Source organism: Sphingopyxis sp. Root154, assembly GCF_001427105.1.
Classification (GTDB): domain Bacteria; phylum Pseudomonadota; class Alphaproteobacteria; order Sphingomonadales; family Sphingomonadaceae; genus Sphingopyxis.
The window spans coordinates 1,323,411-1,381,081 of the sequence record NZ_LMGI01000002.1 but is presented as its reverse complement, the minus strand read 5'-3'; the positions used below and the strand labels follow the sequence as shown (position 1 = coordinate 1,381,081).

At 66.3% G+C, this 57,671-nt stretch carries 47 protein-coding genes and 1 tRNA gene (2 of these 48 cut by a window edge); 28 read left to right on the top strand and 20 right to left on the bottom strand.

The features are described 5' to 3' along the window. A protein-coding gene (locus tag ASD73_RS12315; RefSeq protein ID WP_056372702.1) for a TolC family outer membrane protein crosses the window boundary here: on the bottom strand, window positions 1-1,291 show its 5' portion. The gene continues 203 nt to the left of window position 1, outside the view; the window shows 1,291 of its 1,494 coding nt (coding positions 1-1,291); the start codon lies at window positions 1,289-1,291; the stop codon falls past the left edge of the window. A gap of 36 nt (window positions 1,292-1,327) precedes the next feature. After that, on the bottom strand, window positions 1,328-1,990 hold the full coding sequence (locus tag ASD73_RS12310; protein ID WP_056372700.1) for a protein-L-isoaspartate O-methyltransferase family protein: 663 nt from the start codon (window positions 1,988-1,990) through the stop codon (window positions 1,328-1,330). 266 nt (window positions 1,991-2,256) lie between these two features. On the opposite strand from ASD73_RS12310, the gene ASD73_RS12305 reads away from it, so the two are divergent. From ASD73_RS12305 to ASD73_RS12280, 6 genes are all read left to right on the top strand, one after another. After that, window positions 2,257-2,330 (top strand) — tRNA-Cys (locus tag ASD73_RS12305). Between the two features lie 464 nt (window positions 2,331-2,794). Then, window positions 2,795-3,175: an OsmC family protein gene (locus tag ASD73_RS12300; RefSeq protein WP_056372698.1), complete on the top strand. Its 381-nt coding sequence runs from the start codon at window positions 2,795-2,797 to the stop codon at window positions 3,173-3,175. Window positions 3,176-3,225: 50 nt separating this feature from the next. Continuing rightward, entirely contained in the window at window positions 3,226-3,846 is a 621-nt protein-coding gene (locus ASD73_RS12295) for a TetR/AcrR family transcriptional regulator (protein ID WP_082521505.1), read from the top strand. Between the two features lie 393 nt (window positions 3,847-4,239). Beyond that, window positions 4,240-5,511, top strand: a complete 1,272-nt coding sequence (locus ASD73_RS12290) for an efflux RND transporter periplasmic adaptor subunit (protein WP_056376061.1) — start codon at window positions 4,240-4,242, stop codon at window positions 5,509-5,511. A 154-nt stretch (window positions 5,512-5,665) separates the two neighbouring features. Then, window positions 5,666-8,857: an efflux RND transporter permease subunit gene (locus tag ASD73_RS12285; RefSeq protein WP_056372694.1), complete on the top strand. Its 3,192-nt coding sequence runs from the start codon at window positions 5,666-5,668 to the stop codon at window positions 8,855-8,857. 11 nt (window positions 8,858-8,868) lie between these two features. Further along, window positions 8,869-10,278, top strand: coding sequence for an efflux transporter outer membrane subunit (locus ASD73_RS12280; protein ID WP_056372691.1), 1,410 nt, complete (start codon window positions 8,869-8,871; stop codon window positions 10,276-10,278). Window positions 10,279-10,285: 7 nt separating this feature from the next. On the opposite strand, the gene ASD73_RS12275 is transcribed toward ASD73_RS12280, so the two are convergent. Next, window positions 10,286-11,686 (bottom strand): aminotransferase-like domain-containing protein, encoded by a 1,401-nt coding sequence (locus ASD73_RS12275; protein ID WP_056372689.1) that lies wholly within the window; start codon window positions 11,684-11,686, stop codon window positions 10,286-10,288. Beyond that, a complete protein-coding gene (locus tag ASD73_RS12270; protein ID WP_056372687.1) occupies window positions 11,643-12,083 on the bottom strand; it encodes a DUF983 domain-containing protein in 441 nt (146 codons plus the stop codon). The genes ASD73_RS12275 and ASD73_RS12270 overlap by 44 nt, the downstream gene beginning before the upstream one ends. 382 nt (window positions 12,084-12,465) lie before the next feature. Here ASD73_RS12270 and ASD73_RS12265 point away from each other — a divergent pair, with 382 nt between their 5' ends. From ASD73_RS12265 to ASD73_RS12255, 3 genes are all read left to right on the top strand, one after another. After that, complete coding sequence (locus ASD73_RS12265) at window positions 12,466-13,800, top strand: hypothetical protein (RefSeq protein WP_235534352.1); 1,335 nt, start codon at window positions 12,466-12,468, stop codon at window positions 13,798-13,800. A gap of 177 nt (window positions 13,801-13,977) precedes the next feature. Next, window positions 13,978-18,678, top strand: a complete 4,701-nt coding sequence (locus ASD73_RS12260) for an NAD-glutamate dehydrogenase (RefSeq protein WP_056373577.1) — start codon at window positions 13,978-13,980, stop codon at window positions 18,676-18,678. Beyond that, window positions 18,679-19,536, top strand: coding sequence for an ATP-grasp domain-containing protein (locus ASD73_RS12255; protein ID WP_056372683.1), 858 nt, complete (start codon window positions 18,679-18,681; stop codon window positions 19,534-19,536). Here ASD73_RS12255 and ASD73_RS12250 read toward each other — a convergent pair. Both ASD73_RS12250 and ASD73_RS12245 read right to left on the bottom strand, forming a co-directional pair. Next, a complete protein-coding gene (locus ASD73_RS12250; protein ID WP_200934937.1) occupies window positions 19,521-19,766 on the bottom strand; it encodes a ribbon-helix-helix domain-containing protein in 246 nt (81 codons plus the stop codon). The genes ASD73_RS12255 and ASD73_RS12250 overlap by 16 nt on opposite strands. After that, window positions 19,763-20,305, bottom strand: a complete 543-nt coding sequence (locus tag ASD73_RS12245) for a DUF7010 family protein (protein WP_056372679.1) — start codon at window positions 20,303-20,305, stop codon at window positions 19,763-19,765. The genes ASD73_RS12250 and ASD73_RS12245 overlap by 4 nt, the downstream gene beginning before the upstream one ends. Window positions 20,306-20,455: 150 nt before the next feature. Here ASD73_RS12245 and ASD73_RS12240 point away from each other — a divergent pair, with 150 nt between their 5' ends. Continuing rightward, window positions 20,456-21,223, top strand: a complete 768-nt coding sequence (locus tag ASD73_RS12240) for a helix-turn-helix domain-containing protein (protein WP_056372677.1) — start codon at window positions 20,456-20,458, stop codon at window positions 21,221-21,223. A gap of 170 nt (window positions 21,224-21,393) precedes the next feature. On the opposite strand, the gene phbB is transcribed toward ASD73_RS12240, so the two are convergent. The 8 genes from phbB to ASD73_RS12200 all read right to left on the bottom strand — a co-directional run bounded on the left by phbB (window position 21,394) and on the right by ASD73_RS12200 (window position 29,988). After that, entirely contained in the window at window positions 21,394-22,116 is a 723-nt protein-coding gene (gene phbB, locus ASD73_RS12235) for an acetoacetyl-CoA reductase (RefSeq protein WP_056372676.1), read from the bottom strand. A gap of 105 nt (window positions 22,117-22,221) precedes the next feature. Next, window positions 22,222-23,772: a DUF1963 domain-containing protein gene (locus tag ASD73_RS12230; RefSeq protein WP_056372674.1), complete on the bottom strand. Its 1,551-nt coding sequence runs from the start codon at window positions 23,770-23,772 to the stop codon at window positions 22,222-22,224. A 95-nt stretch (window positions 23,773-23,867) separates the two neighbouring features. Then, complete coding sequence (gene hemH / locus ASD73_RS12225) at window positions 23,868-24,863, bottom strand: ferrochelatase (RefSeq protein ID WP_056372672.1); 996 nt, start codon at window positions 24,861-24,863, stop codon at window positions 23,868-23,870. Then, the gene (locus tag ASD73_RS12220; RefSeq protein ID WP_056372670.1) at window positions 24,860-27,148 is read right to left on the bottom strand and encodes a xanthine dehydrogenase family protein molybdopterin-binding subunit; all 2,289 of its coding nucleotides are present in this window, start codon (window positions 27,146-27,148) and stop codon (window positions 24,860-24,862) included. Before ASD73_RS12220 ends, hemH begins: the two co-directional genes overlap by 4 nt. A 73-nt stretch (window positions 27,149-27,221) precedes the next feature. Then, on the bottom strand, window positions 27,222-27,932 hold the full coding sequence (locus ASD73_RS12215) for an SIMPL domain-containing protein (protein ID WP_056372668.1): 711 nt from the start codon (window positions 27,930-27,932) through the stop codon (window positions 27,222-27,224). Between the two features lie 51 nt (window positions 27,933-27,983). Then, on the bottom strand, window positions 27,984-28,556 hold the full coding sequence (locus ASD73_RS12210; protein WP_056373575.1) for a hypothetical protein: 573 nt from the start codon (window positions 28,554-28,556) through the stop codon (window positions 27,984-27,986). A 20-nt stretch (window positions 28,557-28,576) separates the two neighbouring features. Continuing rightward, window positions 28,577-28,999 (bottom strand): CoA-binding protein, encoded by a 423-nt coding sequence (locus ASD73_RS12205; RefSeq protein ID WP_056372666.1) that lies wholly within the window; start codon window positions 28,997-28,999, stop codon window positions 28,577-28,579. Beyond that, a complete protein-coding gene (locus tag ASD73_RS12200) occupies window positions 28,999-29,988 on the bottom strand; it encodes an Mrp/NBP35 family ATP-binding protein (protein ID WP_056372664.1) in 990 nt (329 codons plus the stop codon). The genes ASD73_RS12205 and ASD73_RS12200 overlap by 1 nt, the downstream gene beginning before the upstream one ends. Window positions 29,989-30,079: 91 nt before the next feature. Between ASD73_RS12200 and hflK the strand changes: the two genes are divergently transcribed. The 4 genes from hflK (at window position 30,080) to ASD73_RS12180 (ending at window position 34,211) form a co-directional block, all read left to right on the top strand. After that, entirely contained in the window at window positions 30,080-31,249 is a 1,170-nt protein-coding gene (gene hflK / locus ASD73_RS12195) for a protease modulator HflK (protein ID WP_082521504.1), read from the top strand. Further along, window positions 31,249-32,100, top strand: coding sequence for a protease modulator HflC (hflC, locus tag ASD73_RS12190; RefSeq protein ID WP_056373571.1), 852 nt, complete (start codon window positions 31,249-31,251; stop codon window positions 32,098-32,100). The genes hflK and hflC overlap by 1 nt, the downstream gene beginning before the upstream one ends. 128 nt (window positions 32,101-32,228) lie before the next feature. Beyond that, window positions 32,229-33,722, top strand: a complete 1,494-nt coding sequence (locus ASD73_RS12185; protein WP_056376060.1) for a trypsin-like peptidase domain-containing protein — start codon at window positions 32,229-32,231, stop codon at window positions 33,720-33,722. A gap of 120 nt (window positions 33,723-33,842) precedes the next feature. Further along, window positions 33,843-34,211 (top strand): VOC family protein, encoded by a 369-nt coding sequence (locus ASD73_RS12180; RefSeq protein WP_056373569.1) that lies wholly within the window; start codon window positions 33,843-33,845, stop codon window positions 34,209-34,211. A gap of 132 nt (window positions 34,212-34,343) precedes the next feature. Here the strand turns inward: ASD73_RS12180 and ASD73_RS12175 are convergent, their stop codons facing one another. Then, complete coding sequence (locus tag ASD73_RS12175) at window positions 34,344-35,198, bottom strand: DMT family transporter (protein WP_056372660.1); 855 nt, start codon at window positions 35,196-35,198, stop codon at window positions 34,344-34,346. Window positions 35,199-35,596: 398 nt separating this feature from the next. Between ASD73_RS12175 and ASD73_RS12170 the strand changes: the two genes are divergently transcribed. Further along, window positions 35,597-37,192: a helicase HerA-like domain-containing protein gene (locus ASD73_RS12170; RefSeq protein ID WP_056372659.1), complete on the top strand. Its 1,596-nt coding sequence runs from the start codon at window positions 35,597-35,599 to the stop codon at window positions 37,190-37,192. Then, window positions 37,189-37,632, top strand: coding sequence for a hypothetical protein (locus ASD73_RS12165; protein ID WP_056372656.1), 444 nt, complete (start codon window positions 37,189-37,191; stop codon window positions 37,630-37,632). Before ASD73_RS12170 ends, ASD73_RS12165 begins: the two co-directional genes overlap by 4 nt. A 21-nt stretch (window positions 37,633-37,653) precedes the next feature. Here ASD73_RS12165 and ASD73_RS12160 read toward each other — a convergent pair whose 3' ends face one another. Continuing rightward, on the bottom strand, window positions 37,654-40,353 hold the full coding sequence (locus ASD73_RS12160; protein ID WP_056372654.1) for a M1 family metallopeptidase: 2,700 nt from the start codon (window positions 40,351-40,353) through the stop codon (window positions 37,654-37,656). 127 nt (window positions 40,354-40,480) lie between these two features. Here ASD73_RS12160 and ASD73_RS12155 point away from each other — a divergent pair, with 127 nt between their 5' ends. Together ASD73_RS12155 and ASD73_RS12150 are read left to right on the top strand one after the other, a co-directional pair. Beyond that, complete coding sequence (locus tag ASD73_RS12155) at window positions 40,481-41,767, top strand: cytochrome P450 (RefSeq protein ID WP_056372652.1); 1,287 nt, start codon at window positions 40,481-40,483, stop codon at window positions 41,765-41,767. 77 nt (window positions 41,768-41,844) lie between these two features. Then, on the top strand, window positions 41,845-42,081 hold the full coding sequence (locus ASD73_RS12150; protein WP_056372650.1) for a hypothetical protein: 237 nt from the start codon (window positions 41,845-41,847) through the stop codon (window positions 42,079-42,081). A gap of 58 nt (window positions 42,082-42,139) precedes the next feature. On the opposite strand, the gene ASD73_RS12145 is transcribed toward ASD73_RS12150, so the two are convergent. Beyond that, on the bottom strand, window positions 42,140-42,550 hold the full coding sequence (locus ASD73_RS12145; protein ID WP_056372648.1) for an acyl-CoA thioesterase: 411 nt from the start codon (window positions 42,548-42,550) through the stop codon (window positions 42,140-42,142). A 45-nt stretch (window positions 42,551-42,595) separates the two neighbouring features. Next, window positions 42,596-43,066 (bottom strand): preQ(1) synthase, encoded by a 471-nt coding sequence (gene queF / locus ASD73_RS12140; RefSeq protein WP_056372646.1) that lies wholly within the window; start codon window positions 43,064-43,066, stop codon window positions 42,596-42,598. A gap of 122 nt (window positions 43,067-43,188) precedes the next feature. Here queF and ASD73_RS12135 point away from each other — a divergent pair, with 122 nt between their 5' ends. The 4 genes from ASD73_RS12135 to ASD73_RS12120 all read left to right on the top strand — a co-directional run bounded on the left by ASD73_RS12135 (window position 43,189) and on the right by ASD73_RS12120 (window position 47,764). Continuing rightward, window positions 43,189-44,523: a hypothetical protein gene (locus tag ASD73_RS12135; protein WP_056372643.1), complete on the top strand. Its 1,335-nt coding sequence runs from the start codon at window positions 43,189-43,191 to the stop codon at window positions 44,521-44,523. Between the two features lie 184 nt (window positions 44,524-44,707). After that, complete coding sequence (gene sseA, locus ASD73_RS12130) at window positions 44,708-45,550, top strand: 3-mercaptopyruvate sulfurtransferase (RefSeq protein ID WP_056372641.1); 843 nt, start codon at window positions 44,708-44,710, stop codon at window positions 45,548-45,550. A 70-nt stretch (window positions 45,551-45,620) separates the two neighbouring features. After that, entirely contained in the window at window positions 45,621-46,826 is a 1,206-nt protein-coding gene (metC, locus tag ASD73_RS12125; protein WP_056376058.1) for a cystathionine beta-lyase, read from the top strand. 5 nt (window positions 46,827-46,831) lie between these two features. Continuing rightward, a complete protein-coding gene (locus ASD73_RS12120; RefSeq protein WP_056372640.1) occupies window positions 46,832-47,764 on the top strand; it encodes a mechanosensitive ion channel family protein in 933 nt (310 codons plus the stop codon). Here ASD73_RS12120 and ppa read toward each other — a convergent pair. Both ppa and ASD73_RS12110 read right to left on the bottom strand, forming a co-directional pair. Then, window positions 47,761-48,297 (bottom strand): inorganic diphosphatase, encoded by a 537-nt coding sequence (ppa, locus tag ASD73_RS12115; protein WP_056372638.1) that lies wholly within the window; start codon window positions 48,295-48,297, stop codon window positions 47,761-47,763. The two genes, ASD73_RS12120 and ppa, sit on opposite strands and share 4 nt — an antisense overlap. A 39-nt stretch (window positions 48,298-48,336) precedes the next feature. Beyond that, window positions 48,337-50,271, bottom strand: coding sequence for a M61 family metallopeptidase (locus tag ASD73_RS12110; RefSeq protein ID WP_056372636.1), 1,935 nt, complete (start codon window positions 50,269-50,271; stop codon window positions 48,337-48,339). 93 nt (window positions 50,272-50,364) lie between these two features. Here ASD73_RS12110 and hisS point away from each other — a divergent pair, with 93 nt between their 5' ends. The 6 genes from hisS to ASD73_RS12080 all read left to right on the top strand — a co-directional run. Next, entirely contained in the window at window positions 50,365-51,612 is a 1,248-nt protein-coding gene (gene hisS / locus ASD73_RS12105) for a histidine--tRNA ligase (RefSeq protein ID WP_056372634.1), read from the top strand. Next, complete coding sequence (prfA, locus tag ASD73_RS12100; RefSeq protein ID WP_056372632.1) at window positions 51,612-52,679, top strand: peptide chain release factor 1; 1,068 nt, start codon at window positions 51,612-51,614, stop codon at window positions 52,677-52,679. The genes hisS and prfA overlap by 1 nt, the downstream gene beginning before the upstream one ends. After that, the gene (gene prmC, locus ASD73_RS12095) at window positions 52,672-53,496 is read left to right on the top strand and encodes a peptide chain release factor N(5)-glutamine methyltransferase (protein WP_056372630.1); all 825 of its coding nucleotides are present in this window, start codon (window positions 52,672-52,674) and stop codon (window positions 53,494-53,496) included. The genes prfA and prmC overlap by 8 nt, the downstream gene beginning before the upstream one ends. A 274-nt stretch (window positions 53,497-53,770) precedes the next feature. Further along, on the top strand, window positions 53,771-54,664 hold the full coding sequence (locus tag ASD73_RS12090; RefSeq protein WP_235534351.1) for a DUF4167 domain-containing protein: 894 nt from the start codon (window positions 53,771-53,773) through the stop codon (window positions 54,662-54,664). A 79-nt stretch (window positions 54,665-54,743) separates the two neighbouring features. Then, complete coding sequence (locus tag ASD73_RS12085; protein WP_056372626.1) at window positions 54,744-56,129, top strand: DUF4139 domain-containing protein; 1,386 nt, start codon at window positions 54,744-54,746, stop codon at window positions 56,127-56,129. Between the two features lie 10 nt (window positions 56,130-56,139). Beyond that, a protein-coding gene (locus tag ASD73_RS12080) for a DUF4139 domain-containing protein (protein ID WP_156377368.1) crosses the window boundary here: on the top strand, window positions 56,140-57,671 show its 5' portion. The gene runs 46 nt beyond the window's last position; only the first 1,532 of its 1,578 coding nucleotides appear in the window; its start codon is at window positions 56,140-56,142; its stop codon lies off the right edge, out of view.

Here is a 57,671-nt window from a genome sequence, read left to right as displayed (position 1 = left end):
CGGCGAGGACCGAGAAGGCGGCGACATAGCTGTTGCGCTGCGCCGACACGAGCTGGACCTGCGTGTTCAGATATTCCTGTTCGGCGTTCAAAATGTCGAGGATCGACCGTGTGCCGACGCTGTTTTCAGCGCGTACACCCTCGAGCGAGAGCGCGTTGGCGCTCACCGCTTGCTGCGTCGCGGCGATGATCCGTTCGTTCGCCTGCCACGCGGCATAGGCGCCGCGCGTTTGCGCGATCACGCCGCGTTCGGTTTCAACATATTGTTCGATAGCCTGGCTGCCGCGCGACTGCGCCTGTCGCACCTGCGCCGAGCGGCGGCCGCCGGTGAAGATCGGCAGCGTCACCGACACGCCCGCCGCCGCGGCGGAGGTTTCCTGTGTCACGCCAACACCGATGACGCCGCTGTTCAGCGAGCCGAGGTAATTATTGTAGTTGCCGCTGAGCGTCGCGGACAGTTTCGGCGCGCGCGAGGCCTTGGCGGCGCCGATATCGGCTTTCGAGGCGTTGACCAGCTGATTCGCCGATTCGATGTCGGGATTGCTGTTCAGCGCGATCGCCACCGCTTCCTCGGCGCTCGCGGGCAGGTTCGGCAGCGTCGGGGGCGCCTGAAGGTCGGTCGGGGCGTCGCCGACAAGGCGGATATAGGATTCGCGGCTGCCAATCAGATTGGCTTCGGCGTTGCGCAAATCGCCTTCGGCGAGCGCAAGCCGCGCCTCCGACTGGGCGACGTCGGTGCGCGTCAGGTCCCCGATCTCGAAGCGGTCGCTCGTCGCCTGCAGGTTGGTGCGCAGAACTGAGACGTTCTTCTGGTTTAGCTGGACGATCGCCTGGTCGCGGATGACGTCCATATAGGCGCCGACCGTTTGCGAGAAAATGCTCGCTTCGGTCGCGCGAAGGTCGGCCTGCCCGGCTTCGACGCGAAATTTGGCGGCGCGCACGGCGTTGCGGACTGCGCCGCCCTGATAGATCGGCACCGACAATTGGCCCGACCCCGTGACCGACCGCATCGGCGAGTTGAAGCTGTTGCCCGGGACGATGATATTTTCTTCGTAATCGGCGCGGGTGTTGACCTCAGGAAGACCGAAGCTCTTCTGGATCGGGACATTCTCGTCATTCGCGCGCTGCCCCGCGCGCGCGCCGGTCAGTGTCGGGTTGTTTTCATAGGCCTTGGCCAGCGCACCCTGCAGCGTTTCGGCCTGCGCCGCCGCGGGCAGCATCAGCGCGCCGATCGCGAGGCCGGTGAGCCAGCTGGACCGGCGAAGGGGCTGTTTCTTATTATTATCGTTCATAAAGATGTCAGCCCCGAAACAAGGAAGGAAGTGGCCTTAAAACTGAAAAGCGACCGGCGCCGCAAAGCCTGGCAGCGGCGCGACGTCCATGTCGGCGAAGCTGCGCAGCGCAACCGCGCCGCCGGCCTTCACGCCCTCGACCAGCCGCGTCACCGCGCCTTCGCGGCGCGCCGCGATCAACCGGCCGCCGTCGGCGAGCTGCGCGACCAGCGTGTCGGGCAGCGTTTCGATCGCGCCCTCGATGATGATGCGGTCGAACGGCGCCGCATCGGGCGCGCCGGCGGCCAGCGGTCCCCGGGTCCAGCGGATATTGTCCTTGGTGACCGCGCCCTGCGCCGCCGCCATCAATTCGGCCTGTTCCTCGACGGCATGCACTTCGGCGCCGAGCAGCGCGAGCAGTCCGGCGGTATAGCCCGTCGCGCTGCCAACCAGCAGCACGCGCTGGCCGGGGCGGATCGCCGCCGCGACCAGCATCCGGCCGGTGACCAGCGGCGCGTTCAATGCGCGGCCGTGGCCCAGCGCGATCGGGCGGTCCATATAGGCGACGCCGGCGAGCGCGGCGGGCACATGGGCCTCGCGCGGTGCCGCGGCCATCGCTCCGATCACGGCGGGGTCGATGACATCGTTGGTCCTCAGCTGGCTGTCGATCATGGCAGCGCGCATCTCTGCCGCAGTGATTTCGCTAAACTTCGTCGCCATCAGCCTTTTCCAATTCCCTGGAATATGAACCTTTGCGGGGCAGCTTTAGCCGAAGCAATGCTGTATTGCAATAGTAATACAGCCCCGCAGCCGCATCGCGTGTCGCATAGCTGCCAATAGGGGTGCCGCCAACCCTCATCGCGCGCTGCGCCGCGGCCCGGGCGGCGCGGTTCCGGCGAATCCTTGACAAGGCAGCCAAAGCCCCTCACTAGCGGCGCCGTCCAACACCCGGCCCGTCCCGAAAAGGATGCGGTAATTTGGCATGAGGCCCGATGGCGGAGTGGTGACGCAGCGGATTGCAAATCCGTGCACGCCGGTTCGATTCCGGCTCGGGCCTCCACCATTTTCCAAAGTTGCGAAATCAAACCTCGCTTGCATCGGTGCCATGGCGTCGGCCCCTCCCATCGCGCATCTGTAGCGCCGGTTTCTGACGGTAACCTGACGAGGGAGGCTGTTCGGTAGTCCCAAGGACAAAGGGCTGCCCCTTTCGGAGCAGCCCTTCCATTGTCGTGCCTGTTCGCGGACGATTATCCGAGTCGGACCCCCGCGAGGAAGGTCGTGCTCAAATCTGCCGCATGCGGCGTGGGACAATGAGACATTCGACCACCTCCTTTCGCTTGTTGACGATGAAATCAATGTAGGATTCCTGGCGATTAGTTCAAGATGCTTGCGCGTTCGCCAGCGCAGAACTGAAATGTCGACGAAAAGCGACACCCCGGTGCCGCGGCCCGGGTTTCCACTTGCTGTTTCGAAGCGGTGTCGGAATAGCTGAACGCCACCCGCCCTCCGGCAAAGGACAGCAACATGGCCCATGGCACCGCCCGCATTGGCAAGGATCATTATCGTACCGAGATCAACGTCAGCGGCCATGACCTGATCGGCGACGAAGGGCCGGGGCTGGGCGGGCAGAATCTGGGGCCGGCGCCCTATGACTTCCTGCTCGCGGGACTCGGCGCATGCACGGCGATCACATTGCGCATGTACGCCGACCGCAAGGGATGGCCGCTCGAATCGGTCGACGTGGGCCTGCGATTGCTCAGCAAGGATGGCCTCAGGGTCGATCGGGTGCTGACGATCGCGGGGCTCGACGACGAGCAAAAGGCGCGGCTCGCCGACATCGCCGAGCGGACGCCGGTGACGCTGACGCTGAAGGGCGGGCTGCCGATCGATACGCGGCTCGCCTGATCGGCGCGCCACTGGACAAGTTGCGATCTACCACTTATATACCAGCCGTTATGGAAATCGAAACAGCCACCGTCGCCACACCGCACAAGGGCCGTCCGCGCGAATTTTGCGTCGACATGGCGCTGGCGGCGGCGCTGCGCGTCTTCTGGTCGAAGGGCTATGAGGGTGCGTCGATGGCCGATCTGACCGAGGCGATGGGGATTACCAAGCCGAGTTTGTACGCAGCCTTCGGTAACAAGGAAGCCCTCTTCAACAAGGCGCTCGACCTCTATGAGCGCGAAAAGGCCGACTATATGCATGCGGCGCTCGATGCGCCGACCGCGCGCGGCGTCGCCGAGCGGCTGATGTACGGGGCGCTCGACATGTACACCTGCCCGGAGAATCCGAACGGTTGCCTCGGCGTGATCACCTCGGTCGCTTGCGGTGCCGAGGCCGAATGTATTCGTCAGGCCGTGCTCGAACGCGGCGCGACGGCGAAGCGCGCAATGCTCGAACGCTTCGCGCGCGCCAAGGAAGAGGGCGATTTTCCGCCCGACACCGACGCCGAAGGACTTGCGGCGTTCCTGACCGCGGTCAACCAGGGCATGTCAGTGCAGGCGGGCGCCGGCGCGACGCGCGCCGAACTCGAGCGGCTCGTCGAAACCAGCCTCAAGCTGTGGCCGGGGCGCTAGTAGAATTATTTTTACTACCCGGTACAGAATGGTCTTGACGCAGCGCAACACGACTTATATACCACTCAGTATACAAAGATAGGCTCTCCCCCCGAGACCGGCCGCTGGGTGACAAAGATCATGCGGCGGCCGGAACCATCATCACCGATTATTTTCCCGGGAGCGGGTCCTGTTCCGGTCGAGCGCCTGTCGGCATTCGTCCGCAAGACATAACAGGGAGCCGGCGCGCGCATTCATCATGCGGGTGACCGGAGGGGCGGCCGTCCTCTTCGAAGAGGGCCGTCCAACATTGAGGACTGTTTCAAGACTGGACCGGAGGCACGCGCTTTCGGGGCCGAGACCCGCTGCGCCTCGCGCGCAGCCGAACCGAATAAAGAAGAAGAGGGCACCTTCATGACCGTCCACACCCCGATCGAAAAACTCGACCCCGCCGATGCGAAGGTCCGCCGCGAACTCAAGACCTTGCTCCATCCCGGGCGCGGCCGCCGCGCCGCGTGGATCGGTGCGTTCCTCGTGCTCGTCATTGGCGCCTGGTGGCTGCTCCGCGACGGTGCGCCGCAGGCCGTCGCCGCGCCCGCGCCCGTGCTCACCGTCGCCGCGCCGATCGCGCGCGATGTGACGCTGTGGGACGAATATATCGGACGCTTCGAGGCGTCGAAAGCGGTCGAAGTGCGCCCGCGCGTCTCGGGCGCGATCACCGCGATCCACTTCACCGACGGCCAGATCGTCCGCCAGGGCCAGCCGCTCTTCACCATCGACCCGCGCCCCTATCGCGCCGCGCTCGCCGAAGCGCGCGCTTCGGCCGCCAGCGCGCGCAGCGACCTCGCGCTCGCGCGCCTCGAACTCGAACGCGCCGGGCGGCTTGTCGATGTCGAGGCGGTGTCGCAGAGCGAGATCGACCGCCTCCGTGCGGGGGTGAACGCTGCGAATGCTGCGCTGGCCGGGGCCGACGCCCGCATCGCGGCGCGTTCGCTCGACGTCGAATTCACCACCGTCCGCGCGCCGCTCAGCGGTCGTATTTCTGACCGCCAGATCGACGCGGGCAACCTCGTGTCGGCGGGCGATGCCGGCGGCACGCTGCTGACGACGATCAATGCGCTCGACCCCGTCTACTTCACCTTCCAGGGCTCCGAAGCTTTGTTCCTCAAGACCAAGCGCGAGGGCGGCGATAAGGGCGCGGCGGTCGAAGTCCGCTTGCAGGACGAAGGCGATTATCGCTGGAAGGGCCAGCTCGACTTTACCGACAATGGCCTCGATCCGCGCTCGGGCACGATCCGCGCCCGAGCCAGCTTCCGCAACCCGGAGATGTTCCTGACTCCCGGCATGTTCGGCAACATGCGCCTGTCGACCGGCCAGACCGCGCGCGCGCTGCTAATCCCCGCCGCGGCGGTGCAGACCGACCAGGCGCGCAAGATCGTCTATGTCGTCGGCAAGGACGGCATGGTCGCGGCGAAGCCGGTCGAGCTTGGCCCCGAAGTCGATGGCCTGCGCGTCATCCGTTCGGGGCTGACGCCGACCGACCGGATCGTCATCAACGGTTATCAGTTCGCGCGTCCGGGCACCAAGGCGGTGACCAAGGCCGGAAAGATCGCCGCTTCGGCACCCCCAAAGGATGCGGCGGCCGCGGTCGAACCGGTGTCGGCGCAGGCGACCTTCGCGAAGTAAATACTCACCCCTCCCGCTTGCGGGAGGGGTCGGGGGAGGGGCCGTGACGTTTCATTGCCCTCCCCGCTGCGACTAGCGAGCAAGCTCGCAAGTCTCGCTACCCCTCCCGCAAGCGGAGGGGAGGTTTGATAGATCATAGAACAGGGGCTCTCCCATGCGCCTATCCCGCTTTTTCATCGACCGGCCGATCTTTGCCGCCGTGCTCGCTGTCATCATCACGATCATCGGTGCGGTCGCCTATATCGGCCTGCCCGTATCGCAATATCCCGACATCGTCCCGCCCACGGTGACCGTGACCGCAACCTACCCGGGTGCGTCGGCGGAAACCGTCGCCGACACGGTGGCGGCGCCGATCGAACAGGAAATCAACGGCGTCGACAATATGCTCTATATGAGCAGCCAGTCGACGGGTGACGGCGTCGTCACGATCACTGTGACCTTCAAGATCGGCACCGACCTCGATGCCGCGCAGGTGCTGGTACAGAACCGCGTCGCGATCGCGACGCCGCGCCTCCCTGAAACCGTGCAGCGGCTGGGCGTCGTGACGCGCAAGACTTCGCCTGACTTCCTGTTGATCGTGAACCTGGTGTCGCCCGACAAGTCGCTCGATCGCGCGTACATCTCCAACTATGCGCTGACCCAGCTCCGCGATCGTCTTAGCCGCATCGACGGCGTCGGCGACGTGCGCCTGTTCGGCAGCCGCGACTATGCGATGCGCGTGTGGATCGATCCCGGCCGCGCCGCCGCACTCGACCTGACCGCGGGCGAGATCGTCGCCGCGCTGCGCCGTGAAAATGTGCAGGTCGCCGCGGGCTCGCTCGGCCAGCCGCCGCATGCCAACGGCAGCAGTTTCCAGCTCAGCGTCGAAACGCAGGGCCGCCTGACCGACCCCAAGGACTTCGCAAACATCGTCATCCGCACCGACGCCGACGGACGTCAGGTCCGCGTCTCCGACGTCGCACGCGTCGAGCTTGGCGCGTCGGACTATAATTCGAACACCTATTTGTCGGGCGATCCGACCGTCCTTCTCGCGACCTTCCAGCGCCCGGGCTCGAACGCGCTCGCCGCGGCGCAGGCGGTCGAGGCCGAAATGGCGGCGGCATCGAAAAGCTTCCCCAAGGGCCTCGAATATCGCGTCATCTATAACCCCACCGAATTCATCGCCCAGTCGATCGACGCGGTGATGGAAACGCTGATCGAAGCTGTCATCCTCGTCGTCATCGTCATCCTGGTTTTCTTGCAGAAATGGCGCGCGGCGATCATTCCGGTGCTGGCGATCCCCGTGTCGCTGATTGGGACCTTCGTGGTGCTCGCGGCCTTCGGCTACAGCCTCAACAATCTTTCGCTGTTCGGGCTGGTGCTCGCGATCGGCATTGTCGTCGACGACGCGATCGTCGTTGTCGAGAATGTCGAACGCAACCTCGAGAAGGGGATGAGCGCGCTCGAAGCCGCGCGCACATCGATGGACGAAGTGTCGGGCGCGCTCGTCGCGATCGTGCTCGTGCTCTGCGCGGTGTTCGTGCCGACGCTGTTCCTCACCGGCCTGTCGGGCGCCTTCTACCAGCAGTTTGCGGTGACGATCTCGACCGCGACGATCATCTCGCTGGTGCTGTCGCTCACCCTGTCGCCCGCACTCGCGGCGATCCTGCTCAAGCCGCACGCCGCCGCGCAGGCCGACGGATGGCTGATGGGGCGTATCCACTATGCCGGAGAACGCTTCAACGAAGGCTTCGAGAAGCTGAGCAATGGTTATGCGCGCCTGACCGACCGGCTGGTGCGCGCGCCAAAGAAGATGATGGTCACCTATGCCGGGTTGATCGCCGCGACCGCGGGCCTGTTCTGGGCGACGCCGACCGGCTTCATCCCCGCGCAGGATCAGGGCTATTTCCTCGTCGTCGCCAAGCTGCCCTCGGGCGCCTCGGTCGAACGCACCGATGCGGTGCTGAAGAAGGTCGCAGGTCGCGTGCTGCCGATCGAGGGTGTCCTCGGTTCGGTGATGCTCGCGGGCTTCGATGGTCCGTCGCAGACGCTCGCGCCGAACTCGGCCGCCGCTTACTTCCCGCTCAAATCGTTCGAGGAGCGCGGGAAGCTCGGGGTCAATTTCGAGGACATCATGAACCAGGCCCGTGCCAACACCGCCGACATCACCGAGGCGCAGATCGTCATCATCCCGCCGCCGCTGATCCAGGGCATCGGTTCGGCGGGTGGCTACCGGATGATCGTGCAGGATCGCGGCGGGAACGGCTATGCCGCGCTTGCGAATGAGACGAACAATCTGATCGGCAAGGCGAACGAGACCCCGGGTCTCGCGAACGTCTTCACCTTCTTCGATCCGTCGAACCCGCGCGTCTATGCCGATATCGACCGGGCGAAGGCGAATATGCTCGGCGTGCCGCCCGAACGCGTGTTCGAAGCGCTGCAGGTCTATCTGGGTTCGGCGTTCGTGAACGACTTCAACCTGCTCGGCCGCACCTATCGCGTCACCGCACAGGCCGATGCGCCCTATCGCCAGACCGTCGCCGATATCGCGAACCTGCGGACGCGGTCCGATTCGGGCGCGATGGTGCCGATTGGCTCGGTCGCCAATTTCGAAGACCGCACGGGGCCGTACCGCGTCACGCGCTACAACCTCTTCCCCGCGGTCGAGATCGATGGCGACACCGCTCCGGGCTCGTCGTCGGGCGCGTCGCTGACGACGATGGAAAAGCTCGCGTCGGAATCGCTGCCCGCAGGCTACGGCACCGAATGGACGGGCATCGCCTTCCAGCAGAAGGCGGCGGCCAACACCGCGGGTATCGTCTTCGCGCTCGCGGTGGTCTTCGTCTTCCTCGTGCTCGCCGCACAATATGAAAGCCTGATGCTGCCCCTGGCGATCATCTTCATCGTCCCGATGTGTCTGCTCGCGGCGATGGTCGGGGTGAACTTGCGCGGCATGGATAATAATGTGCTGACGCAGATCGGGCTCGTCGTGCTCATCGCGCTCGCCGCGAAGAACGCGATCCTGATCGTCGAATTCGCCAAGCAGGCGGAAGAAGAGGATGGCTTGTCGCCGATCGAAGCCGCGGTGCGTGCCGCGCGCGACCGGCTGCGCCCGATCCTGATGACCAGCTTCGCTTTCATCCTCGGCGCCGTGCCGTTGCTGATCGCGAGCGGGGCAGGGGCGGAGCTGCGCCAGGCGCTCGGCACCGCCGTCTTCTTCGGCATGCTCGGCGTGACGGCGTTCGGCCTCATCTTCACCCCGACCTTCTACGTCGTCGCCCGCTCGCTCAGCCACTGGTCGGCCGAGCGGCGCGCGCGGCGCGGGTCGGACGACCACGGGACGGCGCTGCCGGTCCCGGCGGAATAAGGAGTAGCATCATGATCCTCCGCAATATCCTCACCGCCGCCTCGGCGCTGGCGCTCGCCGCCTGCGCGGTCGGCCCCAACTATGCCGAACCCAAGTCGGCGTCGGCGCCCGTCGCGACCGGGCCGTTCGTTTCGGCGAACAGCCCTGCGGTGTCGCTTGCGCCGGTCGCGGGCGACTGGTGGCGCCTCTATAACGATCCCGTCCTCGACGGGCTTGTCGGCGATGCGCTCGCCAGCAACACCGACGTCCGTGTCGCGGTGGCGAATATCGCCCGCGCCCGCGCATCCTTGCGCGGCGCGCGCGCCGACCGCCTACCGCAGGGCGAGATCGGCGCCGGCGCCAATTACGGCCGCAGCCCCGAGGGCCAGCGCCTGCCGGGCGCCGATCGCGAGGATTGGGCGGTCGATGTCGGGCTCAACGTATCTTACGAAGTCGACCTGTTTGGCCGCGTCAGCCGCTCGATCGAAGCCGCGCGCGGCGACACCGCCGCTGCTGAGGCGAATGCCGACGCGGTGCGCGTGATCGTCGCTGCCGACACGACCCAGGCCTATGCCGACGCCGCTTCCGGCGCAGCCCGCCTCGACGTCGCGCGGCGCATTGTCGGGCTGCTCGACCAGCAAGTGAAACTCACCGAACGCCGCAAGGACGTCGGGATGGCGACGGGGCTCGACCTCGCGCGCATCACGACGCTGCGCGACCAGCGTTCGGCCGACATTCCTTCCATCGAGGCCGAGCGGCAGGCGGCGTTGTTCCGCCTCGCGACTCTGACCGGTCGTGCTCCCGCTGCGCTCCCCCCGATCGCAGCGGACCGCAATATCAGCCTCGAAATCACCGACCCGATCCCAGTCGGTGATGGGGCGGCGCTGCTCAAGCGCCGTCCCGACATTCGCGCCGCCGAGCGCCGCCTTGCCGCCGACACCGCGCGCATCGGCGTCGCGACCGCGGATCTTTATCCGCGCATCACGCTCGGCGGGTCGGCTGGGTCGACCGGATCGGGCTTTGGCGATGTGTTCGGTGGCGGCCCGATCCGCTGGCTGCTCGGGCCGCTGCTCAACTGGGCTTTCCCCAATCAGGAACCCGCCCGCGCGCGGATTGCCGCGGCCGAGGCCGATACGCAGGCATCGCTTGCCGAATTCGACGGCACCGTGCTGCGTGCGCTCGAGGAGACCGAGACGGCGCTGTCGTCCTATGCGCGTTCGCTCGAACAGCGGCAGGCGCTGCGCGCCGCGCGCGATCAGGCCGAACGCGCGGCGCGGATCGTGCGCGCGAAGCGGCAGGAAGGCGCGTCGGACTCGCTCGAATGGCTCGACGCCGAACGGACGTTCGCCGAGACCGAAGCGGTGCTCGCTGCGCAGGACGGGCAGATTTCGCGGCGCCAGATCGCGTTGTTCCGCGCACTCGCGGGCGGCTGGTCGACTTAGGGCCGCGTCAGACGATATGGCTCGCCGCGCCGCCGGGCGTCCATAGCTGCGCCGCGAGCCGGTGCAGCGCCCGCGAAAGCCCGCGGCGGTCGATCGTGCCGCCGAGCGAGATGCGCATCGCCCTGGGCGCGTCCGCCCCAACCGCGAACCGGTCCGATTGCACCGCCGAGAGCCCGTCGAGCGCGAGCGCGGCGGCGAGCGTGTCGGGCTGGCTGTCGCCCGCCAGCGGCAGCCAGAGGTGATAGCCTTGCGGATGCGCGGCATGACGCCCGTCGCCGAGCACGCTGTGCGCCAGCCGCTGTCGCCAGCTCGCCTCCTTGCGCACCGCATCGATCAGCGCGTCGAGCGTTCCGTCGGCCAGCCATAGCGAGATCATCGCGACGTTGAGCGGCGGCGCCATCACAGCGCTTTCATGCTGGCACGCCGCGATTTGCATGGCCTCGGCCACGCCCGGCGCGCGGACAAAACCGACGCGCAGCGCGGGCGAAACGATTTTGGCCATGCTCATGACATACCAGCTGATCGCGGGCGCGAAGCTCGCGATAGCGGGGATCGGCGCGTCGGGGAGCAGGCCATAGGCGTCGTCCTCGACGATCTGGACGCCCGCATCCTCAGCCCATGCGGCAATGGCGCGCCTTTCCCCGACCTCAATCGTCGCGGTGGTTGGATTGTCGTTGGTCGAAACGATGTAGAGCGCGCGCAGCGGGGCGGCGGCGTGCGCCGCCTCCAAGGCGTCGGCGGTCATTTCGGCGAGCGGGACGAGCGTGACCCCCATGCGCCGCGCAATCGCGGCGAAACCGGGATAGACGAAGCGCCCGCACGCAACGCGGTCACCGGGCTTGAGGATCGCCGATGCAACCGCGTGCAGCCCATTTTGTCCGCCGGCGGTGACGGCGATCTGTTCGACCGAAGACGACAGGCCGGTGCGGCCAAGCAGTTCGGCGCCGCTTTCACGGTCCGCCGCGGCGCCGCCCGGCCGCTGATAGTGCAGCCGGGCAAGCCCGGCGCGCCCCAGCGTGCCCAGCGCCGACGCCATTGCATCGGTCAAACGGCTTTCGATAGGGATCGGCGGGCTGTTCATCGCGATGTCGCTCTGCGCTGCAGTCGCCACCTCGCCGGTACGCACATCCTCGCTGATAAAGCTGCCCGCGCGCCCGCGCGCGACGATCAGCCCGCGCTGCCGCGCAAGGTCATAAGCTTTGGTCACCGTCGTGAGATCGATGCCGAGTTTTGCGGCGAGGTCGCGCTGCGGCGGCAGGCGATCACCGTGGCGAAGCTCGCCGCGCGCGACCGCCGCCGATATCGCGGCGGTCACCGCCTTATATTTGGGCCCTGCCGTACCCGCGATGTCGGGGAGCCATGCGTCACCCGCCACGCCGTTCGTCCGCTTCGTGTTTTTCGCGCGCATTCAGCTTCGCCCACAGATGCTCGGTCCCCGATTCCTGCGCCTTGTTCACATATTGCGAGGCGACCAGCCAGCCCTTGATCGGGCGCAGCGGCAGCACACAGCCGATGACCATGATCGGGATCGAGAAGACCAGATGGACCCACAGCGGCGGGCTGTAGGCGATCTGCAGCCACACGATCACAAAGGTCAGCGGAAACGCGACGATGCACTGCGAGAAGAAGGCGGGGCCGTCGTCGGGCGCGGCAAAGCTGAAATCGAGCCCGCAATTCTCGCAGCGATCGGCGAGCTTCAGCCACGAGCGGAACATATGTCCCTTGCCGCATTCGGGGCATTTCCCGTGCCATCCCGCCCACAGGATCCAGCGCAGCTTTTCGTTGCGAACATCACCGTTCGTCATATCCGACTCCAACAGAAGGCATCTCATGCCATGCAAGGGGCATATGGTGCGGAAGATCGGACAAATGAATATGTAAGTTAAGATTATGAAATAGAACATATATCGTTCTTAGAAAGATTTATAGCATGGGGATTTTTGATATCCAATCCATGCATGATGATAGAATTTCAGGGCGAAATCGCATTTCGATCCGCTTTTTTGCCGGACAATCGCGCTGGCGCTTTGCGGCGCGCGCTGGCGGCTAAAGTGGGCGGGAGGAAATGGAGGATATAGGGGCGGTCCGCAGGCTTCGGGTCACCGCGGCCATCGTTTACGCCGCTTTTACCAGTCCCGGTGCATAAGATTTACCGATGTTTGCGACTGGGGACAAATGATGGACAGCATGCGCGGACTGCTTTCGGGCAGCCACGACCAGGAGGATGGGGCGATCGATGCGCCCGCATCCGTCGGCGTCGACGAACGGCGAATGCAGGTTCGAGCCTATAATTACTGGGCCTCGCTGCTCGCCGACCGCGCTTATCCGTCGGTCGAGGACCTCGATCTCGACGGCGCCGATTTCGGCTCGCATTCGGTGCTGCTCGATTTCACCGCGGGCGTCGAAAACCCCGGGCTCGCCTTCCTCGGCGACACGCTGCGCGAAGAATCGCAGATCGACGAGGACGTCCATTATATCAGCCAGATCCCGGGCCGATCCTTGCTGTCGCGCCTCACCGACCATTATCTCCAGATCATCGCCAACCGCGCGCCGATCGGCTTCGAGGCGGAGTTCGTCAACGATCGCGGTACGACGATCATGTACCGCGGCATCCTGCTGCCCTTTTCGTCCGACGACGACACGATCGATTTCATCATGGGTGTGATCAACTGGAAGAAAGCCGTTCCTGCCGACCAGGCCGAAGAACTGCTGCTCTCGGTCGAACAGGCGCTGCGCAGTGCCGCGCCGCTGACCGCGCCGGTGCCCGTGTGGGCCGATGGTCCCGACTCGGAGCATCTCGACGACGATGTCGCTGTCGATGCGACCCCGGGTTTTGCCGGGCTGGGCAAGGATGATGAGCTCTTGCTGGATGCCGAGGTCGGTGCGGACGAGGACGAGGTGTCGGTCGATCCGGGGCAGGATGCCGAACTCGCCGACTGGCTCGCGCTCGCGCGCGAAACCGCCGAGCGCGCGATCGCCGCGGACAGCCGGAGTCGCGGTGCGCTCTATCAGGCGGTCGGCAAGGCGTGGGATTTCGCGCTCGCCGCCGAGGAGCAGCCCGATGCCTTTGCCGCGCTGCTCGACGACGCGGGGCTGGCGATGCAGGAGCGCGCGCCGATGACCCCGGTCGTGAAGCTGGTTTTCGGCGCGACCTATGACAAGACGCGGCTTGCCGAATATGCCTGCGTGCTCGGCCACGCCAAAGACGAAGGTGTGGGACGCGGCGAGCTCGGGGCCTATCTCGACCGCTATCCGGGCGGGCTCAAGGGGCTGGTCAAGGACACGCGCGCGCGCCGCAAGCCGGCCGACGCCACCGAACGTCCCGACGAGACCCTCGATGCATTGCGCCGCGCGCATCCGGCGCTCATCCTCGAGCATGACGCCGGCGGCGCCGAATTCGTCGTGCTGATCGCGCGCGCGATGCCGGGCGGGCACATAGGTATCGTCGCCAAGGCGGCCGACGATACCGCGCTGGTAGCGAAGCTGGCGAAGAAGGCGGTTCCGATCACGCCCGGTGCCTGAGCAAGCCGGCTGAGAGCGTTCACGCAACAGAAAATCCGAAAATTGAAATTATTTTACGTGGGCGCGCGAACGAGGTCTTGAGCCGCGCGCCGCTGAGGCGCATAGGGGGCGGCAGCGAACGGGCCCCCGCCGATCGTCGGCTGGGATCCCCCTCTTTGGTTCGGGATGCTGCACTTTATGTCTCAGAATTTGTCCGACACGCCGGAAACGGACACCACCACCTCCACCGCCAAAATTCCTTCGAAAATCGCCGCCGCCTATCTGGCGGCGCTGCGTGGCAGCGCGCTGCCGGGCGAGGGCGACGATATGGACAAGGCGGCGCTCGCCGACGCGAGCCAGTTCGCCGCGCGCGCCGCGCTCGATCGCGCCGAAGCGACCCCGTCGCTGCTGCTCGAACCGATCGCCGCCGACGGCACCGACCGCCGGATGCGGCTGGTCATCATCAACGACGACATGCCCTTCCTCGTCGATTCGACCTCGCAGGCGGTTGCCGCGCAGGGGCTCGCCGTCCACCGCATCCTGCACCCCGTCGTCGCGGTGAAGCGCGATGCCAAGGGGCATCTGCAGGAAGCGGGCGAGGGCGGAACCCGCGAGTCGGTCATCTATATCGAGCTCGAGCGCGGCGACGCGCGTGCGCGCCGCCGCCTGCTCGACGGGCTCGAAGCGGCGCTGCGCGATGTCCGCGCCGCGGTACGCGACTGGCGGGCGATGCGCGCCGCGATGCTCGCCGACGCCGCGATGCGCGTCGAGGGCGAAGCCGCTGAGCTGCTGCGCTGGTTCGAGGGTGGGGCGATGACCCAGCTTGGCCATGAATGGCGCACCCGCGACGGCAAGGTTCAGGACTCGCTGGGGATCAGCGAGAGCGGCGAAAGCCAGCTGCTGTCGCCCGCCGCGCTTGAAGCGGCCTTTGCCTGGTTCGACAAGGGGGGCCATGCGCCGCTGCTGATCAAGTCGAACCGGCTGTCGGCGGTGCATCGCCGCGTGCTGCTCGACCTCGTCATCGTGCCCGAAGTGAAGGGCAAGAAGGTCGAACGCCTGTCGATCCATGCGGGCCTGTGGACCAGTGCCGCGCTGTCGGCGCCGCCGGCGAAGGTGCCCGTGCTGCGCGCGCAGCTCGAAGCCTTGATGGCGAAATTCGGTTTCGACCCCACGGGTCACGCGGGCAAGGCGCTCGCGCATGCGCTGACCGCGCTGCCGCATGACCTGCTGATCGCGTTCGACGCCGCTTCGCTCGAAGAGCTGGTGCTGACTTCGATGTCGATCACCGACCGGCCGCGGCCGAAGGTGGTGACGGTGCAGAGCGCGCTGGGCCGCCACCTGTTCGCTTTCGTCTGGTTGCCGCGCGACGAGGTTTCGACCGGCCGCCGCCTTGCGGTCGAATCGCTGCTGGTGCGCGAAGCGAAGGCAGGCGTGATCGGCTGGACGATGGTGCTCGAAGACGGCGGCGCGGCGCTCCTCCGCTACACGCTCGACCTGCGCAGCGGCGGCGTCGTGCCCGATACCGAGGCGCTCAACGCGCAGCTCGAACAGATGGTGCGCGGCTGGCAGCCCGAGGTCGAGGCGGCGCTGGCGAAGCGCGGCGACCCGGGCCGCGCGGCGGCGCTTGCTTCGCGTTTCGCGCCGACCTTCCCGCCCAATTACCGTAACCTCTATAATCCCGAGGAAGCCGCGCGCGATATCCTGCGCCTGCGCGATCTCGACGCCGCGAACCCGCGCAGCGTGCGCCTTGCGCGCAAGAGCCTCGACGGCGACGACCGGCTGCGGCTCAAGGTTTATAGCGCGGCCGGCCCTCTCGCGCTGTCCGCGGTGGTCCCCGCGCTCGAACATTTCGGCTTCGAGGTGCTCGAGGAAATCCCGACCGCTCTGCAGAGCCGCGCCCCCGGCACCGAGGGCGAAGACGAGCAGGCGATCGTGATCCACGATTTCACGTTGCGGTTGCCCGCCAATGTCGACGAACTCGCGCTGCTTCCCTACGCCGAAGTGATCGAGGGTGCGATCGCGGCGGTGCTCGACGGGCGCGCCGAAAATGACGCGTTTAACGAACTCGTACTCACCAACCAGACCGACCCGCGCGCGATCGTGTGGCTGCGCGCCTGGTTCCGCTATTTGCGTCAGGGCGGCTCGGCTTACGGCATGGACACGGTCGTCAGCGCGTTGCGCCACGCGCCCGCGCTGACCGCCGCATTGATCGAGCGTTTCGCGGCGCTCCACGATCCGAAAACGCGCGATGCGAAGCGTGCCGATGCACTCGAAGCCGACATCATGGCGGGCTTTGCCGACATCAAGTCGATAGACGAGGATCGCATCCTCCGCCTCTTCCATGCGGTGATCAGCGCGACGCTGCGCACCAACGCCTTTGCGCCCGCCGCGGAGGAAGCGCTCGCATTCAAGATCGACAGCGCGCAAGTCCCCGGCCTGCCGAAGCCGCTGCCGTGGCGCGAAGTGTGGGTCTATTCGCCGCGCGTCGAGGGCATTCACCTCCGCGCCGGTCCGGTCGCGCGCGGGGGCCTCCGCTGGTCCGACCGCCGCGACGACTTCCGCACCGAAATCCTCGGGCTGATGAAGGCGCAGCGCGTCAAGAACGCCGTGATCGTGCCGACGGGCGCGAAGGGCGGCTTTTATCCCAAGGCGCTGCCCGACGTGTCGCTCGACCGCGATGCGTGGTTCGCCGAGGGCACCGAATGCTACCGCATCTTCATCCGCTCTTTGCTGTCGATCACCGACAATCTGGTCGCGGGCAAGGTCGTGCATCCGAAGGGCGTCGTGATCCATGACGGCGACGATCCCTATTTCGTCGTCGCGGCCGACAAGGGCACCGCGACCTTCTCCGACGTCGCCAATGGGCTCGCGATGGAACGCGACTTCTGGCTCGGCGATGCGTTCGCGAGCGGCGGGTCGAAGGGTTATGACCACAAGGCGATGGGCATCACCGCCAAGGGCGCGTGGCTTTCGGTCCAGCGCCACTTCGCCGAAATGGGCGTCGATGTGCAGAGCGACACGATCCGCGTCGCCGGCTGCGGCGACATGTCGGGCGACGTGTTCGGCAACGGCATGCTGCTGTCGAAGGCGATCCAGCTGACCGCGGCGTTCGACCACCGCCATATCTTCCTCGACCCCAATCCCGATCCGGCGAAGAGCTGGAAGGAACGCGAGCGGATGTTCAACCTGCCGCGCTCGTCTTGGGCCGATTATAACGCCAAGCTGATCTCGAAGGGCGGCGGCATCTTCCCGCGCAGCCAGAAGAGCATCCCGCTGAGCGCAGAAGTGCAGGCGCTGCTCGGCCTGTCGGTGTCCGAAATCGACCCCGGCTCGCTGATCTCGGCGATCCTCAAGGCCCCCGTCGACCTGCTCTGGTTCGGCGGCATCGGCACCTATGTGAAGGCCGCGAGCCAGAATAACGCCGAGGTCGGCGATCCCGCGAACGACGCGCTGCGCGTCGATGCCGAGGATCTGCGCGTGAAGGCGGTCGGCGAAGGCGCGAACCTCGGCACGACGCAGGCCGCGCGTATCGCTTTCTCGGCGAAAGGCGGGCGGATCAACACCGACTTCATCGACAACAGCGCGGGCGTCGACTGCTCGGATAATGAGGTCAATATCAAGATCGCGCTCAACCGCGAGATGGCCGAAGGGCGTCTCAGTCAGGACGACCGCGACGCGCTGCTCGTGCGCATGACCGACAATGTCTCGGAACTGGTGCTCGAGGACAACCGGCTGCAGGCGCTCGCGCTGTCGATCGCCGAAAAGGGCGGATCGGCGGCGGTGCCGTCGCTCGTCCGGATCATGGAGACGTTCGAGGCATCGGGCCGGCTCGACCGCAAGGTCGAAGGGCTCGCCGCGAACGACGAACTGCTCCGTCGCGCCGCCGAAGGGCGCGGGCTGACGCGCCCCGAACTCGCGGTGCTGCTGTCGACTTCGAAGCTCGCGTTGCAGGATGCGATCGAGCATAGCGACCTGCCGAACGATCCGGCGCTCGGCAGCGACCTTGCGGCGGCCTTCCCCGACGAGATGCAGCGCGATTTTGCGCAGGCGATCGCCGATCACCAGCTGCGCCGCGAAATCATCGCGACGAAGATCGCGAACCGCATCATTAATCGTATGGGCATCGTCCATCCCTTCGAACTCGTCGAAGAGGAAGGCTGCGCGCTCGGCGATATCGCCGCGGCGTTCGTCGCGGTCGAGCGCCTGCTCGACATGCCCGCGATCTGGGACGCGCTCGACACGGCAAAGATCGACGAGAGTATCCGCCTGTCGCTGTTCGCTCAGGCGGCGTCGGCGATGACCTCGCAAATGGCCGACCTCTTGCGCGTGACGCAGACACTGTCGCAACCCGGCCCGATCGTCGCGCGGCTCGAACCCGGCGTCGATCGCCTCAATGCGAGCGTCGACGGCCTGCTCAGCCCGTCGGTCAAGCATCAATGGGACATGCTGACGCAGCAGTTGCTCGACGCGGGCGCGCCCGAGGCGCTGACCGCGTCGGTCGTGCGGCTGTTCAAGACCGACGGCGCGATCGGCATCGTCGACCTTGCCGAACGGCGCGGCGACGACGAGGTCGCGGTGACCAGCGCCTTCACCCATCTGGGCGAAGCCTTGGGGCTCGACTGGGCGCAGACGCTGGCGGCGCATATGAGCCCCGCCGATCCGTGGGAACGCCTGTTGGTCAACAGCCTCGCGCGCGATTTCCAGCAGATGCGGCTGACTTTCCTCGCAGGGCTGCCGAAGGGCGATCTCGACGCGGCGGTGACCAAATGGCTCGCCGACCACGCGCCGCGTGTCGAACAGTTCCGCGCGACGGTCGACCGCGCGCGGATGATCCCGACCCCGAACGGCGCGATGCTGTCGCACATCGCGGGGCAGGCGCGCGGGCTCTTGGGAAGGTAAATGCCGTTCCAGCCCCGCGTCGCGATCCTCGTTCCGGCGCCCGATTATTATGAGAAGTGGCAGCCCGCCTTTGCCCGCAAGGCGGCGGCGCTGACCGCAGCCGGGCTGATCGTCGAGCAGCGTATCTGGACCGATCCCGGCGATTTGTCGGGTTATGACCTGATCCTGCCGCTCTTCGCCTGGGGCTATCAGCGCGACGTCTCCGGCTGGTACGCATTGCTCGACCGGCTTGAGGCCGAAGCGCTGCCGGTGGTCAACCCGGTGCCGGTGCTGCGCTGGAACAGCGACAAGGCCTATCTCGGCGAACTCGGCGCAAAGGGCGTTGCGGTCGTGCCGACGGTCGAGGTCGATGCGCTCGACGATGCGAGCCTTGCCGAAGCAATGTCGGAACTCCTGACCGATGAAGTCGTGATCAAGCCCGCCATTTCGGGCGGAGCCGACGGCACGCACCGCATCGCATCCGGCGCGCCGATTCCCGCCGATGCTTTGGGTGCCCGCCGGCTGGTCCAGCCGCTGATGCCTGGCATCCTGACCGAGGGCGAATATTCGCTCTTCTTCTTCGCCGGCAAGTTCAGTCATGCGATCGTCAAGCGTCCGGCTTCGGGCGACTTTCGCGTGCAGGAGCAGTTCGGCGGGCGCGAGACGGCGTGCGAGGCGAGCGAGGCCGCGCAGGCTCTTGCTGCGCAGGCGTTGGCGGCGGCACCGGCGCCGCCGGTTTACGCGCGCGTCGACATGGTCGGCGATGCCGTGGGCACGCTGCACATCATGGAACTCGAACTGATCGAGCCGTCGCTGTTCCTGCATCACGCGCCCGACAAGGGGGCGGCGTTCGGATCGGCGGTCTACGGCGCGATCTGACCGGGCCGGCTCCGCCACAGCCATTGCCGGATCGCCGAGGTCAGGTTCGGCGGATCGTTGGCTTCCATCCGCTCGACATCGATGCGCGCGACGAGCGCGTTGACGGGGAGCGTCTGCCGCGCCGCCTCGGCTTCGAGCGCGTCCCAGAACATCGGTTCGAGGCTGATCGAGGTCGGATGGCCCGCGATCGTCACCGATCGTTTGACCGGGGGATGCAAGGGCGCGCTCAACGGCGGGAGCGCCAGCGCTGCAGGATCCACGCGGCGGCGATCAGTTCGATGATGCCGACGAGGAAGCCGAGGTTGAACGGAAGGCCGATGCCGAACAGCGCGAGTGCGCCGATCAGCAGGATCGCGCCGCCGAGCGCCCAATAGGCGATCTCGCCATACATGGTGCGAAAGAGGAAATAGCGCGCGCCGACGATCGCGGCGAAGGTCGGGATCGCGAGATCGGGCGCGCGTACCAGCAATACCCATGCGATCAGCACGCCGACGAACAGCGGGATCGTCGCTTCGATCGCGAGGGTTTCGAGCGGCCTGCCTATCGCCGCCTTGGGCGCCTTGAATGCGGTGCGTTCGATGAGGACACCGAGCGGATGGATCGCCATGCCGCCGAAGAACAGCGCGGCAAAGGCGGCGGTGGTGCCGTGAAGCTGCCACACCGTTCCGGCGATCAGCCAGACGAGGCCCGAGACGAGCACGCCGGGAGCGCCGCCGGCATAGGCGCGGGAGAGGTCCTGCTGGGCCGTAGTGAGAGAGGCTTCGGTCATGCTTGGGGTGTAGCGACTTGATTCGTGACAGCAAGGCCACAGCCGGACCGCCGCGCCGTCCAAAATCGGGGTACGATTTATTGGGGGTGGCACGCCATATCGGCGTTCCGTAAACCGGCCAGCCGATCCGGCGCAAATGCAGGCAGGCTCATGACAGGACTTCAGGCGCTCACCGAAAAAGAAAAAGAGACGTTGCGCCTGCTGGTCGATGGCCATGACGCAAAATCGATGGCGCGGCATCTGGGGCTGTCGGTCCATACGATCAACGAACGGCTGCGCGATGCGCGGCGCAAGATGTCGGCGTCCAGCAGCCGCGAGGCCGCCCGGCAACTGCGCGAGATCGAACGGCAGGACCCCCAATTTCTGGCGGACAGGGTTTTGGGGGCTGCGGCCGCGGTCTCGAACATGGAAGAGCTTCGGGCACCGGTCGGGGCGCGCCGCATGTCGCGCCGCTTCGGCTGGATATCCGGAGGAATATTCATGTCGTTCAGCCTTGCCCTGCTTGCCCTTTCGTCCCTGCCCGGGTCCGCGCCGACTCCGGCGTCCTCACCTGCCACGCTGCCAACCGTGACGCTCTCTACGCCCGCGACCGAAACCGCCGCGGTCCAGTCGGCGCGGCAGTGGCTCGCACTCGTCGACAAGGGCGACTGGAACGGCAGCTGGAATGCGACGGGGCAGGCGTTCAAGTCGCTCAACACCAGCGAGCGGTGGGCCGACGTGTCGGAGGCCGTCCGCACGCCGCTCGGCGCGCTCGTCTCGCGCGAGCTGATCGGCGAGGAAAATGTGCCCGCGCCGCCCTATGGCTATCAGGTCGTGAAGTTCCGGACGAGCTATGCGAACAAGGCCGGGGCGATCGAAACGCTGTCGCTGGTTCGCGAGGGCGACGAATGGCGCGTGGTCGGGTGTACGATCGAGTAGCGGACGGGTGGTGGGTTTGATGGGCGACGGCAAAGCCGCCGCCTGACGTCAGACGGGGCGGCGATCTTTCGGGATCGCCGCCCCGCTGGCCGTGCCGGGCCGTGGCTTCGCCACCGGTTGCCAGCTCGCCGTTCGCAGGCGCGAACGACATTGCTGGCGCCCTCGGCCCGTCAGTACATATGCTGCCCGCCATTGATCGACATCGTCGATCCGGTCACGAACCCCGCATCCTCGCTGCACAGGAAGGCGACGCCGCGCGCGATCTCGTCGGCTTGCCCCAGCCGCCCGACGGGGATCTTCGCGACGATCTTTTCCAGCACCTGCGGCGGGACCGCGGCGACCATGTCGGTGTCGATATAGCCCGGCGCGATCGCGTTGACCGTCACGCCCTTCTTGGCGCCCTCCTGCGCCAGCGCCTTGGTAAAGCCGTGTATGCCCGATTTCGCGGCGGCGTAGTTGACCTGGCCGTACTGGCCGGCCTGCCCGTTGATCGAGCCGATATTGACGATGCGGCCCCAGCCGCGCTCGACCATGCCGCCAAAGGTCGCCTTCGCCATGTTGAAGCAGCCGCCGAGGTTGACGCGCATCACGTCGTCCCAGTCGTCGTAGCTCATGCGGGCGAGCGTGCCGTCGCGGGTGATGCCGGCATTGTTGACGACGATATCGACGGGACCGAATTCCTCGGCGATGCGCGCGCAGCTATCGAGGCATGCCTGATGGTCGCCGACGTCCCATTTGATCGCCGCGATGCCGGTGCGGTCGGTGAACTCGCGGGCCTTTTCGTCATTGCCGCCATAGTTTGCGACGACGGTGACGCCTTGTTCCTTCAACTTGAGGCTGATCGCCTCGCCGATGCCGCGGCTGCCACCGGTAACGATTGCGATACGTGCCATAAATCCAGCTCTCCCACAGAGTTATGGACCATGACTAGGCTGCGCAAGCGGCGGCTGCAAGTTTACCGGAACGTCAATCGCAAAGCTATTCAGGGGTAGAGGGAGTTAGCTGCTCACCTGTACCCGCAGTTTTGAAAAATCGCCGATCGCGAGGTCCGCCCTGTCGATCGTCACCACCAGATTGTCGCGGTCGCCGAAGCGCCGGCTCATCAATCCGCTGGTCGGCAATTCGAGCAGCACCGCATCGCGCTCTTCGTCATAATCGGGGACGTGACGAAAGGGCTCATGTCCCATCGCGGCCATCTCGCGTTCGGCCAGCGTGCGCCACCAGGGCTCGAAAAAGGCGCGCGCCGGCGCCGAAAGATTGTCCGGATTGGCGCACCAGGCATGCTTCGCGCGATCGAACAAGATCGTCTGATAATCATGAACCCACAGATTCGCGTCGGCGCGATGTGTCGTCAGCGGCAGGGTGATCGTCTCGACCTGTGGGGCGCCCGTTTCGGGGTCAACCGAGCGGATCACCTTCGCCCAGCGGATCGCGTGCAGCGCAGCCATCACCGCGGTTGCGTCGCTGGCCGAGAAATCGGCGCGCCCGGCGCCGTCGCGGACAATCGCGATAATTTCTTCGGCGCGTGCGCGGGCATCGCGGTTGAGCGCGGCGCATTGTTCCATTTCGCCGGGTTCATCGGCCTCGGCCTCAGGCGCTTCGGTCATCAGCCGGTCGAGCCGCTGCTCGAGCAGGGCGATCATCGCGGTCATGCTGCCCCAGTCGAAGGGATGGAAGGCGGGGTCGGCGATGTCGTAGCCGCGATCATGGAGCGCGGCGCCGGGCTCGTCCGGATCGCCCTCGCTGCGCGGATCGGCATCGCCGGGGCGGATAGTGACCAGGTCGATGGGCCATTCGGGAAAGGCGCGCACGGCGAAGGAGCCGAGATCGCCTGAAGCGAGGCCGCCATGCGGGCCGAACCAGCCCTCGGGATCGTTGAGCGTGAAGGGCGGCGTAACCGCCATGCCGTTATCGCGCAGATGCAGGACGCGCAGCGCATGCTTGCGGCGGTGGATGAAGAATGCGAGCGCGCCGCCGCGCGGCCCCAGCCCGCCCCACAGATCCCGCGGCAGGTCGGCGCAGCTGATCTGCGCCAGAAAATCCGCCGGCTGATCGTCGATCCTTGGCCATTCCATGCCTGCGGGGAGGTGCGGACGGCCACCGAGCCAGCTGTTCGTCGAGATCGCGTCGCGTGGCGGGATCTGGGGGACGAGGCGTAGCGTCACCTCCTCGGCGTCTGCCGTCTCGACCCGGTGCACTTCGTCCTCGACCTCGACCTCGGAAATCGTCGGTTCGAGTGCGACCTCGACGGGGTCTGCGACGGCGGCGGGCTCGGGCACGGTTTCATATTCGACCTCGGCCGGTATTTCGAGCGGCGCCTTGCGGCTGATCCGCGCGAGCCGCGAGGGGGAGATTTCGACCTCTTCCAGCTCCGGCTTCGCTCGGCGCGATAGCTTCGGCAGGCGGCTTTCGCCCGGCGCGCGCGATTCGCGCGGCGCGGCGGAAGCGGTGCGCGGACGGCGAAGCCTCCACAGGGCAAAACCGATGATCGCCAGAAAGGCCAGCGTGGCCACGGCTAGCGCCAACCCTAGCGATTCGAGCTGGTTCATGACGTATCTCCAAAATCGTGAGGGGCCGGGCCTTTTCGGCGCCACCTCGGACCAATTTAGTGCATGGACCTAAACAGTTGGTAAGCAGCCGCGATTCAGAGCCATCCCGCGAGTTCGCGGCGCGCCAGCGTCTCCAGCATCGCGATGCCGGGCGTATCGGCGTTGAGGCAGGGGAGATAGGCGAAACGCCGCCCGCCTGCGTCCTCATATTGCTGCTTGCCGCGAATCGCCAGTTCTTCGAGCGTTTCGAGGCAATCGGCCGCAAAGCCAGGTGCGAAGATCGCGACGCTGCGGCCTTCACGGCCGAGCTGTTCGAGGCGCGTGTCGGTCGCGGGTTCGAGCCATTTGGCGCGCCCGAATCGCGACTGGAAGGCGACCTCGACGGGCCTGCCGAGCGCGTCGGCGAGCAACCGCGCGCTTTTCCTGCACTGACAATGATAGGGGTCGCCGAGGTGCAACGTGCGTTGGGGCATGCCGTGAAAGCTCGCGAGCAAGACATCGGGCGTGAAGTCGAGCGCGGCCAGCGCGGTGTCCACCGATGCTTTCAGCGCGCCCAGGTAGGCCGCGTCGTCATGATAGGGCGGCAGGAAACGCAGCGTCGGCTGCCAGCGTAGCGCTTGCAGATGCTTGCCGACCGCATCGACCACGGTGGCCGTCGTCGCAGCGCAATATTGCGGATAGAGCGGCGCAACGAGGATGCGCTCGCACCCCGCCGCCTTGAGCGCGTCGATTGCGGGCCCGATCGCCGGTTTGCCGTAGCGCATCGCATAAGCGACGCGCACCGTTTCCCCGAACGCGGCTTGCAGCGCTTCGCTCTGCCTTCGCGTGATCGCGGCGAGCGGCGAGCCTTCGTCGGTCCACACTTGAGCATAGGCATGTGCCGACTTTTTCGGCCGTGTGGTCAGGATGATCCCGCGCAGGATCGGTTGCCACAGAATCTGCGGAATTTCGACGACACGGCGGTCGGACAGGAATTCGGCGAGATAGCGTCGCACCGACGGCGCGTCGGGCGCGTCGGGGGTGCCGAGGTTGACCAGCAGCACGCCGATTCGCGGTAGCGGCACGTGTGTATGATCGGGCGGCTGGCTCACAGCGGATGCGCCGAGAGCGGGATGCGGCGGATGCGGCGGCCCGTCGCCGCGAACATCGCATTGGCGATCGCGGGCGCGACGACGGGAACGCCGATTTCGCCGAGCCCGCCGGGCTCGCGGTCGCTCTCGACGAATTCGATCAGGATCTGCGGGGTCTGCGACAGGTCGGGCAGGCCGAGCTGGCCGAGCTTGCGCGCGGTCGCGAGGCCCCCTTCATAGTCGGTCGTCGCGCCGGCGGCGGCGGCGAGGCCGAAGATCAGCCCGCCCTCGATCTGCTGCCGCGCGATCGCCGGATTGACGAGGCGCCCGGCGTCGACCACCGCGACCAATTGCTCGACCTGCAGCCCGCGTTCGCTTTGCCGCGCGGTCGCCATCAGCGCGATATGGCTGCCGCGCATCGAGTGACAGGCGAGCCCTTGCGTCGTCCCCGACAATCCGCCCTCCCAGCCGCCCAGGCTGGTCGCGGTCAGCAGGCAGCGCGCGAGCAGCGGCGTATTGCCGAGCATTGCCATGCGATAGGACAGCGCGTCGGTTCCGGCGCGCGCCGCCATTTCATCGACGAAGCATTCGGTGAAAAAGGCGGTGTAGCTGTCGGCGTTGCCGCGCCAGCGCCCCGTCGGCAGGCCGATGTCGGCGGGGCAATGGTCGACCGCGAAGTGCGGGATCGCATAGCCGCTCGCCGCGCCCTCGACGGCGGCAGCATCGGCGCTGCCCACTGCGGCGCGCTGCGCGATGTCGGCGGGTGTGCTCGCGAACAGACGCTCGCGCACCTCATGGTTCGTCGGCGGCACGGCGATGCGCGTGACGAGTGCATCGATCCCGCCGGCGGCGTTTAGCGTCGCGGTCAGCCTGGCGCGCGCGGGTGCCCGCGGCGGCAGGCGCATGATCTCTTCGGCGCGCGACCAGGCGAGCTGAACCGGGCGTTTGACCTCGAGCGCAATAATCGCCGCCTGCACCGCGACGCTGTGGTCGAGGCAGGCGTCGAACGATCCCCCCGCCATCATCGGGAACAGCGTGACATTGGCGGGCGCCAGCCCGGTCGCGTGCACGATCGCGTCGCGGCACTGCGCGGGCGCCTGCGTCGCGACCCAGACGCGCAGGCCGCCGCCGTTGGGCGCGGCGGTCGCGGTGCGTGTCTCGATGGCGGCGTGGAGCGCGGGGGCGACGGCAAATTCTGCCGCGACTTTCTGTCGTCCTTCCATCGCCTCGGCGACGTCGCCTTCGCTTGCGATGCGATAGCCGTCGCCTTTCAGCGCGGTTTTCAGCGCCTTGTCGATCCGGTCGGTCGATATCGGCGTGCCCTCGGTTTCGAAGGTGGGCGCGAAGCGGTCGAGCGCGCGGTTCGCCGCCCACCAATTGCGCGCGACCGCCGCGACCCAACGTTCGTGCGTCACGACATGCAGCAGGCCGGGTGATGCGAGCCCCTTTTTACGGTCGATGCTCTTCAGCCGCGTCGCGCCGAGCGGCCCTTGGCGGATCGCCGCGAACACCATGTCGGGCAGGCGGATGTCGCCGGCATAATTGGCCGACCCGTCGATCTTGGCGGGCAGATCGAGCCGCGTCAGCTCCTTGCCGTAAAGCGGGTCCGAACTGCTCGCGCGATAGACGGGCTCGGCGGGCGGTTCGAGCAGCGCCGCAGCCGCCGCGACATCGCCAAAGCGCAGTCTTTTCTTGCCATGGGTGACGAAGCCGTCCTGCGTGTCGCATTCTTCCCAGTCGGCGTCCCAGCGCTTTGCCGCCGCCATCATCAGCAGCGCGCGCGCCTGCGCCGCAGCGGCGCGGCAGGGCGCCTCGAACATGCGCACCGACGAGCTGTTCGCGGTCAGCATCACGGCATGACGCACCGCCCATTCGCGGCGCGCCCAGCTGCGCACGTCGGACACGAAATCGGGAACGCCCGCACGCGGGGTAAAGACCGCGCTATCCTCGTCGACCAGCAGCGTATTCGTGTAGAGCGGGTTAATCGGCGCGGTTTCGACCGCGATCGTGCGCCAGTCGGCGCCGAGTTCGTCGGCCATGATCTGCGGCAGCAAGGTGGCGACGCCCTGTCCCATCTCGCATTGCGGGACGATCGCGCTGATGTGGCCGTCGTCGCCGATCTTGAGGAAGGCGTTGAAGATATGTTCGTCGGCGGCGGCGGTGAGATTGGGCTGGTAATCGCGCGGCCAGAGGCTCCATGCGATGGCCAGTCCGCCCGCCGCTGTCGCGCCGACGAGCAGCGAACGGCGGCTGACGTGCGGCAAGCGCGATTTGTTTTTCTCCACTGTGTCGCGAATGCCGGCCATGCCCGTTGCTGATAGCGGCGCGAGTCGGCGAGGCAAAGGCTTTTGGGATTATAGTCGCCCCGGCGACGGGCCCCTACTTCTCCGACAGCGCGAAATCGACGCGTACCGAAACCTGCGATTCGCTTACCCCAGGATTGAAGGGCGGAGCGGCCGATTGCGCCGCGACCTCGTAATTGGCGGCGTCCGCAGCATAAGGCATCGGCGGCGCGCTGTCGCCGCCATCGCGGATCGTCAGCACGCGGTCGATCTTGAGCCCCGCGGCGCCGGCATAGGCATCGGCGCGGGCGCGCGCGGCGCGATAGGCGGCGGCATAGGCCGATTTGGTCGCCGCTTCCTGATCGGCGACGCGCAGCGTCGGCCCCGACAGGACGTTGGCACCGGCCTCTGTCGTCGCGGCGACCGCCTCGCCCGCCTTGTCGACCGCGCGCATCCGCACCTCGACCTGATTGACGGCTTCATATTTGCCCTTGTTCGCGCCCCAGTCGATCCGGTTCACCGTCAGCTGGCGCGTCTGCAAATCCTTGCCCGCGACGCCGAAGGCTTTGAGTGCCTCGGTCACCTTGGTCATCGTTTCATTGTTGCGCTGTGTGGCGGCTTCGGCCGACGCGGCGATCGTGCTCACCCCGGCGGTGAAGCGCGCCTCGTCGGGCCGCGTCTCGGATCGACCGGTCGCCGAGACCGAGAGCAGGGTTTCGTCGTGCCCGACGCCGCGTGGGTCGGGCGCCTTTTCGCTGCACGCGCCGAGCGCGAGCAAAGGGATCAGCATAAGGGTCTGGGTGCGCATATATTTTCTCCCGTTCGATGCGACCTAGCGCATGGCGGGTGAATCGGTTCCCTACCAACCCCAGGGCGCGGGCGGCGGGGTCACCGGCTTCGCATAATCGAACGCGACGCGGAAATGGCGTCCCTGCCGGTCGAGGCCATAAGTGAACCCCGCGTCGGTCGTTTCGACCGACCAGATGTTGGTATTCGAAACGCTGCGGCCGGTCGCGGTGAACATCGCGATCGATTCGGCATCGACGGGGAAGGTCTGGCGCGTTGCCGTTCCGGCATCGGCGGTGTCGCCGCCATAGAGCGTGACGTCGTCGGGCTTGCCGTCGGCGTGGCGGTGGTCGTGCTTGAGGCGGAGGCCCGCGCCCGTCCGGCTGATGATCCAAGTCCGCGAGCGGTCCCATTCTCCGCCTTCGGCCAGTCCGTCGATATGAAAGGGAATCTCGATCCGGTCGGCGGTGCAATGGCGGATGTGCATCACCATCGCCTTGCCGCGCATGTCGGCGTCGGCCTCCTGATCGCTCGCGAGGCGGCCGGCATAGGCTTTGCCGCAGCGCGCCGAAAGGGCATCGAAGAACGCATCCTGCGGGTTCGCGCGCGTCGTCGTGGTCGCGCATCCCGCGAGCGTGGCTGCCATGAGCAGCGGCAGCGCGGCCTTCACTTCAGCAGGCCGAGCCGCGGGATCTCGACCTTGGGGCAGCGGTCCATGACCACGGTCAGTCCCGCGGCCTCGGCGCGCTTCGCCGCGGCTTCGTCGATCACGCCGATCTGCAGCCACACCGCCTTCGCGCCATGGACGATCGCCTCGTCGACCGCGGCGCCGGCGTCCGCGCTGTTGCGAAAGATGTCGACGATTTCGGCGGCGGGCTCGACGTCAGCGAGTGTCGCGACGACGGGCGCGCCGTGGATCGTCTTGCCGGCGTGGCCGGGATTGACCGCGATCACGTCATGGCCCTGGCGGACAAGGAAGGCGAGGACACCGTTCGAAGGGCGCGCCGGGTTGGGCGACGCGCCAACGACGGCGATGCGGCGCTTTTGCCCGAGCAGTTCGCGAATTTCGCCTTCGTCGTTGATCGCCATCATCGCCCCTTTCGTGTGTTCAGCCATTCGGCGACCTTCGCCGCTATCGCATGGAACGGTTCGCCCGCCGGGTCGGTTCCGGCCGCGGGCGGCACGCCGCCGTCGCTGGCGAGGCGGATGCCCATCGACAGCGGCACGCGGCCTAGGAAATCGAGCCCCATCGTCTTTGCCGCCGCTTCGGCGCCGCCGCAGCCGAACGGGTCGCTGACCTCGCCGCAATGCGGGCAGGCATAGCCCGCCATATTTTCGACGAGGCCAATGATCGGCACATCGGCCTGTTCGAACAGGCTGACCGCGCGCGTCGCGTCCATCAGCGCGAGATCCTGCGGGGTCGATACGATCACCGCGCCCGCGGGCTTGTGCCGCTGGATCATCGTCAACTGGACGTCGCCGGTGCCCGGCGGCAGGTCGACGACGAGCGTGTCGATGTCGCCCCAGCTCGCATCGACGAGCTGTTCGAGCGCCTTGCCCGCCATCGGACCGCGCCAGGCGATCGCCTGTCCGGGCGCCGCGATCTGGCCGGTCGACAGCATCGGCACGCCGTAAGCGTTGGGAACGGGAACGAGTTTCGAACCGCGCGATTCGGGCTTTACATTTTCGCTGTCCATCAGGCGGGGCTGCGATGGGCCATAGATGTCGGCGTCGACCAGCCCGACCTTCACGCCCAGCCGCAGCAGTGCAACCGCGAGGTTGGCGGCGAGGGTCGATTTGCCGACCCCGCCCTTGCCGCTGCCGACCGCGATGATCGTCATCGCCTTTTTCTCGGCGGTCATCGCGATGCGCACTTCGCGCACGCCGGTTTCTGCGAGCAGCCCGGCGCGCAGCTTGTCTTCAAGCGGTTTGCGCTCTTCGACCGCGAGACCCGACACGTCGAGAACGACAGCAAGCAGGCCCGAATCGTCGAGCAGGCGCAGGCCCGACGACCGCCCTTCGCTCAGATCGGCGGCGGCGGCGGTCAGGCGGGCGATATCGGCGCTTTGTTCGGTCATGTCCGCGGCAGATAGGCATGATTGGCCCGTTTGCCAGCCATTTTCGCGCGCACCCCCTGTTAATCGCGCCCGCCGCCCCTATAAAAGCAATATGAACGACAAGATTGACGGCAGCATGGATCGCCGCAGCCCGAGGGGATTGCGGCAATTTTTCCATCAGATCAGCCAGATGGCCAACAGCCCGTGGGGCAGCGGTCCCGGCAAGGGGGATGACGACGGCGGCAAGGGTAGTGGCGGCGACGGCAAAAAACCCGGCCCGCGCAACCCGTGGGTCACGCCCGATCCCGCCGACCAGCGGCGCGCGCAAAAGCCGCGCGGCCCTTCGGCGCTTGACGAATTGCTGCGCAAGGGCCGCGGCGGCTTTGGCGGCGGCGGAGCAGGCGGCGGCAGTCCGTTCAATTTCGGCGATTCGGCGAAGATCTGGAAATGGGTGGCTCTCGCACTCGTCGTTGCGTGGGTGCTTTTCTCTTCCTTCCACATCGTGCCGCCCGAAAAGGAAGGCGTTATCACGCGCCTCGGCAGCTATTCGCGCACCGTCGGGCCTGGCGTGAAACTGACCTGGCCCGCGCCGATCGAGCGCATCCGGCTCGAGGACGTTCGTGCGATCCGCACGATGGCGGTCGGCTCGCCGAACGCGACCGACGAGAATTTCGTGCTGACGCGCGACCAGAGCATCGTCGACCTTGCCTATGAGGTCCGCTGGTCGGTGCGCGATCCCGAGCTGTTCTTCTTCCAGCTAGCCGATCCCGAAGGCACGATCCGCGAAGTCGCCGAAAGCGCGATGCGCGCGACGGTCGCGAACTTCGACCTCGTCCAGGCGATCGGCCCCGGCCGCGTCGAGATCGAGGCGCAGGTTCAGCAGCGCATGCAGGAATTGCTCAACCAGTATCGCGCCGGCGTGATGATCCAGGGCATCGCGATTCGTCAGGTCGACCCGCCGAGCCAGGTCGACGAGGCGTTCAAGGAAGTCACCGCAGCGCGACAGGAACGCGAATCGGCGATCAACCTCGCGCGCGCCTATCAACAGCAGGTGCTCGAACGCGCGCGCGGCGACACGTCGGCGTTCGACCAGATCTACGCGCAATATGAGCTGGCACCCGAAGTGACCCGCAAGCGCCTTTATTATGAAACGATGGAGAATGTGTTGTCGAACGTCGACAAGACGATTGTCGAAGCGCGCGGGGTGACCCCCTATCTGCCGCTCAACGAAGTGCAGAAGCGGATCAAGGCACCCGAAGCCACCACGAAGGGAGGCGAATGATGTTCGGTTCGTTCTTCCAGAACCCGATGCGGCTGCTGTTTGGCGCCGTCATTATACTCGTCATCCTGTCGCAATCGCTGGCGATCGTGCCCGAGGACAAGCAGGCGCTGATCCTGCGCTTCGGCGAGATCGAGCGGACGGTGAACCGCTACAAGCCGAACGAGGACTTCGGGCGTTCGGGCGCCGGGCTCGTCCTGCGGGTGCCGTTCACCGACGGCATCCAGTATATCGACAAGCGCATCCTCGGCGTGAACATGGAGCGCCAGCAGGTGCTCTCGACCGACCAGCAGCGGTTGCAGGTCGACGCCTTCGCGCGCTTCCGCATCACCAACCCCGTGCGCATGTACACCGCGATCCGCACCGAGGATAAATTGCAGGCGCAGCTCGCGACGATCCTCGGCTCGTCGCTGCGCAACGAGCTTGGCAAGCGCACCTTTGCGACGTTGCTGTCGCCCGAACGCGGCGCGGTGATGGACAATATCCAGGTCGCGCTGAACCGCGAGGCGAACAAATATGGCGCCGAGATCATCGACGTCAGGATCAAGCGCGCCGACCTTCCCGAAGGCGCGACGCTGGAGGCGGCGTACAACCGCATGCGCACCGCGCGCCAGCAGGAAGCGATCTCGATCCGCGCCGAAGGGCAGAAGGAAGCGCAGATCATTCGCGGCAGCGCCGATGGTGAAGCGGCGCGCATCTATGCCGCCAGCTTTGGCAAGGACCCCGAATTCTATGACTTCTACCGCGCGATGCAGAGCTATCGGCAGACCTTCCTCGGCGAGAACAACCAGGGCGGGACGTCGATCATCATGTCGCCCGACAATGAATATCTGAAGCGGTTCAGCGGCGGCTGACACAGCCGGCTGCCGGCTGAATGGAACTTGCAGCGCTCGTTCATGTTCAATCACCGTTCAGCCAATTCGCCGCAGATAGCCGCGGCCGGGGCAGATGAGTTTTTCGAGAACGAAAAGGAATTTCGATCGTGCGTTATGTTTATGGCATCACTTCGGCCTTGCTGGCGGGTGGCACCGCGCTGGCGCTGGTCACCCAGTCTCCCGTCGGCGCGCAGGTCGCGCAGAATGAGAAGAGCGAAATCGCCAAGGTCGTTCCGCGTTCGGGCGCGCCCGAAAGCTTCGCCGACCTGGTCGAGCAGTTGCAGCCCGCCGTCGTCAATATCTCGACCAAGCAGGAAGTCACGCTCGGCGTCCGGCTGAACCCCTTTGCGGGGACGCGCGAGCCGATCACGCAGGAACAGCAGGGCGGCGGTTCGGGATTCCTGATCTCGGCCGACGGTTATATCGTCACCAACAATCACGTCATCTCGGGCGGTCCGCGCGGCGAGGCGGTGAACCAGGTCACGGTGACGCTGACCAACCAGAAGGAATATAAGGCGACGATCGTCGGCCGTGACGTCGCATCCGACCTCGCGTTGCTCAAGATCGAGGCCGGCGGCCTGCCGTTCGTGAAGTTCGCCGACAGCAGCACCGCGCGCGTCGGCGACTGGGTGGTCGCGATCGGCAACCCGCTCGGGCTCGGCTCGACGGTCACCGCGGGCATCATCTCGGCGGTTCAGCGCAACATCGGGCAGGGCGGCGCCTATGACCGCTATATCCAGACCGATACGGCGATCAACCGCGGCAACTCGGGCGGCCCGCTGTTCGACTTGCAGGGCAATGTCGTCGGTATCAACAATATGCTGATCTCGCCCGTCGGCGCGAACATCGGCGTCAACTTCGCGATCCCCGCCGATGCGGCGATCCCGGTGATCAACGCGCTGCGCGCCGGTGAAAAGGTCGAGCGCGGCTATCTGGGCATCGGCATCGCGCCGGTCGACGAGGATCTCGCGGCGGCGCTCGGCCTGCCAAAGGATCGCGGCGAGTTCATCCAGCGCGTCGAACCCGCGCAGGCGGGCGAAAAGGCCGGGCTGAAGCGCGGCGACGTGGTGACCAAGGTTAACGGCAAGGACGTCACGCCGCAGCAGACGCTGTCGTACATCGTCTCGAACACCAAGCCGGGTACGCGCATCCCGCTCGAGATCATTCGCGATGGCAAGGCGATGACGCTCAATGTCCTCGTCGGCACGCGTCCGCCTGAGGAAGAGCTGGCGGGCAGCAACTTCGATCCCGAGGCCGAGCAGGCCGAACCCGAGGATCCGACCGGCGCCGCCGACAAGGCGATCCAGGACGAGCTCGGCCTGTCGGTGCAGGTGGTGACCCCTGATATCGCGCGCGCGGTCGGTGTCGATGCCGGAACCAAGGGCCTCGTAATCGGCGCCGCGTCGGCGAGCAGCGATGCGGGCCGCAAGGGCCTGCGCCGCGGCGACGTGATCCTCAGCGCGAACCGCACCCCGGTCGCGACGAGCGAGGCGCTCGCCAAGACCATCGCCGACGCGAAGAAGGCGGGCCGCGATGCGGTACTGCTCGAAATCCAGCGTCGCGGCCAGCCGTCGGCCTTTATCGCGATTCGCGTGAAATAGGCTTCGGCTTCGTAGCTATCAATCGGGGCGCCGCACCTTCGGGTTCGGCGCCCTTTTTGTTTGCGCGCCGCGGTTCTCGTTCATATTATGTTCTCATAAGAACGAGTCGGGAGAAAGATGATGATTGGCTATGTGACGCTGGGCACGAAGGATCTGGCAAAGGCGGCGGTCTTCTATGACGCGATTGCCGCCGAACTCGACACGCCGCGCATGATGGAATTCGACGGCTTCATCGCATGGGGCAAGCCGGGGGGCGGCGCGGGCATCGGGCTGACCAAGCCGTTCGACGGCAATGTCGCGACGGTCGGCAACGGCGTGATGGTCGCACTGCAGGCGAAGGACAAGGACCAGGTCCACCGCCTCCACGAAATCGCGCTCGCGCATGGCGGGACGTGCGAAGGCCCGCCGGGACCGCGCGGCGACACCTTTTATGCCGGCTATTTTCGCGATCCCGACGGCAACAAGCTCAACGCCTTCATTATGGGATGAGCGGATGGGCGCTGGTGTTGGCAAGGGGGCGAAAGCGGACGAGCAATTGGCGCCATCGCCGCGTGGCCAATGACGGCCCCACGACCCTTGCCGATGGCGTTCCGCTCGATGAAAAGCGGAACGCCGTCGAGTTCAGCCATGCTTCTCGCGGAATACGATAAGCAAGCCCCCGACCACCAAAGCCAATCCAGCTGCGGCGTGAAGCGACATGGGGTTGCCGAGTATCAGCCAGTCCAGCGCTGCGGTCACGCCGGGTACGAGGTAGAAAAGGCTGGTTACGTTCACGAGATTGCCCCGCGCAATCAGTCGGTAGAGCAAGAAGGTTGCCCCCACGGAAATAACCAGCCCAAGCCACAGAACGGGCAGTATGAAGCCCGGATGCCACGAGGCGTGCAGCGGGCCGAAGGGAGCGATGGCGCCTGCGAACGCCAGTCCCGCGACATATTGGAGCGGCAGGACCATCGCGGGTGCCTGCTCTTCCTGCTTCTGCAGAATCGATCCGGCCGTGATCCCAAGCAGCGACAGTCCGGCGAAGATGAGGCCCATCGCATCAAAACGGGCTGCCATGAGCCCGTCCCATACAACGAGCACCAGCCCCGCTAGAGCACATCCCAACCCCAGAAGCCTCATCGCGGTGGCACGATGCTCGGTCAGGAGAAGGGTCAAGATAGGCTGCACGCCAAGGAGCGTTGCCAGCGCGCCGGGTGTCAATCCGTTGCTGAGGGCAAGAAGGTAACAGGCTGAATAGAGCCCTGCGATGGAGAGGCCCACACAGATGACGCGCTTTCGCGTTCCGCGCGCGGGCAGGAATCGCCCGCGCCAAACCGCGAACGCGATAAGGACTGCCAGAGCGACTGCGTAGCGAGCAATCAGGAGGGCGAACGGCGACCCGTATTGAAGGCCGATTTTGGATATGATGGCGCCGCTGCTCCAGAGCAAGACGAACGCAGTCGTCGGCGCAAGCGCCGACACATGACGATTGAACATGGGAAATCACCTGAGAAAATTTGTGACGCCCGCACGGCAAGTGCGGGTTCTGCGGCTAAATTTAGCCAGCTACCAGTGTGGGCGGCGGAGGCGGTGCCCCGGCAAGCCTGGCTTTGATCGTCACATCAGGTGGCGGAACGGCAAATGACGCGGACGCCAGCGAACCTGTGAGGTCGTAGATCGGGATGGCGCGCGTAAACATGGACTCAAGCTAACGAATCTTGGGCGGTACTTCAAGCGCAGCGGCTTGCCTCACCGGCATGGAAACTGACCCCCGGATGGTAATCGCGGGAGCTGCAATCGGTCGAAACGGGTCGGCCGATGCGCCGGTTTGCCGATTGCCTAGGTTGAACCGCCGCTCTAACCTTGGCGCAGGTTTGAAAAGTGGAGGACAGCGGGTGAGCGACGGTAGCACGGCAAGCGAAATCTATATCGGTCTCGGTGGCGGCGGCGCGGCCGATGGTCCGCGCCAGTCGCTTGTGCTGAAACGCGCGAACCGCCACGGGCTGATTGCCGGCGCGACCGGCACCGGCAAGACGGTGACGCTGCAGGGGCTGGCCGAAGGCTTTTCGGCGGTCGGCGTCCCGGTGTTCGTCGCCGACGTAAAGGGCGATCTGGCCGGCATGGCGATGGCGGGCAGCCCGACGTCGAAGATGCACGAGATTTTCGCCGCGCGCGCCGCCGAGATCGGTGACGGCGAATGGGTCTATCGCGACAATCCGGTCATCTTCTGGGACCTGTTCGGCGAGCAGGGGCACCCCGTGCGCACGACGATTTCCGAAATGGGCCCGCTGCTGCTCGCGCGGCTGATGGGGCTCAACGAGGTGCAGGAGGGCGTGCTCGCGATTGCGTTCCGCGTCGCCGACGAACAGAATCTGCTCCTGCTCGACCTTGGCGACCTGCAGGCGATGCTGTCGTGGTGCGCCGAAAGCGCCGACGAGCTCACGACGAAATATGGCAATGTGTCCAAAGCCACCGTCGGTACGATCCAGCGCCAATTGCTGACGCTTGAAAGCCAGGGCGGCGCCAATTTCTTCGGCGAGCCGGCGCTCGACATCATGGACATGATCCGCACCGACGAAAATGGCCGCGGTTATGTGAACATCCTCGCTGCCGACAAGCTGATGGCGAGCCCGAAACTCTACGCGACCTTCCTCCTCTGGATGCTCAGCGAGATGTTCGAGACGCTTCCCGAGGTCGGTGATCCCGACAAGCCGAAGCTCGTCTTCTTCTTCGACGAAGCGCATCTGCTGTTCGACGACGCGCCGCCCGCGCTGACAGAAAAGATCGAGCAGGTCGTCCGCCTGATCCGTTCGAAGGGCGTGGGCGTCTATTTCGTCACGCAGAACCCGATCGACGTGCCCGAAACGATCGCTGGCCAGCTCGGCAACCGCGTCCAGCACGCGCTCCGCGCCTTCACCCCGCGCGATCAGAAGGCGGTGAAGGCGGCCGCCGACACCTTCCGCCCGAACCCCAAGGTCGATGTCGCGCGCGAGATCACCGAACTGAAAGTCGGCGAGGCGCTGGTGTCGCTGCTGATGGCCGACGGCGCGCCCTCGCCGGTCGAGCGCACCTTGATCAAGCCGCCCTGCTCGCGCGCGGGTCCGCTCGACGCCAAGGAGCGCGCAATCATCAAGTCGATTTCGCCCGTCGAGGGCAAATATGACACCGCCGTCGACCGCGAGAGCGCCGAGGAGCTGCTCGCCGCCAAGGCCGAGCAGGCGCAGGCGGCCGCAATCGAGGCGAAGGCGCAGGCCGAAGCCGACAAGCAGGCCGCGATCGCCGCGAAGGAAGAGGCGAAGGTCAAGGCAGCCGAGGAACGCGAGCGGCTGCGGCTCGAAAAGGCCGCGGCGCGCGAAGCGGCGAAGCCATCGATGACCGAAAAAATGGTCCAGTCGGCGGCACGCTCGGCGGCGACGAGCCTCGGTCGGCAGGTTGCGGGCAAGTTCGGCGGCCAGCTGATGCGCGGGATATTGGGCAGCCTGTTCAAGTGAGCGAAGCCGATGCCGCGCTGATGGAGGCGAGCCTGACGGCCGTCGCTGACGCCGGCATCGACATTCGTCATACGCTGTTCGACCGCTTCTTCGCCGCGTTCCCCGATCGCCGCGCGAGCTTTATGGTGGTCGACGCCTCGTCGCGGCGGATGACCGACGAGACGCTGCAGATGATGTTCGGCCTCGCGAAGGGCGAGGGCTGGGTGTGGCCGCTCGTCGCCGAGCTCGTTTTCACCCACCGCGCTTACGGCCCGCTGCCGATCGCCGAATATGATGCCTTCATCGACATGACGGTTGTTGAACTCGGCGCCGCGGCGGGGACCGCGGGGGCGGCGGCCGCGTGGCAGCGCCATGCCGATGCGCTCAAGGCAATGATCCGCCGCGCGCGCGCCGAATGGGAAAGCGCGATGCCGGTTGGAATGCCGCAGCCGGCCGACTGACCGGTCAGCCGCGGCCTTTCCTTACTTCGCTTTCAGCCAGCCGGCGATTTCGCTCTTGATACGCGGGCGGCTGACGCTGCGCTCCTTCAGGCTGGCCAGCGTCTTGTCATAGGGCTTGCGGACGTCGGCGGGCAGCGGCGCGGCGATCCGTTCGAGCTTTGCGATCATCGCGGGATCGTTCGACGAAGCCGCCAATCCCGCGAGGAATCGCGCGCGCGCCGAGGCGTCGATCAACCGGTCGACCGCGGCCTGATTCGCCTGCGCGAAATCGACCGCCAGTTCGGGGTGGTTCTTCGCGGCCGAGCCGATGATCGAGGCGCTGACGGTCTTGCCGGGTTCGTCGGTGAGCGCGAGGTCGAGTGCGCGCTTCGCCAGCATTGCGTCCTTCGCATTGCCGAGGAACGTGTAGAAAGCGCTGCGCTCGACCGCCGATTTCGATCCCTTCGCCATCGTCCGCAGCTTGGTCCATTCAGCTTCGCTTGCGTTCGACGCGACGATGTCGAGCCAGCGCGATTTGAGCGGGCCGTCGAGCGCCGCAGGATTGCTGTCGAGCAGCGCGAAGCGGCGGCGGGCCTCCGCCAGCACCTTGGCGTCGCCCAATGTCCCGAGCGCGCTGAGCAGGTCGGAGCGCAAGATGCTGTCGAGTGCGGGTTCGCCGGCGCGAGCGTCGAAGCCGAGGCGCCCCATCGCGGGTGCGAGCGCCGCGGTGCCGCGTGCCGCGATCTGTTTCTGCACCGCCGGCTGGTCGTCGAAATAGCCGTATAGCGCCGCGTAACGTCCCGCGACGTCGCCGAGCAGCTTCTGGTTCGCTTCGTGCGGCGCGGCCGCGAGCAGGTCGAGCGCGGCGCCCATCGGCTGGTAGCCGGCATAGGCGAGCGCGAAATTGTCGCCAAGCAGCCCGAGCTGGTCGATCGGGGCGAGTTTCGCGAAATCGCTGCGGAGCGCGGCCAGCGCCGCAGGCGAATAGAGGGTGCGGTAATAGCCCGCCTGCCCCGCATTGATCAGCGCCGCACCGCAGCCCGTCAGGGTCAGCGTACCCGTCCCGCCCGCGATCACCTGCCGCGCGACCGCACCATTACCGGCGCGCGCGAGCACGGGCACCTGCCAGCGGCGGCCTTCGGCGTCGATGCCTTGCTTGCGATCGCGCGAAAATTCGCTCTGCGTCAGCTGGACGGTTGTGTTGCCGCCCGCGCAGGTCACACCGCCGACGCGGAGCAGCGGGATGCCCGGCTGGTTCGTGAAATCATGCGCGATCGCGGTCAGCCCCTTGGCGCCCGCCGCCTCGACGGCGTTCCACAGATCGTCGGTGCGCGTGTTCGCATATTTATGCTTTTCCATGTAGCTGCGCAGCCCGCCGCGCCACACATCCTCGCCGGCATAGGCCTCGAGCATCGTGATGACGGCCTCGCCCTTCTGGTAGGTGATCGCGTCGAACGCCTGGTTGGTGTCCTCGACGGTGCGAATCGTCTGGACGATCGGGTGCGTCGTCGCAAAGGCGTCGAGCGCCATAGCGCGCTCGCGGCCGTCGACGCGTTCGAGCAACGGCTGCCAGTCGGGGTGGAAATGGTCGCTCGCCTTGGTTTCCATCCAGCTCGCGAAGCCTTCGTTGAGCCAGAGGTCGTCCCACCACGCCATGGTGACGAGATCGCCGAACCATTGGTGCGCGACCTCGTGCGCCTGCGTCGAGTAGATCTGCTGGCGCGTCGCTTCGCTGGTGATCTTCGGATCATCGAGCAGGATGCGCTCGAAAGTGAAGATCGCGCCCCAATTTTCCATCGCGCCGAAGAATTGCGACTGGCCGGGTCCCGCGACATTGTCGAGCTTGGGCAGCGGATAGGGCTGGCCGAAATAGTCGCTGTAATAGCCGAGCAAGGGGCCGAGGCTGTCGAGCGCGAAGCGCGCCTGCTCGCCCGACCCCTTGGGCGACACGATGCCGACCTCGGCGCCGCTGTCGCTCTTCGCCGCGAGTCGCTCGAAATTGCCGGTCGCGAAGAAGAGGAGGTAGGACGACATTTTGGGCGAGATCTGGAAGGTGATCTTCTTCTTGCCGCCCTCGACGGGGGTTTCGCTCGCCACGGGCATGTTGCTCACCGCAAGATCGTCCGCCGGAACGGTCGCCGCGAGGGTGAAGGTTGCCTTGTAGCTCGGCTCGTCGAAGCTCGGGACGAAGCGCCGCGCGTCGGGCGCCTCGAACTGGGTGAACAATCCGCGCACCTCATTGCCGGTGACCTTGTCGGGATAATCGAGCGCGAAAAGACCGTTCGCCTGCGTGTTGATCGTGCCGGTGTAGCGGGTGGCGAGGCGGTACTTGCCGGGCGCGAGCGGCGCGGGGGCGGTGAAGCTCGCCGTCTGCGCGGCGGCGTCGATCGCGACGGTCAGCGGAATCGCCTTGCCATCGGCGCCGGTCAGGCTCGCGCTCGCGAAGCTGAGGTCGAGTGCGTTCAGCGTCAGCGTGGCCGAGGGCTCGTAAAGCTCGAGGTCGATGCCAGCGTCGCCGGTAAAGCGCAGCGCCTTGGCATCGGGCGTGACGCTGATGTCATAATGCATCGGGCGCGCGATCCGCGGCAGCTGGCTCGGCACGCTGGTGTCGAGCGGTGCGCCGGTCAGCGCGGGCGCCGCAGCGACACGCGCAGGGGATTCGACCCCCGGCCGTGCGGCGCAGGCGGCGAGGCTGAGCGACGAGGCGGCGGCAACAAGCAAATGACGAGTCGAGAGTTTCATGATTGCGATCCCCGGTAATGATTTTGCGGTTCGGGCTAGGCGCATGCGCCAGCCCTCGCAACGCCCCCTTTCGGCAGGCCGTCGTCGAGGCTCGACAGACGGCACGCGATCAGGCAGCTTTGGTTGCATGACAAAACCTATATTGCCTGGAGAGGTAGCCGCCGCCGTCGTTGACCCCGTCGCATACGGCAAATGGGATCCGCTGCACGAACAGCTCGGCTGGGCGCGGGCGAATGCTCCGCTCGCTGTGGCCGAGAATCACGATCACGATCCTTTTTGGCTGGTGACGCGCCACGCCGACATCATGGCGATCAGCCGCGATCCGCAGCGGTTCGCGAACGGCATCCGCCCGACCGTGCTGACTAACCGCGCCGGCGAGGCGCTGGCGCGCGCGGCGACGCCGAACAATGACGGGCACCTGATCCGCTCGCTGGTCCAGATGGATGCCCCCGATCACATGAAATACCGGCTGCTGACGCAGAGCTGGTTCATGCCCAAGAATTTGAAGATCGTCGAGGATCGCATCCGCCAACTGGCATGCGAAACGGTCGACCACATGCTCGAAGCGGGCGGAGAATGCGATTTCGCGCGCGATGTCGCGGCGCATTATCCGCTGCGCGTCATCATGGACATCTTGGGCGTCCCGCGCGAGGACGAGCCGCGGATGCTGATGCTGACGCAGCAATTATTCGGCCCGACCGACCCCGAGCTGAACCGGAGCCGCGAGGCGATCACCAGCGCTGAACAGGCGATCGCGATGCTCAATTACGTCATCGCCGATTTCGAAAATTATTTCGGCGCGCTCACCGCCGAACGCCGCGCCAACCCGCGCGAGGACATTGCGACGGTGATCGCAAACGCGACGGTCAATGGCGAGCAGATCCCCGATCGCGAACTCGCCGGCTATTATATGATCGTCGCGACCGCGGGGCACGACACGACGAGCGCGTCGACCGCGGGCGCGATGATGGAACTGGCGAAGAACCCGGCGCTGTTCGAACGCTTCCGCGCCGCCGACAGCGACAAAGCGGGGCTGATCGAGGAGGCGATCCGCTGGACGACGCCGGTCCAGCATTTCATGCGCAGCGCCAAGGAGGACGTCGAGATCGGCGGCCAGACGATTCGCGAAGGCGACTGGCTGATGCTCAATTATGTTTCCGGCAACCGCGACGAGGCGGTGTTCGGCGATCCTTTCGCTTTCGACCCCGACCGTGAAAAGAACCAGCAGATCGCCTTCGGGTCTGGCGCACATGTCTGCCTTGGGCAGCATCTCGCGCGCATGGAGATGCGCATATTGATGGAGGAGCTTTTGCCGCGGCTGAAAAGCCTCGAACTGGCCGGTGAACCCGCGCGAGTCGAATCGGTGTTCGTCGGCGGACTGAAGCGCCTCCCCATCAGGTTCGCGGCCGCCTAGCTCCGACCCGGCGCGGCGCCATGGAACCAACGCCCCGTCGGCGGCGTTTCAAGCCCGCTGAAAAAAAGGAGTTTGCGATGAATCTCTTAAAGAAGGCCGCGATTTCGTTCGCGGCGACGTCGATGGTCTTTGCGCCGGTGGCCGCGTCGGCTGCGCCCGCGCTGGACGCTGCCCGCGCGGGGTCTGTTACCGAGGGTCAGAACGAACTCGAAGGCGCGAGCTGGATTGCGATCGTGCTCGGGCTTGCGATCATTGCCGGCGGTATCTGGCTGGTGGTCGATGGCAACGATGACGACGAGCCGGTAAGCCCGTAAATTCGCGGCAGGATATGGCCCTCTCCTCACAAGGAGGGGGCCTTTTCACGCCCAAAGCCTAGACTTTCTCGCTCGGGAAAAAGCGCGCAATGACGTCGCTCGCAAGCCGCGCGGGACGCAGCGTCTGGGCATCGATGCAGCACCAGCTCGACTTCACCTCGGCGAGCACGTCTTCGCCGCGTTTGATGACCGTTTCGTAGAAGGCGCGTGCGCCTTGCACCTTTTCAAGGATCACGGTCGCGATGACCTGATCGTCGAGGAAGGCGGGGCGACGATAGGTGATCTCGTGTTTCAGCGCGACCCACAGATGCGCAGCGACCGCGTCGGGCGGCGCGATCTGGCGCCAGTGCGACAGCACCGCGTCCTGCACCCAGCTCAGATAATGGGCGTTGTTCACATGACCCATGAAATCGATCTGGTCGGCACCAACGGCGATCGCATGGTCGTGCGGAAGGGAAGCGGTGGTCATATCGCTGACACTAATGTCAATATTTTGTGACGGAAAGATGAATTATCATCCGCGTCCGCGATAGGGTGCCACGCCCTGATCGGGAAGCCACAGGTCGGCGGGCGGCGCGCTCGATTGCCAGAAGACGTCGATTGGGATGCCGCCGCGCGGATACCAGTAACCGCCGATGCGCAGCCACCGGGGCTGCATCTCATCGAACAGGCGGCGGCCGATGCCGACGGTGCAATCCTCGTGAAAGCCGGCATGATTGCGGAAGGACCCAAGGAACAGCTTCAGGCTCTTCGATTCGACGATCGTTTCGCCGGGCGCATAATCGATGACGAGATGCGCGAAATCGGGCTGGCCGGTCACCGGGCAGAGCGAGGTGAACTCGGGCGCCGCGAAGCGGACGAGATAGAGCTCGCCGGCGCGCGGATTGGGCACATAGTCGAGAACCGCGGCCTCGGGCGAGGCAGGAAGTTCGCTGGATTGGCCGAGATGTTTCGGCTGGAGCGGGGTAGGGGTGGAATCGGTCATGGAAAGGCTCTAGTGCGCAGCGGCGCCGATGTCACCGATATGGTTGAACGGAAGCGGCCGCAAGGTTCAGCGCCAATTCAGCGGCGTGTGCGAGATATGGGTAGTGTGGGATCGCGGACAAGATGACGGTGCGTAACTTCGGGCGAGAACAGGTGGCGACGCTGGCGCTGGCTGCGGCGATGCTGAGCGCGGCGATGCCCGCGCGCGCGCAGGACACCGGAACCTCCTCACGCCCGATCGACTTCCGCCTGCCGCCGCCCGCCGATGACGGCCGTACGCCGGGTGTGCAGGGTCCCTCGGACAATGGCCTGCCACCAGTGGCGCCGGGTGAGCGCCGCGGCCAGCCGACACCCACCCCCGCGCCGACGCCGACACAGCCGGTGGCGCCGCGGCGCGTCGCACCCACCCAGCCGGCGACCGCCACCCCGACACCCGCGCCGGCACCAACACGGCGGGGCGCCCCCGCGGTAGCGGCTCCGCGTACGGCCGCACCGGAAACCGCAAACCCGGCGCCGCCCGCCACGACCGACAATTCAGCATTGCCGCCGCTTGAGACCGCTGCGCCGCCCACGGCCGCCGACGCCGTACCCGTCACCAATGACGAAACGCCTGTCGCGGCGGCTCCCGCGAACGAGCCGTCGGGCACGCCGGTCTGGGCCTGGGTGCTTGCCGCGCTGGCGGCTGCGGGCGCTGGTTTCTGGTACTGGCGCCGCCGTGCCGCGCCGGCCGGCGCGGCCATCGACGAAGCGCCCGAGGCGTCGCGTCCGGCGCCGACACCGCCGGCTCAGCGCGCCGCGTCGCCAGCTTCGCCAAAGCCCTCCGCGCCGAAGCCAACGCAGCCGGTGGCGCCGCGCCCGGCCGCGCCCCCGCCTGCGCGCGCGCCGCTTGCGCCGCCCGAGCGGCCTGCGCCTTCGCCGCTTGTCACGCGTCCCGCGGCTGAAAAGCGCGCGATCATCGGCATGGCGCTCGAGATTCGCAGCATCCGCTTCGCCGCCGACCATGTGGCGGTCGGCTTTGCGCTTCACCTCATGAATCAGGGGGCGACCGCGGCGACCGGCCTGATGGTCCGCATCGCGCTCAACCAGGGATCGGCGATGACCGAACCGGTGCTGGCGCGCTTCTTCGACGGCGCGGGCGGCAGCGTGCTGCGCGACGATATGATGCTTGCGCCCGGCGCAGGCGAGGAATTGTCGACCGAGGTCATGCTGCCGCGCGCCGCGATCGAGCCGCTGATGATCGGCGGCAAGCCGATGCTGGTCCCCGTTATCGCGTTCGACGTGACCTATCATTGGGATGGCGAGGGCGATGCCTTCGGCCAGAATGCCGGCAGTTTTGTCCTCGGCCGCGAACAGGGTGCGAGCGGGAGCGAAAAGCTCGCACCGCTGCCGCTCGACCGCGCATCCTATACCGTCGATCGGCCCGCAGCGCGCTCGACCGCCGTCAAGCGCGCTCAATAGTTTGGCTCAAAACGGCACTGGTTTTTTGTTGCGGTGCAGCATCGGCTGGGGCAGGATCGACTGCGCTTGAAAAAGCGAGGGTGGGGGCATAGGCTTGTTGTCCCCAGGAAAACAGAGCCACAGCAGGATGGCCGGGCGAGGGACAGGCAAACATGTTCCCGACCGGTCGCAACAGGAGCATGACATGGACGCCTTGGTCTCAACCGACTGGCTGGAACGCGAACTGGGGGCATCGGACCTGCGGGTCGTCGATGCGACGAAATTCCTTGCCGACGAGGGACGCGATGCGCGCGCCGAATATGAAGCGGGCCACATCCCCGGCGCGGTATTCATGGACCTGGCCGAACTGACCGATCCGTCGAGCGATATCGACAATATGGCGCCGCAGGCCGAGAAATTCGCCAGCCGCATGCAGTCGCTCGGCCTCGGCGATGGCAGCCGCATCGTGCTTTACGACGACAGCCCACTGAAGAGCGCGGCGCGCGGCTGGTGGCTGTTGAAGCTGTTCGGCGCGCATGACGTCGCGCTGCTCGACGGCGGCCTCGCCAAGTGGAAGGCCGAAGGCCGCGGGCTCGAAATGGGCAAGCAGACGCTGCGGCATCGTCACTTCACCGTGTGGCGCGATGCCAAGGCGGTGCGCACGAAGGAGCAGATGCTCGCAAACGTTGGCAGCGCCGCCGAACAGGTGGTCGATGCGCGCCCGGCGGCGCGCTTCACCGGCGAAGAACGCGATCCGCGCCCGGGTCTTGCTCCCGGCCATATCCCGAACTCGCGCAGCCTGCCGCACGGCCAGCTGTTCAACGCCGACGGCACATGGAAGCGCGGCGACGATCTGAAGGCCGCGTTCGACGCCGCCGGGGTCGATCTCGACAAACCGCTCATCACCACCTGCGGCAGCGGCATGACCGCGACCGTCGTCGCATTCGGCGCGCACCTCCTCGGCAAGGATGACGTCGCGGTCTATGACGGCAGCTGGGTCGAATGGGGCGCCGATCCCGCGACACCCAAGGCGACCGGCGCCGCCTGACCCAAATCCGGCCCGAATATCCTCTTGGCGAAGGGTAGATTTTGGCCGGTGCTCCGCTAACAAGGCGGGGATGAGCAACAGCGACGATGACAGCCTCCGCCCTGCGACGAAACTCGTGCAGGGCGGACGGCGTCCCGAATGGACCGGCGACCCGCGGCTGGGCGGCGGCGTCGTCAACCCGCCGGTATGGCGGGCCTCGACGATCCTCTACGACAATATCGCCGACCTGAAGGCGCGCGGCCATGCGACGCACGACAAACTCTATTACGGCCGGCGCGGGACGCCGACAGTGTGGGCGCTCGCTGATGCGTTGACGCAGATGGAGCTGGGGGCCGAGGGCACCTTGCTCTATCCGTCGGGGGTCGCGGCCAATTCGGCCGGGTTGCTCGCGCTGCTGTCGCCGGGCGATCACCTGCTGATGGTCGACAGCGCTTACGAACCGACGCGCGCCTTCTGCAACGGCATGCTCGCGCGCCTTGGGGTCGAGACGACCTACTATGACCCGCTCGTCGGCGCGGGGATCGCCAACCTGATTCGGCCCGAGACGAAGCTGATCTTCCTCGAATCGCCGGGCAGCCTGACGTTCGAGGTGCAGGATATTCCCGCGATCACCCGCGTCGCGGGGGCTCGCGGCGTGCTGACGATGCTCGACAACACCTGGGCGACGCCCTTGCTGTTCCCGGCGTTGTCGCACGGCGTCGACGTGACGATGATGAGCCTCACCAAATATGTCGGCGGGCACAGCGATGCGATGATGGGCTCGCTGACCGCGACCAAGGCGGTGTGGCCGCGGCTGCGGCAGGCGGCGTATCAGCTCGGGCAGGCGGTTTCGCCCGACGATTGCGCGCTGATGCTGCGCGGGCTGCGCACGCTCGACGTGCGGATGCAGCGCCACGGCGCGAATGGGCTGGCGGTCGCGAACTGGCTCGCCGCGCGCGCGGAAGTCGGCCGCTTGCTGCATCCGGCCCTGCCCGGCGATCCCGGCCATGCGATCTGGGCGCGCGATTTCGCCGGCACGAGCGGGCTGTTCGGTTTCACGCTGAAGGGCGTCGACGAAGCCGCGCGGACGCGTTTCATCGATTCGCTCATCCATTTCGGCATCGGCTTCAGCTGGGGCGGCTATGAAAGCCTGGTCGTGCCGAGCGATCCGCCGTCGCTCCGCACCGCGACCATATGGACCGATCCCGATCCGCTCATCCGCTTGTCGATCGGGCTCGAGGATCCGGTCGACCTGATCGCCGATCTCGAACGCGGCTTTGCCGCGATAGCGGGATAAGCGCGATGGACGGGCTGCCCGGGGGCGTTCTCCGCACGATCGAGGCGCTGAAGGCGATCGGCATCGACGTCGGCTCGTACCGACTGTCGCTCTATGGGCTGTTCTCGACGATCGTCGTCGCCGTGCTGCTTTATCTCGCGGTCCGCATCATCCTGCGGTCGATCAAATGGCTGCTCCGCCGCAACACCCAGATCGATGCGACGCAGCGGCTGCTCGCCGAAAAGCTGATCGCGATCGCGCTGTTCGTCTTTGCGCTGCTTTTCGGCATCGACCTGCTCGGCATCGACCTGACCGCGCTTGCAGTCTTCTCGGGCGCGGCGGGCCTCGCGATCGGTTTCGGGCTGCAAAAGACCGTCGGCAATCTGATCGCCGGGATCATCCTGCTGATGGACCGTTCGATCAAGCCGGGCGACATCATCGTCGTCGGCGACGGAAGTTCGATGGGCGGATCGGCGCTACCCGGCGGGGTGCCCAATGTCGGCCGCGTTGCGAAGATCGGCGTGCGCGCGGTCAATGTCGTCACCCGCGACGGCAAGAAACATCTTATCCCGAACGAACTGCTGATGACGCAGCCGGTCGAGAACTGGAGCTATGCGAGCCCCGAGGTGCGCGTGCGGATGCGCATACCTGTTGGCTATGCCTGCGATTTGCGGCTTGCACAGCGGCTGATCATCGAGACCGCAATGACGAACCCGCGCATCCTGAACGAGCCCGAACCGGCGGTGTGGATCACCGCATTTGGCGAACGCGCGGTCGAGCATGAGCTGCGTTACTGGATTTCGGACCCCGAGGCGGGACTCGGCAATATCCAGGGCGAGGTGTTTCTCGGCATATGGGATCGCTTCAAGGAAGCCGGGATCGCCATCCCCTATCCGCGGCAGGACGTGCGGATTATCGGGGCGCCGGACGATGGCCCGGCGCCCAAAGACAAGACTTAGAAGCCGACCTTCTTCGCGCGCTCGATGCATTCGACGATGATGCGCTTCGCCTCATTCACATCGCCCCAGCCGTTGAGCTTCGCCCATTTGCCGGGTTCGAGATCCTTATAGTGGGTGAAGAAATGCTCGATTTGCTGCAGCACGATCGGCGGCATGTCGGTGTAGCTCGCGACATCGGCATAATAGGGGAAAGTCTTGTTGACCGGCACGCATAGCAATTTCTCGTCGCCGCCGGCATCGTCTTCCATCATGAGCACGCCGATCGGGCGACACTTGACCACCGCGCCCGCGACGATCGGCGAACGCGCGACGACGAGGGCATCGAGCGGATCGCCATCCTCGCCCAGTGTGTGCGGGACGAAGCCGTAATTGGCGGGATAGCGCATCGGGGTGTGCAGGAAGCGGTCGACGAACAGCGCGCCGCTCGCCTTGTCGAATTCATATTTCACCGGCTCGCCGCCGATCGGAACTTCGATCAGGACGTTGAGGCTGTCGGGCGGGCTGTCGCCGGCGGGAATCAGGTCGATGCGCATGGGAGAAGTCAGTCCTTTATCTGTTCTCCGCCGAATCTTTTACAGGCGGCGGCGCGGCGCCAATAGCGGATCGAACCAGTCGGGGCCACTCCCGGTTTTTTCGAGATGCGGCCAGCGCAGCCCGGCATGATAGTCGATCTCGATGTTGCGATAGCGCCCGCCGCGTTCGACGAGCAGGCGCACCGGGGTCTTGGCGTCGGTTGCGGCGCGAATCGCCGCTTCGATCCGCTCGCGGCTGTAGCTCAGCCCATCGACCGCGACGATCTTCGTGCCGCCCACGATGTCGGCCTTGAACGCGGGACCGTCCCACAGGATACCGGTCGCAACGCCGTCCTTGTCGATCGTCATCCCCAGCGAATGGGTGAGGTCGGTATTCTTCGCCTGCGCCATGCGGTCGCGGTCATAGACATTGGGCGCGTCGCGCCAGACGAGGCGGTATCCCGCGCGCTCGATCCCGCCGGTGGGCGCCGGCCGCCCGCTCGCCTGCATGCGTTCACGCAGGAAGCTCGCCCAGTCATGGGGGTGAACCGCGTTCAGCGCCGCGACGACATCGTCGAAATCATAGGTGTCCTGCCCCCAGTCGCCCTCGCGCCCGCCGAAAAAGGCGCGGGCGAAATCGTCGAGGCTCTTGGCGTTGTTCGTCGCCTGCCGAATCAACATGTCGGCGTCGAGCCACATCAGCGACCCTTCGTTGTAATAATCCTCGCTGCGCGACCAGCTCGCGAACGGCTTGGGTTTGCGCGCCGCGATGATCGGGTCGAGCGTCGTATCTTCGACCGAACGCCACTGGCGCCCCGGCTGGACGCTGTAACTGCCGGCATTGGTCGCCCATTCGGCGAGGATCATCTCCTTCGACTGCATTCCCGAGCGGCCGGCGAGGACGAGGTCCCAGAAGCTGGTTTGTCCTTCGTAAACCCACAGCAGATTGTCCTGCATCGGGGTGCGATAGTCGGGGGTCCACATCTTGTCTGGGCGGCGGTATTTGCCGTTCCAGCTGTGCGTCAGCTCGTGCGGAAGCAGTCCGCGCTCGCTGTCATTGTCGTTCCATTTGGTGAAATAGTCGACATTGCGGCTGTTTTCGCTCGACCGATGATGTTCGAGCCCGATGCCGCCGAGTTCGTCGGTGAGCGCGAGCAGGAATTCATAGCGGTCGAAATGGCGGACGCCGAACAGCGCGACGGCTTCGGACACCAGCGCGGCGTGGCGCGCGATATGGTCGGGGCTTGCCTCGAGATATTTGGGTTCGTCGGCGACGACGTTGAGAGTCACCTTGTTGCCGAGGTCCCATTTGCGGAAAAACTTGCCGGCGAACATCGGGCTGTCGACGAGCACCTCATAATTGGTCGGCGCGTAGCTGTAGCGGTTGCCCGACACTTTGAGCCCGTCGAGCGCCGAGGCGCCGGTCCAGCCGTCAGGCAGCGTGACTTCGAGCTGCACCGGGATCGCGCGGGTGAAATAGCCCGCGGGGTAGAGGCTGACCTGCTCCCACTGCAGGTTCATCATCGCCGGGGTTACGACGACGCGACCCTCGCTCGTCCGTGTCGGCGAGAGGAAGTCGAAGGTGATGTCGATGCTCTTCGTGCCCGCGGGAACATCGATGTCGAAGGCGTAGACGTCGGTCGGCTGGCGCGTCCAGATCAACGATTTGCCGCCGGCGCTCGCCCTGAAACCCGCCATTTCGGCGATCGCGCCGCGCGGCGCGTGCTTGCCCGGAAGCCATTCGGGATAGAGCAGGGTGAGCTTCCCCGCCTTCGCCACGGGGATCGTCTGGCGCACATGGAAGATGCCGCGGGCGAAGTCGGTCGCGTCGACCTTGAGCTGCATCGTGCCCGGATAGGGCCGGTCGGCGGGCAGCGGAATGGTCAGCGGCTGGACCACCGGCTGGGGGCGGCTGTTGCCGTCCTGGGCGGTGGCGGGCGAAAAGGCGATGGGTGCGGCGATGACCGCCGCTGCGACGAACAGTGCTTTTTTCATGCCGCACCTCTGCCGCCAAATGGAGCGCAGGTCCAGCGGCGGCTCTGCAAGCGCACTTTGCCTTTCGACGAAAAACCATTAGATGCGCCGCGCATGAGCAAGGACAAAAGCGCGAAAATTCCAACGCCGCAGGCGGTACGCGGCACCCAGGACATGCTTGGCGATTTCGCCGACCGTTTCGCGCACGTCGTCGAGACGTTCGAACGCGTGCGCCGCCTCTATGGCTACAAGCGCATCGAAGTGCCGGTGATCGAGCCGACCGCGGTGTTCGCGCGCTCCTTGGGCGAGACGACCGACGTCGTGTCGAAGGAAATGTATTCGTTCGAGGATCGCGGCGGCGAATCGATCACGCTGCGTCCCGAATTCACCGCGGGCATTGCACGCGCCTATGTCACCAACGGCTGGCAGCATTTCGCGCCGCTGAAGGTCGCGACGCATGGCCCGCTGTTCCGTTACGAGCGCCCGCAAAAGGGACGTTATCGTCAATTCCACCAGCTCGACGCCGAAGTGCTCGGCAGCGACAGCCCGCTGGCCGACGCCGAACTGCTCGTGTTCGCCGACCAGCTCCTGAAAGAGCTTGGCATAAGCGAGGGCGTGACGCTGACACTCAACACGCTCGGCGATGCCGCGAGTCGCGATGCATGGCGCGCGGCGCTGGTCGAGCATTTCGAAGCGCACCGCGGTGATCTGTCCGAAGACAGCCTCGCGCGGCTCGACAAGAATCCGCTGCGCATCCTCGACAGCAAGGACCCGAAGGACCGCCCGATCGCCGACAGCGCGCCCGACATCGACGCGTTCCTTACCGGCGAGGCGCAGGATTTCTTCGGCGCGGTCACCTCCGGCCTCGACGCCGCGGGCGTCGCTTGGGAACGCAACGCGCGGCTCGTGCGCGGGCTCGACTATTATCGCCACACCGCGTTCGAATTCGTCACCGAACGGCTCGGCGCGCAGGGCACGGTGCTCGGCGGCGGGCGCTACGACGGGTTGATCGAGAATCTTGGCGGTCCCGCGACCCCGGCGGTGGGCTGGGCGGCGGGGATCGAGCGGCTGGCGATGCTGCTCGCCGACGATGTCATCGACACGCGTCTCGATGCCGTGATCGCTGTTGAGGACGACAGCCAGCTCGCGGTCGCGATGAAGGCGCTCGCGGCGCTGCGCAACGGCGGTTTCGCGACCGAAATCGTCGCGAGCGGCTCGCCGCGCAAGCGCTTCGACAAGGCGGCGAAAATTCCCGCGTATGCCCTGATCTCGGTCGGCACGCGCGATGGCGCTCTCCATATCAATGTCCGTGGTGATGGCGACCGGGCAAAGCAGGTCGAGGCGGTCGTCCGCGCACTCTGATGGCTAATGTTTCCGAAAAGCAGATCGACGCCATCATCGAGCGTCACGCGGCGTTGCAAGCGCGCATGGCGACGGGCGATATGGCACCGGTCGATTTCGTTGCGGCGTCGAAGGAGTTTGCCGAGCTCGAACCCGTTGCGACCGCGGCGCGCGAGGTCGTGCGGCTGCGCGGCGAACTCATGTCGCTGAACGAAATGCTCGCCGATCCCGAGATGAAAGCGATGGCGGCGGAGGAGATCGCCGCGGTCGAGGAAGCCTTGCCCGCCGCCGAGCATGATCTTGCGATCAAATTGCTCCCTAAGGATGTCGCCGATGAGCGCGCGGCGATGCTCGAAATCCGCGCCGGGACCGGCGGCGACGAGGCGGCGCTGTTCGCGGGCGATTTGCTGCGCATGTACAGCCGCTACGCCGATGGGCAGGGCTGGAAGGTCGAAGTCATTTCGGCGAACGAAGCCGAAATGGGCGGGTACAAGGAAGTCGTCGCGTCGGTGACGGGGCAGGGCGTCTTCGCCAAATTGAAGTTCGAAAGCGGCGTCCACCGCGTCCAGCGCGTTCCCGCGACCGAAAGCCAGGGGCGCATCCACACCAGCGCCGCGACGGTCGCGGTGCTGCCCGAGGCCGAGGAGGTCGACGTCGCGATCAACGACAGCGACCTCAAGATCGACATCTATCGCGCGTCGGGCGCGGGCGGGCAGCACGTCAACACGACCGACTCGGCGATTCGCATCACGCATATCCCGAGCGGCCTCGTCGTGATCCAGCAGGACCAGCGCAGTCAGCACAAGAATCGTGCGAAGGCGATGCAGGTGCTGCGCGCGCGGCTCTATGACCTCGAGCGCGAGAAGATCCACAGCGCCGAGGCGTCGGCGCGCAAGTCGATGGTCGGGTCGGGCGACCGCTCCGAACGCATCCGCACCTATAATTTCCCGCAAGGGCGCGTCACCGACCACCGCATCAACCTGACGCTCCACCGTCTGCCCGAAATCATCGAGGGCGCGATGGACGAGCTGATCGACGCGTTGATCGCCGAGGATCAGGCGCAGCGGCTGGCGGGATTGGGTGACTGACGTCGCGTCCGCGCTGCGCGACGCGGCGCAGCGGCTCGCGGCGGTGTCCGACACGCCGCGCCTCGATGCCGAACTCTTGATGGCGCACGCGCTGGGCGTCGAGTGGCAGGCGCTGCTGCTCGATCCGGCGCGCTTTACCGTGCCCGAGGGTTTCACAGCACTGGTTGAACGGCGGCTGCTGCACGAACCCGTCGCCTATATCGTCGGTTATCGCGATTTCTGGACGATCCGGCTGAAGGTCGGCGCCGGCGCGCTGATTCCGCGGCCGGATAGCGAGACGTTGATCGAAGCGTCGGTTCGGCATTTCGGCGCTGGCGCGCCGAGCCATGTGCTCGATCTGGGCACCGGCCCCGGAACCCTGCTCCTCGCGGCACTGGCCGAATGGCCGCGCGCGACGGGGCTGGGGATCGATGCGAGCGAGGCGGCGCTGGTCTATGCGCGCGCCAACGCCGATGCGCTGGGGTTGACGGATCGCAGCGAATTTCGATTGGGCGATTGGAGCGCGGGTATCGAGGGGCGGTTCGACCTCATCCTCTGCAACCCGCCGTACATCGCCGACGATGAACAATTGATGCCCGATGTCGCCGGGCACGAGCCCGCGGGCGCGCTTTTTGCCGGCGCCGACGGGCTCGACGACTATCGCCGCATCATCCCCGATTTGCCGCGCCTTTTGGCGCCCGGCGGCCTGGCGGCCCTTGAAATCGGGCAAACGCAACACATCTTAGTTGGTGAGCTCGCCGAAACTGCGGGATTCAAGGTCGCCGGCAGACAGGATCTGGGCGGCCGCGACAGGGCGCTTTTGCTGACCCGCGCCTGACGGCCCCACAAGAATTTGCTTGGTTTCCGCTACAAAGCGCGGTAGGGGCGGCTCACAGACCTGATCGGGGTCCCTTTGGCGATGCGGACAGCATCGATACTGGTCCGACTGGTCTGCTTCCCACTTACGATGCTGGCGCGGGACCGTGGGGTCCGGTGCAAGCGGTAAAGGGCAAGGCCGCGCAAGGAGCGCGGGCACGACGCGCAGGTGGCGCGGTCGGCCAAAAGGGGTTGGCGTAGCTTATTAGCTTATCGACAGGATGTCTCAGTTGAACATGAACAACCGACAGAACGGTCGCCGTCGCGGCCGTAACAACAACAGCAACAACAATAATCGGCCGCAGTCGGGTGGACGCGGCGGTGTCGATCAGGCCAACCGCATCGACAGCCGCGCGCGCGGCAACGGCGCCCAGATGATCGAGAAGTACCGCAACCTCGCGCGCGACGCGCAGCTTGCCGGCGACCGGGTCCAGACCGAATATTATCTGCAGTTCGCCGACCATTATTTCCGCGTCGTGAGCGACTTCCGCGCCCGGCAGGAAGAAAAGAACGCGGCGAACGGACAGGAACGCAGCCACGACCGCAGCCGCGAGATTCGCGGCGTCGAAGATTTCGACGGCCACGACGATACCGACAGCGATTTCGAAGCCGACACCGGCCGCGACGACGGCGACAATGGCGACGACCGCGGCGAGCGGAACGATCGCGGTAACGATCGGGGCGACCGCAACGATCGGGGCGACCGGGCCCCGCGCGACAATCGCGGCAACCGTGACGACGACAATCGCGGCAACCGCGAACCGCGCGGCAATCGCGACGATGATAATCGCGGCAACCGCCAGTCGGCGCGCGCGCGTCCTGTTCGCAACCGTGACGAGGATGAAGCGCAAGGCGACCGGAACGATCGCAGCGAAGCCCCCGTGCGCGAAGAGGCCGCCGAGCAGGAACCCGCTCCGCGTCCCGCGCGCCGCCCGGCCCGCCGTCCGCGCCAGGAAGACAGCGCCGATAAGGGCGACGCCGGGATCGACACCGCGGTCCTGCCGCCCGCGATCGGCCGTCCCGAACGCAGCGCCGAAAGCGATGCCGAGGGTGAAGCGCCGGCTGCCAAGCCGCGCCGCACGCGCCGCACGCTGGCGACGCGCAACACCGACGTCGAAGCGGCCGAATAAGTCAGCGATTTCACGCTGGTTTTTCCGATTCGCATGACATAGCCTCCCCGCGGGACATATCCTGCGGGGAGGTTTTTTTATGCGCGTGTTGGCCTTGGCCTGTTTGCCGCTGCTCGTCGGCGGGACGTCGGCACCCCTTTTTGCGCAGGACGCCGCGACCGGCAACGCGCAGGGCGATGTCGCGGTCACGATATATAATAATGGCCAGTCGCTGGTGCAGGACGACCGCCAACTGAGCGTCGCCGCCGGGCGCAACCGCATCGAGTTTCCCGACGTGTCGGCGCGCATCCGCCCCGAAACCGTAACTCTCTCGGGCCCCGGCATCGGAATCGTCGAACAGAATTTCGATTTCGACCTGCTCACCCCCGACAAGCTGATGGACAAGGCGGTCGGCCAGTCGATCACCCTGGTCCGCACCAACCCCGCGACCGGCGCCGAGCGCACCGAGCGCGCGAAGGTGCTCGCGGCGAACGGCGGCATCGTGCTGCAGATCGGCGAACGGATCGAGGTGCTGCGCGATGACGGCCTGCCCGTCCGCGCGGTGTTCGACCGGCTGCCGCCGAATCTGCGCGCGCGCCCGACATTGTCGGTGACGGTAGATGCGGCCAATGCCGGCACCGTCCCGACGCGACTGTCCTATCTCACCCCGAACCTCGGCTGGACCGCCGACTATGTTGCGCTGTTCGACGCCGCGAAGGGCGCGATGGATATTCAGGGCTGGGTGACGCTGACCAACAGCACCGGCACGACCTTCACCAATGCGCGCACCCTGCTCGTCGCGGGTAGCCCGGGCGGGGGCGGGGGCTTTCGCCAGATGAGCGGCGCGATGGATTCGGCGGGGACCGAATCGAACGACCGCGAACGGCTCGGCGACTATTATCTCTACCCGCTCGCGCAGCGGACGACGATCGCCAACGCGCAGCAGAAGCAGGTGAGTTTCCTCGACGTGAAGGGCGCGCCCGCGCGATCGACCTATGAATATGTCAATCGCTGGCTCGGCAGCAACAACGAGCCCGTCAGCACCGCGAGCGTGCTGCGCTTCTCGACGTCGCGGCAGGGCGGGCTCGGCGATCAGCTGCCCGCAGGGACGATTCGCGTCTATATGCGCGACGCGCGCGGCGACCCGCAGTTTATCGGCGAAAATGCCATCGGCCACACGCCGATGGGATCGGCGATGTCGCTGCGCACCGGCGATGCCTTCGACGTGAAGGTCCAGCCGACCGTCGTGTCGCGCACGCGCAAGGGCGATTCGCGCTGGGTGACCAAGATGAAATACACCGTCAGCAACGCGCGCCCGGCGCCGGTCACGGTGCTGCTCGCGCAGGACGGCCTTTATGGCGACGTCCGGATCAGCGACGAAAGCCTGAAGGGCGAGCGCATTTCGGCCGACCGCGTCGAATGGCAGGTGCCGGTGCCCGCGAACGGCAAGGTCGACCTGACCGTCACATTCGATTCGCGTTACTGAGATCCACGCGATGCGGGCCTGGCCGCTGCTGTTGTGGGTCGCGGCGCTGCTGGCGCCGGCGCCCGCGCTTGCTCAGGCTTCGGCGCCGGTCGTCGTGTCGGCCAAAATCGACGATGCCGCGGTCACCGTCTATCGCGCGCCGTCGCGCGGCGGCGGGCCGATCGACCCGAACTGGCCGCAGGGCTTCGCCTTCATCACCGAAACGCGCACCGTCACGCTGCCTGCCGGGACGTCGGTGCTGCGATTCGAAGGCGTGGCCGAAGGGTTGCTGCCCGAAACCGCGGTGCTCAGCGGCCTGCCCGGCGGGGTGATCGAAAAGAATCGCGACGCGCGGTTGCTGTCGCCCGCGGGATTGGTCGATGCCTATCTGAAGCGCAGCGTCACCTTGCGGCGTACCAGCCTTGCCACCGGAAAGGTCGTCGAACAGGACGCGGTGATTCAGTCGGGTCCCAACGGCGGGGTGATCGTCCAGACCGCGGCCGGGGTCGAGGCGCTCGCCTGTTCGGGCCTTCCCGAGCGGATGCTCTATCGCCAGGTGCCCAAGGATCTTTCGGCCAAGCCGACGCTGTCGGTGCTCGTCGAGAGCAAGGGCGCGCGCACGGTGAAGGTGCAGCTCCTCTATCTCGCCGAAGGGTTCGACTGGGCCGCCAATTATGTCGCCGATCGCGGCACCGATGGAAAGACGCTGGGGCTGACCGGCTGGATCACCGTCGCGAACGGCGGGGTGACGAGTTTCCCGGGCGCGCAGCTCAACGTGATCGCGGGCCGCCTCAACAAGATGTACAGCCCGCCGCTGCCGCGCAGCACCCCGGGGCCGCTCGTCCTCAAATGCTGGCCGATGGACATCACGAGCACGCATCCCCTGTGGGAGCTGCCGCCGATCATCGAGTTCGAGCAGAGCTATGATGAAGATGCGGCGTCGGAGGTGATCGTGACGGCGCAGCGCCGCGATCGGCGCGGGCCGCCTCCACCGCCGATGATGGTGGCCGCCCCGGCGCCGCCTCCACCACCCCCGCCGCCGGCCGAGGATCTGGGCGACCTCAAATTCTATCGCATCCCCTTTCGTGTCGATGTGTCGGCAAAGGGGCAGAAGCAGGTGGCGCTGCTGGCGAAGGACAGGGTCGCGGTCGAACAGCTTTATGCGGGGACGCTCTATCAGAATTACGGCGGGAACCCGGTGCCGCTGATGATGCGGCTGCGCGTGCAGAACCGCGAATCGGACGGGCTGGGCCTCGCGCTGCCCGCCGGCGCGGTCACGGTGTTTGAAACGATCGGCGGACGCCGGCTGCTCGTCGGCGAGGCGAAGATTGGGGACAAGGCCAAGGATGAGCGGGTCGATTACGACATCGGCGCCAGCCCCGCGGTGCAGATTCAGACGCTTGTCCAGGCGGACCCTGACAAGAAGGACGCGCGGCTGTGGCAGGTCACGCTGACCAACGCACGGCCCTTCGATGCCGAGGTCGAGATACTGATTCCCCTCCGGATCGATCCCGAGCCCGATGGCTGGGAACGCCGCGGCGATAGCTGGGTATGGCGCGTGCG

What these genes read in the sequence shown, in the direction of transcription:
- ASD73_RS12310 (WP_056372700.1), bottom strand. Translation starts at nt 1,990, where the DNA reads ATGGCGACGAAGTTTAGCGAAATCACTGCGGCAGAGATGCGCGCTGCC.
- ASD73_RS12300 (WP_056372698.1), top strand. Translation starts at nt 2,795, where the DNA reads ATGGCCCATGGCACCGCCCGCATTGGCAAGGATCATTATCGTACCGAG.
- ASD73_RS12295 (WP_082521505.1), top strand. Translation starts at nt 3,226, where the DNA reads ATGGAAATCGAAACAGCCACCGTCGCCACACCGCACAAGGGCCGTCCG.
- ASD73_RS12290 (WP_056376061.1), top strand. Translation starts at nt 4,240, where the DNA reads ATGACCGTCCACACCCCGATCGAAAAACTCGACCCCGCCGATGCGAAG.
- ASD73_RS12285 (WP_056372694.1), top strand. Translation starts at nt 5,666, where the DNA reads ATGCGCCTATCCCGCTTTTTCATCGACCGGCCGATCTTTGCCGCCGTG.
- ASD73_RS12280 (WP_056372691.1), top strand. Translation starts at nt 8,869, where the DNA reads ATGATCCTCCGCAATATCCTCACCGCCGCCTCGGCGCTGGCGCTCGCC.
- ASD73_RS12275 (WP_056372689.1), bottom strand. Translation starts at nt 11,686, where the DNA reads ATGCGCGCGAAAAACACGAAGCGGACGAACGGCGTGGCGGGTGACGCA.
- ASD73_RS12270 (WP_056372687.1), bottom strand. Translation starts at nt 12,083, where the DNA reads ATGACGAACGGTGATGTTCGCAACGAAAAGCTGCGCTGGATCCTGTGG.
- ASD73_RS12265 (WP_235534352.1), top strand. Translation starts at nt 12,466, where the DNA reads ATGCGCGGACTGCTTTCGGGCAGCCACGACCAGGAGGATGGGGCGATC.
- ASD73_RS12260 (WP_056373577.1), top strand. Translation starts at nt 13,978, where the DNA reads ATGTCTCAGAATTTGTCCGACACGCCGGAAACGGACACCACCACCTCC.
- ASD73_RS12255 (WP_056372683.1), top strand. Translation starts at nt 18,679, where the DNA reads ATGCCGTTCCAGCCCCGCGTCGCGATCCTCGTTCCGGCGCCCGATTAT.
- ASD73_RS12245 (WP_056372679.1), bottom strand. Translation starts at nt 20,305, where the DNA reads ATGACCGAAGCCTCTCTCACTACGGCCCAGCAGGACCTCTCCCGCGCC.
- ASD73_RS12240 (WP_056372677.1), top strand. Translation starts at nt 20,456, where the DNA reads ATGACAGGACTTCAGGCGCTCACCGAAAAAGAAAAAGAGACGTTGCGC.
- phbB (WP_056372676.1), bottom strand. Translation starts at nt 22,116, where the DNA reads ATGGCACGTATCGCAATCGTTACCGGTGGCAGCCGCGGCATCGGCGAG.
- ASD73_RS12230 (WP_056372674.1), bottom strand. Translation starts at nt 23,772, where the DNA reads ATGAACCAGCTCGAATCGCTAGGGTTGGCGCTAGCCGTGGCCACGCTG.
- ASD73_RS12220 (WP_056372670.1), bottom strand. Translation starts at nt 27,148, where the DNA reads ATGGCCGGCATTCGCGACACAGTGGAGAAAAACAAATCGCGCTTGCCG.
- ASD73_RS12215 (WP_056372668.1), bottom strand. Translation starts at nt 27,932, where the DNA reads ATGCGCACCCAGACCCTTATGCTGATCCCTTTGCTCGCGCTCGGCGCG.
- ASD73_RS12210 (WP_056373575.1), bottom strand. Translation starts at nt 28,556, where the DNA reads ATGGCAGCCACGCTCGCGGGATGCGCGACCACGACGACGCGCGCGAAC.
- ASD73_RS12205 (WP_056372666.1), bottom strand. Translation starts at nt 28,999, where the DNA reads ATGGCGATCAACGACGAAGGCGAAATTCGCGAACTGCTCGGGCAAAAG.
- ASD73_RS12200 (WP_056372664.1), bottom strand. Translation starts at nt 29,988, where the DNA reads ATGACCGAACAAAGCGCCGATATCGCCCGCCTGACCGCCGCCGCCGCC.
- hflK (WP_082521504.1), top strand. Translation starts at nt 30,080, where the DNA reads ATGAACGACAAGATTGACGGCAGCATGGATCGCCGCAGCCCGAGGGGA.
- hflC (WP_056373571.1), top strand. Translation starts at nt 31,249, where the DNA reads ATGTTCGGTTCGTTCTTCCAGAACCCGATGCGGCTGCTGTTTGGCGCC.
- ASD73_RS12180 (WP_056373569.1), top strand. Translation starts at nt 33,843, where the DNA reads ATGATTGGCTATGTGACGCTGGGCACGAAGGATCTGGCAAAGGCGGCG.
- ASD73_RS12175 (WP_056372660.1), bottom strand. Translation starts at nt 35,198, where the DNA reads ATGTTCAATCGTCATGTGTCGGCGCTTGCGCCGACGACTGCGTTCGTC.
- ASD73_RS12160 (WP_056372654.1), bottom strand. Translation starts at nt 40,353, where the DNA reads ATGAAACTCTCGACTCGTCATTTGCTTGTTGCCGCCGCCTCGTCGCTC.
- ASD73_RS12155 (WP_056372652.1), top strand. Translation starts at nt 40,481, where the DNA reads ATGACAAAACCTATATTGCCTGGAGAGGTAGCCGCCGCCGTCGTTGAC.
- ASD73_RS12150 (WP_056372650.1), top strand. Translation starts at nt 41,845, where the DNA reads ATGAATCTCTTAAAGAAGGCCGCGATTTCGTTCGCGGCGACGTCGATG.
- ASD73_RS12145 (WP_056372648.1), bottom strand. Translation starts at nt 42,550, where the DNA reads ATGACCACCGCTTCCCTTCCGCACGACCATGCGATCGCCGTTGGTGCC.
- queF (WP_056372646.1), bottom strand. Translation starts at nt 43,066, where the DNA reads ATGACCGATTCCACCCCTACCCCGCTCCAGCCGAAACATCTCGGCCAA.
- ASD73_RS12135 (WP_056372643.1), top strand. Translation starts at nt 43,189, where the DNA reads ATGACGGTGCGTAACTTCGGGCGAGAACAGGTGGCGACGCTGGCGCTG.
- sseA (WP_056372641.1), top strand. Translation starts at nt 44,708, where the DNA reads ATGGACGCCTTGGTCTCAACCGACTGGCTGGAACGCGAACTGGGGGCA.
- metC (WP_056376058.1), top strand. Translation starts at nt 45,621, where the DNA reads ATGAGCAACAGCGACGATGACAGCCTCCGCCCTGCGACGAAACTCGTG.
- ASD73_RS12120 (WP_056372640.1), top strand. Translation starts at nt 46,832, where the DNA reads ATGGACGGGCTGCCCGGGGGCGTTCTCCGCACGATCGAGGCGCTGAAG.
- ppa (WP_056372638.1), bottom strand. Translation starts at nt 48,297, where the DNA reads ATGCGCATCGACCTGATTCCCGCCGGCGACAGCCCGCCCGACAGCCTC.
- ASD73_RS12110 (WP_056372636.1), bottom strand. Translation starts at nt 50,271, where the DNA reads ATGAAAAAAGCACTGTTCGTCGCAGCGGCGGTCATCGCCGCACCCATC.
- hisS (WP_056372634.1), top strand. Translation starts at nt 50,365, where the DNA reads ATGAGCAAGGACAAAAGCGCGAAAATTCCAACGCCGCAGGCGGTACGC.
- prfA (WP_056372632.1), top strand. Translation starts at nt 51,612, where the DNA reads ATGGCTAATGTTTCCGAAAAGCAGATCGACGCCATCATCGAGCGTCAC.
- ASD73_RS12090 (WP_235534351.1), top strand. Translation starts at nt 53,771, where the DNA reads ATGAACAACCGACAGAACGGTCGCCGTCGCGGCCGTAACAACAACAGC.
- ASD73_RS12085 (WP_056372626.1), top strand. Translation starts at nt 54,744, where the DNA reads ATGCGCGTGTTGGCCTTGGCCTGTTTGCCGCTGCTCGTCGGCGGGACG.